The 56,474-nt window shown below is 37.0% G+C and carries 56 protein-coding genes, 2 tRNA genes and 3 riboswitches; of the genes, 46 read left to right on the top strand and 12 right to left on the bottom strand.

Annotation, left to right across the window (positions count from 1 at the left end; all coding sequences use genetic code 11):
• From H9655_RS20505 to H9655_RS20485, 5 genes are all read left to right on the top strand, one after another.
• Window positions 1-75, top strand: a tRNA-Asn gene (locus tag H9655_RS20505).
• A 16-nt stretch (window positions 76-91) separates the two neighbouring features.
• Window positions 92-165, top strand: a tRNA-Arg gene (locus H9655_RS20500).
• Between the two features lie 303 nt (window positions 166-468).
• Entirely contained in the window at window positions 469-1,227 is a 759-nt protein-coding gene (locus tag H9655_RS20495; RefSeq protein ID WP_191817090.1) for a FixH family protein, read from the top strand.
• A gap of 190 nt (window positions 1,228-1,417) precedes the next feature.
• Window positions 1,418-2,182: a DUF4931 domain-containing protein gene (locus H9655_RS20490; RefSeq protein WP_191817089.1), complete on the top strand. Its 765-nt coding sequence runs from the start codon at window positions 1,418-1,420 to the stop codon at window positions 2,180-2,182.
• A gap of 131 nt (window positions 2,183-2,313) precedes the next feature.
• Complete coding sequence (locus tag H9655_RS20485; RefSeq protein ID WP_191817088.1) at window positions 2,314-3,486, top strand: FtsW/RodA/SpoVE family cell cycle protein; 1,173 nt, start codon at window positions 2,314-2,316, stop codon at window positions 3,484-3,486.
• A 39-nt stretch (window positions 3,487-3,525) separates the two neighbouring features.
• Here the strand turns inward: H9655_RS20485 and H9655_RS20480 are convergent, their stop codons facing one another.
• Genes H9655_RS20480 through H9655_RS20470 form a run of 3 tightly spaced genes read right to left on the bottom strand, consistent with a single transcriptional unit; the run spans window position 3,526 to window position 7,189 of the window.
• Window positions 3,526-4,596: a Ger(x)C family spore germination protein gene (locus H9655_RS20480; protein ID WP_191817087.1), complete on the bottom strand. Its 1,071-nt coding sequence runs from the start codon at window positions 4,594-4,596 to the stop codon at window positions 3,526-3,528.
• Entirely contained in the window at window positions 4,593-5,681 is a 1,089-nt protein-coding gene (locus tag H9655_RS20475; protein ID WP_191817086.1) for a GerAB/ArcD/ProY family transporter, read from the bottom strand. Before H9655_RS20475 ends, H9655_RS20480 begins: the two co-directional genes overlap by 4 nt.
• Window positions 5,682-5,707: 26 nt before the next feature.
• Window positions 5,708-7,189 carry a spore germination protein gene (locus H9655_RS20470; RefSeq protein WP_191817085.1) on the bottom strand — a complete coding sequence of 494 codons (1,482 nt, stop codon included), beginning with the start codon at window positions 7,187-7,189 and terminating at the stop codon, window positions 5,708-5,710.
• 84 nt (window positions 7,190-7,273) lie between these two features.
• Between H9655_RS20470 and H9655_RS20465 the strand changes: the two genes are divergently transcribed.
• Window positions 7,274-7,552, top strand: coding sequence for a DUF2573 family protein (locus H9655_RS20465; RefSeq protein WP_404826123.1), 279 nt, complete (start codon window positions 7,274-7,276; stop codon window positions 7,550-7,552).
• A gap of 71 nt (window positions 7,553-7,623) precedes the next feature.
• On the opposite strand, the gene H9655_RS20460 is transcribed toward H9655_RS20465, so the two are convergent.
• Together H9655_RS20460 and H9655_RS20455 are read right to left on the bottom strand one after the other, a co-directional pair.
• Window positions 7,624-7,965, bottom strand: a complete 342-nt coding sequence (locus H9655_RS20460) for a spore coat protein (protein WP_191817083.1) — start codon at window positions 7,963-7,965, stop codon at window positions 7,624-7,626.
• A 12-nt stretch (window positions 7,966-7,977) separates the two neighbouring features.
• On the bottom strand, window positions 7,978-8,244 hold the full coding sequence (locus H9655_RS20455) for a hypothetical protein (RefSeq protein ID WP_191817082.1): 267 nt from the start codon (window positions 8,242-8,244) through the stop codon (window positions 7,978-7,980).
• Window positions 8,245-8,464: 220 nt separating this feature from the next.
• Here H9655_RS20455 and H9655_RS20450 point away from each other — a divergent pair, with 220 nt between their 5' ends.
• From H9655_RS20450 to H9655_RS20360, 19 genes are all read left to right on the top strand, one after another.
• Window positions 8,465-10,849: a 3-hydroxyacyl-CoA dehydrogenase/enoyl-CoA hydratase family protein gene (locus tag H9655_RS20450; protein ID WP_191817081.1), complete on the top strand. Its 2,385-nt coding sequence runs from the start codon at window positions 8,465-8,467 to the stop codon at window positions 10,847-10,849.
• A 57-nt stretch (window positions 10,850-10,906) separates the two neighbouring features.
• Complete coding sequence (locus tag H9655_RS20445) at window positions 10,907-12,082, top strand: acetyl-CoA C-acetyltransferase (RefSeq protein WP_191817080.1); 1,176 nt, start codon at window positions 10,907-10,909, stop codon at window positions 12,080-12,082.
• 216 nt (window positions 12,083-12,298) lie between these two features.
• A complete protein-coding gene (locus H9655_RS20440; RefSeq protein ID WP_191817079.1) occupies window positions 12,299-14,083 on the top strand; it encodes an acyl-CoA dehydrogenase family protein in 1,785 nt (594 codons plus the stop codon).
• 219 nt (window positions 14,084-14,302) lie between these two features.
• Window positions 14,303-14,659 (top strand): arsenate reductase family protein, encoded by a 357-nt coding sequence (locus H9655_RS20435; RefSeq protein WP_191817078.1) that lies wholly within the window; start codon window positions 14,303-14,305, stop codon window positions 14,657-14,659.
• Between the two features lie 86 nt (window positions 14,660-14,745).
• Window positions 14,746-15,129, top strand: a complete 384-nt coding sequence (gcvH, locus tag H9655_RS20430) for a glycine cleavage system protein GcvH (protein ID WP_095371986.1) — start codon at window positions 14,746-14,748, stop codon at window positions 15,127-15,129.
• Between the two features lie 142 nt (window positions 15,130-15,271).
• Window positions 15,272-15,634 (top strand): toprim domain-containing protein, encoded by a 363-nt coding sequence (locus H9655_RS20425; RefSeq protein WP_191817093.1) that lies wholly within the window; start codon window positions 15,272-15,274, stop codon window positions 15,632-15,634.
• Between the two features lie 4 nt (window positions 15,635-15,638).
• The gene (locus H9655_RS20420) at window positions 15,639-15,962 is read left to right on the top strand and encodes a thioredoxin family protein (RefSeq protein WP_191817077.1); all 324 of its coding nucleotides are present in this window, start codon (window positions 15,639-15,641) and stop codon (window positions 15,960-15,962) included.
• Between the two features lie 261 nt (window positions 15,963-16,223).
• The gene (locus tag H9655_RS20415) at window positions 16,224-16,559 is read left to right on the top strand and encodes a hypothetical protein (RefSeq protein ID WP_191817076.1); all 336 of its coding nucleotides are present in this window, start codon (window positions 16,224-16,226) and stop codon (window positions 16,557-16,559) included.
• 93 nt (window positions 16,560-16,652) lie between these two features.
• Window positions 16,653-16,758, top strand: a riboswitch (SAM riboswitch).
• A 79-nt stretch (window positions 16,759-16,837) separates the two neighbouring features.
• A complete protein-coding gene (locus H9655_RS20410) occupies window positions 16,838-18,154 on the top strand; it encodes an O-acetylhomoserine aminocarboxypropyltransferase/cysteine synthase family protein (protein ID WP_191817075.1) in 1,317 nt (438 codons plus the stop codon).
• Between the two features lie 86 nt (window positions 18,155-18,240).
• A riboswitch (SAM riboswitch) is annotated at window positions 18,241-18,345 on the top strand.
• Window positions 18,346-18,454: 109 nt separating this feature from the next.
• A complete protein-coding gene (locus H9655_RS20405; RefSeq protein WP_191817074.1) occupies window positions 18,455-19,480 on the top strand; it encodes a methionine ABC transporter ATP-binding protein in 1,026 nt (341 codons plus the stop codon).
• Window positions 19,473-20,141 carry a methionine ABC transporter permease gene (locus H9655_RS20400; RefSeq protein WP_191817073.1) on the top strand — a complete coding sequence of 223 codons (669 nt, stop codon included), beginning with the start codon at window positions 19,473-19,475 and terminating at the stop codon, window positions 20,139-20,141. The genes H9655_RS20405 and H9655_RS20400 overlap by 8 nt, the downstream gene beginning before the upstream one ends.
• Window positions 20,142-20,153: 12 nt before the next feature.
• On the top strand, window positions 20,154-20,987 hold the full coding sequence (locus H9655_RS20395; RefSeq protein WP_191817072.1) for a MetQ/NlpA family ABC transporter substrate-binding protein: 834 nt from the start codon (window positions 20,154-20,156) through the stop codon (window positions 20,985-20,987).
• Between the two features lie 734 nt (window positions 20,988-21,721).
• Window positions 21,722-21,874, top strand: coding sequence for a hypothetical protein (locus H9655_RS20390; RefSeq protein ID WP_191817071.1), 153 nt, complete (start codon window positions 21,722-21,724; stop codon window positions 21,872-21,874).
• A 426-nt stretch (window positions 21,875-22,300) separates the two neighbouring features.
• Window positions 22,301-23,083, top strand: a complete 783-nt coding sequence (gene sufC, locus H9655_RS20385; protein ID WP_095371994.1) for a Fe-S cluster assembly ATPase SufC — start codon at window positions 22,301-22,303, stop codon at window positions 23,081-23,083.
• Window positions 23,084-23,100: 17 nt separating this feature from the next.
• Complete coding sequence (gene sufD / locus H9655_RS20380; protein WP_191817070.1) at window positions 23,101-24,411, top strand: Fe-S cluster assembly protein SufD; 1,311 nt, start codon at window positions 23,101-23,103, stop codon at window positions 24,409-24,411.
• Window positions 24,411-25,640, top strand: coding sequence for a cysteine desulfurase (locus H9655_RS20375; protein ID WP_191817069.1), 1,230 nt, complete (start codon window positions 24,411-24,413; stop codon window positions 25,638-25,640). The genes sufD and H9655_RS20375 overlap by 1 nt, the downstream gene beginning before the upstream one ends.
• Window positions 25,630-26,073: a Fe-S cluster assembly sulfur transfer protein SufU gene (gene sufU / locus H9655_RS20370; protein ID WP_191817068.1), complete on the top strand. Its 444-nt coding sequence runs from the start codon at window positions 25,630-25,632 to the stop codon at window positions 26,071-26,073. Before H9655_RS20375 ends, sufU begins: the two co-directional genes overlap by 11 nt.
• A gap of 67 nt (window positions 26,074-26,140) precedes the next feature.
• The gene (sufB, locus tag H9655_RS20365; RefSeq protein WP_095371998.1) at window positions 26,141-27,538 is read left to right on the top strand and encodes a Fe-S cluster assembly protein SufB; all 1,398 of its coding nucleotides are present in this window, start codon (window positions 26,141-26,143) and stop codon (window positions 27,536-27,538) included.
• A 525-nt stretch (window positions 27,539-28,063) separates the two neighbouring features.
• Window positions 28,064-29,134 carry an N-acetylmuramoyl-L-alanine amidase gene (locus H9655_RS20360; protein ID WP_191817067.1) on the top strand — a complete coding sequence of 357 codons (1,071 nt, stop codon included), beginning with the start codon at window positions 28,064-28,066 and terminating at the stop codon, window positions 29,132-29,134.
• Between the two features lie 80 nt (window positions 29,135-29,214).
• Here the strand turns inward: H9655_RS20360 and H9655_RS20355 are convergent, their stop codons facing one another.
• Window positions 29,215-29,751, bottom strand: a complete 537-nt coding sequence (locus H9655_RS20355; RefSeq protein WP_191817066.1) for a TetR/AcrR family transcriptional regulator — start codon at window positions 29,749-29,751, stop codon at window positions 29,215-29,217.
• 117 nt (window positions 29,752-29,868) lie between these two features.
• On the opposite strand from H9655_RS20355, the gene H9655_RS20350 reads away from it, so the two are divergent.
• Window positions 29,869-30,666, top strand: coding sequence for an SDR family oxidoreductase (locus H9655_RS20350; protein WP_191817065.1), 798 nt, complete (start codon window positions 29,869-29,871; stop codon window positions 30,664-30,666).
• Between the two features lie 48 nt (window positions 30,667-30,714).
• On the opposite strand, the gene H9655_RS20345 is transcribed toward H9655_RS20350, so the two are convergent.
• The gene (locus H9655_RS20345; protein ID WP_191817064.1) at window positions 30,715-32,037 is read right to left on the bottom strand and encodes a lysine N(6)-hydroxylase/L-ornithine N(5)-oxygenase family protein; all 1,323 of its coding nucleotides are present in this window, start codon (window positions 32,035-32,037) and stop codon (window positions 30,715-30,717) included.
• A 141-nt stretch (window positions 32,038-32,178) separates the two neighbouring features.
• Here H9655_RS20345 and H9655_RS20340 point away from each other — a divergent pair, with 141 nt between their 5' ends.
• The 11 genes from H9655_RS20340 to H9655_RS20290 all read left to right on the top strand — a co-directional run bounded on the left by H9655_RS20340 (window position 32,179) and on the right by H9655_RS20290 (window position 44,257).
• On the top strand, window positions 32,179-32,325 hold the full coding sequence (locus H9655_RS20340; protein WP_191817063.1) for a lmo0937 family membrane protein: 147 nt from the start codon (window positions 32,179-32,181) through the stop codon (window positions 32,323-32,325).
• Between the two features lie 315 nt (window positions 32,326-32,640).
• Window positions 32,641-33,609, top strand: a complete 969-nt coding sequence (locus tag H9655_RS20335; protein ID WP_191817062.1) for an ABC transporter substrate-binding protein — start codon at window positions 32,641-32,643, stop codon at window positions 33,607-33,609.
• 4 nt (window positions 33,610-33,613) lie between these two features.
• Window positions 33,614-35,599 (top strand): iron ABC transporter permease, encoded by a 1,986-nt coding sequence (locus tag H9655_RS20330; protein ID WP_191817061.1) that lies wholly within the window; start codon window positions 33,614-33,616, stop codon window positions 35,597-35,599.
• A gap of 144 nt (window positions 35,600-35,743) precedes the next feature.
• Window positions 35,744-36,589, top strand: a complete 846-nt coding sequence (locus H9655_RS20325; RefSeq protein WP_191817060.1) for a DUF72 domain-containing protein — start codon at window positions 35,744-35,746, stop codon at window positions 36,587-36,589.
• A gap of 61 nt (window positions 36,590-36,650) precedes the next feature.
• Entirely contained in the window at window positions 36,651-36,953 is a 303-nt protein-coding gene (locus H9655_RS20320) for a YunC family protein (RefSeq protein WP_191817059.1), read from the top strand.
• 119 nt (window positions 36,954-37,072) lie between these two features.
• Window positions 37,073-37,257, top strand: a riboswitch (Lysine riboswitch).
• A gap of 172 nt (window positions 37,258-37,429) precedes the next feature.
• The gene (locus H9655_RS20315; RefSeq protein ID WP_191817058.1) at window positions 37,430-39,001 is read left to right on the top strand and encodes a Na+/H+ antiporter NhaC family protein; all 1,572 of its coding nucleotides are present in this window, start codon (window positions 37,430-37,432) and stop codon (window positions 38,999-39,001) included.
• Window positions 39,002-39,476: 475 nt separating this feature from the next.
• Window positions 39,477-40,664, top strand: a complete 1,188-nt coding sequence (locus H9655_RS20310; RefSeq protein ID WP_191817057.1) for an ABC transporter substrate-binding protein — start codon at window positions 39,477-39,479, stop codon at window positions 40,662-40,664.
• Window positions 40,665-40,951: 287 nt separating this feature from the next.
• Window positions 40,952-41,827: a branched-chain amino acid ABC transporter permease gene (locus tag H9655_RS20305; protein ID WP_191817056.1), complete on the top strand. Its 876-nt coding sequence runs from the start codon at window positions 40,952-40,954 to the stop codon at window positions 41,825-41,827.
• A 4-nt stretch (window positions 41,828-41,831) separates the two neighbouring features.
• On the top strand, window positions 41,832-42,773 hold the full coding sequence (locus H9655_RS20300; RefSeq protein ID WP_191817055.1) for a branched-chain amino acid ABC transporter permease: 942 nt from the start codon (window positions 41,832-41,834) through the stop codon (window positions 42,771-42,773).
• A 1-nt stretch (window position 42,774) separates the two neighbouring features.
• A complete protein-coding gene (locus H9655_RS20295; RefSeq protein WP_191817054.1) occupies window positions 42,775-43,560 on the top strand; it encodes an ABC transporter ATP-binding protein in 786 nt (261 codons plus the stop codon).
• On the top strand, window positions 43,553-44,257 hold the full coding sequence (locus H9655_RS20290; protein ID WP_191817053.1) for an ABC transporter ATP-binding protein: 705 nt from the start codon (window positions 43,553-43,555) through the stop codon (window positions 44,255-44,257). Before H9655_RS20295 ends, H9655_RS20290 begins: the two co-directional genes overlap by 8 nt.
• A 115-nt stretch (window positions 44,258-44,372) precedes the next feature.
• Here H9655_RS20290 and H9655_RS20285 read toward each other — a convergent pair whose 3' ends face one another.
• Complete coding sequence (locus tag H9655_RS20285) at window positions 44,373-45,323, bottom strand: M23 family metallopeptidase (RefSeq protein WP_318245526.1); 951 nt, start codon at window positions 45,321-45,323, stop codon at window positions 44,373-44,375.
• 233 nt (window positions 45,324-45,556) lie between these two features.
• On the opposite strand from H9655_RS20285, the gene lipA reads away from it, so the two are divergent.
• Window positions 45,557-46,477 (top strand): lipoyl synthase, encoded by a 921-nt coding sequence (gene lipA / locus H9655_RS20280; protein WP_191817052.1) that lies wholly within the window; start codon window positions 45,557-45,559, stop codon window positions 46,475-46,477.
• 56 nt (window positions 46,478-46,533) lie between these two features.
• On the opposite strand, the gene H9655_RS20275 is transcribed toward lipA, so the two are convergent.
• The gene (locus tag H9655_RS20275; protein WP_191817051.1) at window positions 46,534-47,118 is read right to left on the bottom strand and encodes a YhcN/YlaJ family sporulation lipoprotein; all 585 of its coding nucleotides are present in this window, start codon (window positions 47,116-47,118) and stop codon (window positions 46,534-46,536) included.
• A gap of 160 nt (window positions 47,119-47,278) precedes the next feature.
• Here H9655_RS20275 and H9655_RS20270 point away from each other — a divergent pair, with 160 nt between their 5' ends.
• Window positions 47,279-47,554: a YutD family protein gene (locus H9655_RS20270; protein ID WP_191817050.1), complete on the top strand. Its 276-nt coding sequence runs from the start codon at window positions 47,279-47,281 to the stop codon at window positions 47,552-47,554.
• A gap of 42 nt (window positions 47,555-47,596) precedes the next feature.
• On the opposite strand, the gene H9655_RS20265 is transcribed toward H9655_RS20270, so the two are convergent.
• Window positions 47,597-47,854, bottom strand: coding sequence for a hypothetical protein (locus H9655_RS20265; protein WP_191817049.1), 258 nt, complete (start codon window positions 47,852-47,854; stop codon window positions 47,597-47,599).
• Between the two features lie 91 nt (window positions 47,855-47,945).
• Window positions 47,946-48,212, bottom strand: coding sequence for a DUF3055 domain-containing protein (locus tag H9655_RS20260; protein ID WP_191817048.1), 267 nt, complete (start codon window positions 48,210-48,212; stop codon window positions 47,946-47,948).
• A gap of 160 nt (window positions 48,213-48,372) precedes the next feature.
• On the opposite strand from H9655_RS20260, the gene H9655_RS20255 reads away from it, so the two are divergent.
• On the top strand, window positions 48,373-48,810 hold the full coding sequence (locus H9655_RS20255) for a DUF86 domain-containing protein (protein WP_191817091.1): 438 nt from the start codon (window positions 48,373-48,375) through the stop codon (window positions 48,808-48,810).
• 12 nt (window positions 48,811-48,822) lie between these two features.
• Window positions 48,823-49,590 carry a TIGR01457 family HAD-type hydrolase gene (locus H9655_RS20250; RefSeq protein ID WP_191817047.1) on the top strand — a complete coding sequence of 256 codons (768 nt, stop codon included), beginning with the start codon at window positions 48,823-48,825 and terminating at the stop codon, window positions 49,588-49,590.
• Between the two features lie 141 nt (window positions 49,591-49,731).
• On the opposite strand, the gene H9655_RS20245 is transcribed toward H9655_RS20250, so the two are convergent.
• The gene (locus H9655_RS20245) at window positions 49,732-50,232 is read right to left on the bottom strand and encodes a phosphatidylglycerophosphatase A family protein (RefSeq protein WP_095373610.1); all 501 of its coding nucleotides are present in this window, start codon (window positions 50,230-50,232) and stop codon (window positions 49,732-49,734) included.
• A gap of 186 nt (window positions 50,233-50,418) precedes the next feature.
• Between H9655_RS20245 and yutH the strand changes: the two genes are divergently transcribed.
• The 5 genes from yutH (at window position 50,419) to thrB (ending at window position 56,346) form a co-directional block, all read left to right on the top strand.
• Window positions 50,419-51,438, top strand: a complete 1,020-nt coding sequence (gene yutH, locus H9655_RS20240; RefSeq protein ID WP_191817046.1) for a spore coat putative kinase YutH — start codon at window positions 50,419-50,421, stop codon at window positions 51,436-51,438.
• Between the two features lie 243 nt (window positions 51,439-51,681).
• A complete protein-coding gene (locus tag H9655_RS20235) occupies window positions 51,682-52,644 on the top strand; it encodes a 2-hydroxyacid dehydrogenase (RefSeq protein ID WP_191817045.1) in 963 nt (320 codons plus the stop codon).
• A 413-nt stretch (window positions 52,645-53,057) separates the two neighbouring features.
• Complete coding sequence (locus H9655_RS20230) at window positions 53,058-54,356, top strand: homoserine dehydrogenase (RefSeq protein ID WP_191817044.1); 1,299 nt, start codon at window positions 53,058-53,060, stop codon at window positions 54,354-54,356.
• The gene (gene thrC, locus H9655_RS20225; RefSeq protein WP_191817043.1) at window positions 54,353-55,417 is read left to right on the top strand and encodes a threonine synthase; all 1,065 of its coding nucleotides are present in this window, start codon (window positions 54,353-54,355) and stop codon (window positions 55,415-55,417) included. Before H9655_RS20230 ends, thrC begins: the two co-directional genes overlap by 4 nt.
• Complete coding sequence (thrB, locus tag H9655_RS20220) at window positions 55,414-56,346, top strand: homoserine kinase (protein ID WP_191817042.1); 933 nt, start codon at window positions 55,414-55,416, stop codon at window positions 56,344-56,346. Before thrC ends, thrB begins: the two co-directional genes overlap by 4 nt.
• Window positions 56,347-56,474 lie beyond the last annotated feature (128 nt).

Here is a 56,474-nt window from a genome sequence, read left to right as displayed (position 1 = left end):
TCCGCAGTAGCTCAGTGGTAGAGCATTCGGCTGTTAACCGAACGGTCGTAGGTTCGAATCCTACCTGCGGAGCCATACATATTTTTAGTTTGCGCCTTTAGCTCAGCTGGATAGAGCAACAGCCTTCTAAGCTGTGGGTCAGAGGTTCGAATCCTCTAAGGCGCGTCAAAGCTCATAAATCTTTTATAAGATTTATGAGCTTTTTTTGTATGATTAAGTTTTAAAACCAGCTTCTAGCATCTAGTTAAAGCTATATTGAATAGTCCATAAAAAAAGCTTCCATAAATGGAAGCTAAAAAGGGGGATTTACACTTGTAATAAAAGTTTCTCCAAATGAATCTTTTCTTATACCTATTATTTCTTCACTTTACTTATTTTTATTATTAACAAATTATTTCACTTTTCTAACACATATTATTAGTAAAATAAAATAAGAAGGATTAGAAGTTTAAGAAAGAGGGGCTTTTTATGAAGAAGTGGATATCAACAATGTTTTCTGTAATCATGATTACTTTTCTAGCTGCTTGTGGAAGTGCGGGGAATGATGCAGATTCTAGTGGTAGCGAAGGATCAGTTCCTGCTGCAATCGATGCCAGTATCTCAATACCAAGTCAGATTACAAGGAACGAAGAAGTGCGTTTGGAAGTGAGCGTTACTCAGGGAGACGAGTCTGTGGAAGATGCAGATGAAGTGAAATTTGAAGTGTGGGAAGATGGGAAAAAGGATAATAGTGAATTAATAGAAGCTGATCACGAGAATGATGGAAAGTATGTGGCATCTTATACATTTGAAAAAGATGCTATCTATCATATTCAGTCACATGTCACAGCAAGAAGTATGCACACGATGCCTAAGGTTAAAGTGGCGGTAGGTAGTGCTATAATAGATAACGAAGAAGAAAATCAAGGCCACAGCGCACATGAGCATGATGGAAATGTAGCGATACATATAAGTCCTACTGCTGATATTAAGACGAATGAGGAAACGCCATTTGATATTCATATAACTAAAGAAGAACATGGACTTGAAGAGGCAAATGTGAGGTTAGAAATCGTTCAAACAATTGATGAACATCAGGTGGCTTGGGTAGATGCAGCAGAGCAAACTAGTGGGATGTATACAGCAACCTATGCATTTACTGATAATGGAACATACAAGATTGTCGTTCATGTTGAAAACGATGAAGGTTTACATGAACATAGTGAGTTTGAGGTCATAGTAAATTAACGGTAAAAGAAAGATATTTGCATATGCAGATATCTTTTTTAGCTTATTTAATAGGTAGTTTTCTTGTTAAGCAAGTGAAGTTGCCTTTAATATTGATGAATTTTATACTAATCATAATCAAACTTTCACACTATAAAGAAGAAGCCCTTTATAATAGAAGTAAGTAATTGAAATCAGGAGAGAATAGCTAATGACAAATACTCATTTATTTTTTAATACAAGCATTGGTAAACAGAAACCTAATAGTATAAGGAATAAAGAACAAGTGTGTCCATTCTGTCAGAGAGAGCAATTGACGAATATTATTGCGGAGGAAGGTCCAATCATTTGGTTGGAGAATAAATATCCCGTTTTAGAAAATGCTCATCAAACGGTCTTAATCGAGACAGATAAGTGTAACTCGGAACTTTCACAATATGATGACAAGCATTTAGTCAGCTTGATTACATTTGGTTTAGACAAATGGTTAAGTATGGAGAAAAGTGATAAATATAAATCTGTGATTTTTTTCAAGAATCATGGACCTCATTCAGGTGGAAGCATTGCTCATCCTCATATGCAAATTGTTGGCTTATATGATATTGTGTATCAACATAAAGTTCAGGTTGACGATTTTGTAGGAGAATTAATTGATCAACATGGTGATACTGAATTTTCTCTATCGAATAAACCACGTATTGGCTTTTATGAATTTAATGTTAAATTAGGTGAGAAAAGGGATATAGCAGCGTTTGCTAAATATATTCAAATGGCAACGAAATATATTCTGAGAGATTTTCCATTTACATGTAACAGTTATAATCTATTTTTTTACCATTTTGAGAATGAGATATATGCAAAGATTGTCCCTCGATACGTAACAAGTCCGCTTTTTATCGGATTTTTCTTGCCGCAAGTACCTAATAATATTATGTGGATGGTAAAAGATATTCAAAGTAAATATGTACAATTATAGGTGAATGATTACTCTGTTACAAAAAAGAAATATACGTAGCAGTTGTGATTTTTATCTAAAAAAAATATAATGAAGTATTGTACACAGATTATTTTTAATGAAGAGCCTTTGTTTCATAAGGAGATTGATTAATGACTTCTAAACGAACGACAACATCGAGAATTGATTATACTTTAGTTCTTATTTTATTTTTATTGTTTTTAGTTAGCTGTATTTCCATATATAGTGCACAAACAACTGAACAATACGGTGAAAATTTTTTACTTAAGCAAATTGTATGGTATGTAGTGGGTATAGGGATTATACTAGCGGTCATAACATTAGATGCTGAGCAATTAAAGAAAATCTCTTGGTATGCTTACGGTTTTGGACTATTGCTACTTGGATTTCTTGTTGTCGCACCTGAGAGTATTGCTCCGGTAATTAATGGCGCTAAATCATGGATACGACTGCCTGGTCTTGGGCAAATACAGCCAGCTGAGTTAGTTAAGGTTTTTCTTATACTCGCTCTAGCCAGGGTCATCGATGATCATCATCAAAAGACACAATTAAAAACAGTAAAAACAGATTTTTTCCTATTATTTAAAATGCTAGTTGTTACGGGATTCCCTTTATTACTCATCATGCAACAACCGGATTTAGGCACTTCCTTAGTAATTTTAGCCATAATGCTCGGAATGGTTTTCATTTCAGGTATTACATGGAAAATACTCGCACCTATTGTAAGTGTAGGTGTTACGCTAGTTGTTTCTATTTTTTATTTTGTATTGTGGCACCCAGAGTTGTTGGAAAAATATTTGGGCGTGAAGGAATACCAATTAGGGCGAATTTATTCTTGGATCGATCCTTATAATTATCAAAGTTCTACAGGATTTCAATTAACGCGTTCCTTACTTGCAATTGGTTCTGGAGAGACAACAGGAAAGGGATATGGCACAAGAGAAGTTTACTTACCAGAGAGTCACACTGATTTTATCTTTAGTATTATAGGAGAAGAGTTCGGTTTTGTTGGGGCAAGTGTGGTAGTGAGTTTATTTTTCTTATTAATTTATCATTTGACTAAAGTAGGCATTAGTACGAGAACGCCATTCTATACCTATGTTTGTGTAGGGGTAATTAGTTTAATTACCTTTCATGTCTTTCAAAATATCGGAATGACAATTGGTGTTTTACCGATTACTGGGATTCCACTACCATTCATAAGTTATGGAGGAAGCTCGCTCATGGGCAATATGCTGGCCATGGGGCTGATTTTTTCAATTGGTTTTCATAGTAAACGATACATGTTTTCCAGATCATCGTAAGAAAAAACCCGAGAATCTTTATTCTCGGGTTAATGCTATTTAGATAGATGTACCAATATCCAATATAACTACCTTCGTATCAACTTTAATGTTTAAGTCGGGATATCCCTTTTTCCATTCTTCATAATCAAAATTCCTGATTTTTGTGCTATATTCCTTCCCTATTCCGATTGGATCGACATTATCTTCTTGAAAAGACTGAATAAGCGCTGTACATTCATTTTTTATTTTCTTATCGATAAATTTCGTTATTTCTTTTATTTTATCATCATTCAAATTATTTCCGGAATATTCCTTTATATTCCCTTGGACTTTGATTTTAATGGTGATGTTTGTTGGATTATTGGTGTCTAATTTATATTTATGACTGGAATGTATACTTTTAATAGCTAATTTTTCACCATCCGGCAAGTCGATAGCGAAATCGCCTTTACTATAACGGTCAACTAGTAATTTAAAATAAAATAATTTATCACTTGGAAGAATTTTATATGAAGCATGATCTTTAAATAAAGATATCCCGTCTAGTTCAATTTCCTGCTCATTTATTTTTTTGATGTGTGGTAAAAAAACATCCTTCCCTTCTTGATAAAAATCTCTCATAAATAAGGTTAAGTTCGTTTTAGGTAAATCACCATATTCAATATTATGATCAATTAAGTCTGATATAAAGGTTCCATTCCCTTGGGGGCCGTATTCTCCTTTTAATATTTCTTCTGTACTACTATCTGTGGTTGCGAAGTAGATTCGTTTTCCAATGGATGCATCTCGCTGATAAGCATCTACATAAGGAGTTAATCCACGTTCGGCAATGGCAATATTATATAAAGTAAGCCTTAAACCTCCGACCACAATAGGCGAGGGTGATTGCCGGTTTGCTTTATACAATGTCTCTCTCCTGAGGTCGCCGCTTGTTGTGACAGTTTTGTTCTCTACACTCATTTCTTTATTAAATATTTGCATAAGAAAAGTTGTCTTTAACAAATGCTCATCACTCGTATCAGGATCAAAGCCAGTTGCGACCGCAATATTAAGTTCATCTATAATCCTTTTTTCTACACACCCAGATAGTATGAACAGGCAGCAAATGATACAAATCCATTTTCTCATGTTTTCACCTTCTTTATAATGAGGGATAAACAGTACAATAAGGGAATATAAACGAATACAAAAGCAACAGTCATCTGTTCAACAATGTTATTAAAACTTTCAATGTCTACGCCTTTCTCAAAAAGAGTAACAATAATAACAGCGATGGTTGAAATCAGTATGGCACCTTTTCTTTGCTTTAGTTTAGTGGCTCTTTTTAGTAACCTAGAAGCGACCCAAAGAGAGAGACATATATTCGGTAATAATATCAAACACCAATTGGCGACCCCAATATACTCGAAGCGTTCAACAAATGGAAATTGCACCATTTGCCACATAGAAAGTGTAGCCCAAATTGTATTTTCTAATTGCTTTTTTGAGAAATAGGAAAAAGCAATAATCGCTAATACCGTATAAAAAATTGTTGTGGTGGCGACTCCGATATGTGCCCATTTTTTCGACTTCTCTGGTTTGTTAATAAATGGATAGATGAATAAAATAGCTTCAAATCCAACAGAAGTGAGGGACATATGATAGGAAGCTTGTAGTAACTCAGTAATATTATGTTCCCAAATCGGTAATAAGTGGGTGAAGTCGGCGTACTTTAGAGTAAAGGTGAATGTAAATATTAAATAGACTGGTAATATAGTTCCAAAAAAACAAATACCCACAACTGTCCTAAGACCACCGTATACAATATATATGGATAAAAGTAAGAAAAACAATGAAAAGACAAAATTATTTATATCTGGAAACATCCATATTTGAATAACTTCAATAAAATTCAATATAAAGGATAGAAGATAAATGATATAAAATAAAATAAAGGCGAAGCTTACCACCTTACTAATGAATCGGCCAAAAAGAAACTCATGAACGGTAATAATATCTCCATTAACCATTTCACATAATTTGTACATCATCCATAATACAAGATGAATATAACTACCAAGAATGAGAATGGAAATCCATGCATCATGTCCAGCATAGTCGGCAATAATTCTTTGGTATCCTAGAACGCCAATGCCAATTTGCATAGAGATAATCACATAAAAAACGAGATAGGGAGATATTTTTAAGTTATTGGGAATCGTTTGGCTTTGCATATTAATCACCTCTACTAAGGCTGGGATTATTCATCAATGTCTTTTGGGGTTTCTGCTTTCTTCTTATTAAATCGTTTTGGTTTTTGCGTTCTTAAGACTTGTGGACGCTTGGACATTTTTTGTAATGGTGTGCGAATAAGTGTATCTTTCATATCAGCTAATCTAAGTGGATATATCGGCGCCAAAAAAGGTCTTCCTAGTGAAGTCAGACGTAATAAGTGGGCAATGAGAATACAGAAACAAAAAACGATCCCTAACACACCCCAAAATTGTGCAAAAAGAAGAAAGGGAAAGCGTAGAACCCTGATTGTATTACCCATTTTATAAACAGGTGTTGTAAAGGAGCCTAATGCGCCTAATGCAACAAAGATTAATAGTACGTTACTCGTAAGACCGGCTTCAACAGATGCTGTACCAATAACAATACCGCCTACGATACCAATTGTTTGCCCGACTTTTGTAGGGAGGCGTGCTCCGGCTTCGCGCAATAATTCAATAGTTAGCTCAAGAAATAATGCTTCGAGAATGGGTGGGAGCGGAATGGTTCTTCTTGAAGTGACCAATATCCCTAATAAGTCTGGCGGAATGAGCTCATATTGATAAGTCATAGCTGCAACGTAAACCGGTGTAACCAGAACTGAAAAGACAACAGCAAAAAATCGCACTAAACGAAAAAATGTAGCGACAATCCAATTGAGAAAATAATCTTCGAAAGCGCTAAAAAATTCAATTAACGTTGTGGGCGCTATTAACACATGTGGTGATCCATCCACAATGATGGCGATTTTTCCTTCAGCAAGAATAGCTGCTACACGATCGGGTCTCTCGGTGTCAAGCAATTGTGGAAATAGTGAATTGGAATTATCACTTAATAATTCAACAATATTAGAACTATCGGAAATCGTGTCTATCTCAATATTTCGTATACGTTGTTTCACAGTATCGACATTGTCTTTATTCGTAATTCCTTCTATATGTAAGACAGCTACTTTTGTTTTCGAAAGTTTTCCAACAGTATACTCTTGCGAAATTAATTCTTTAATAGGTAATCTTTTTCTAATCAAGTTTAAATTTTGACCGATAGCCTCAACAAACGCTTCCTTCGGTCCGATTACAGAAAACTCAATTTCAGGTTGACTGAGAGAACGGACAATTTCTTTTTGAGCGGCAATAAACCCAAAACGATTTTTATCAGAATCTAGTGTGACAAGTACATATCCATTCAATAGCTTTTGTTCTATATCCTTTGGGTTTTTTAAAATATGAATGTCTGCTATGGGAACAATTTTGTGCAAATCATCCAGTGATTCAAATTTTTTGGTTAAAAGCGCCGGTAAAGCACTTTCCTGGATAATTTGTTCATCTACTAAAGTCGCATAAAAATGAAAACCAAATCGTTCATTCGTTTTTTCATTAAAATAATAGGTAGATTGAAAATCAGTTGACTGCTTTAATAAAGATTTCCAACCATCATCTTTGATTTTTTTAAACTTATCCCATATGCTCAAAGGTATCACCGTCAATCAGAAGTATTAAATGCATCTACTGAATATTGTTACCAAATTTGTTGTCATTATGAATGAGGATTAAAAATGGTAAAGGAGAGATATAAGTTGGCTTACGATATGGAGCAAAAGATAGAGGCACTAGTAGAAAAATATACGGAATTGTTAGTAGGAGAAAGTGATGAAACATTGCAAAGAGAAGTAAAATCATGGATAATTTACTCATTTATCGCTAAACAGATGCCACCTTTAGTGAAGCATTGGAATCAATTGTACCCTGATGGGAAGCAAGAAATGATGGAAATGATTAAAAAGATAAAAGAATTAAATGAAAAACAGCGGCTTCAACAAAAAACTGATGAATAAATAGAGATAACAAGAACAGATGATGATTGCTTGTCAACATCTGTTCTTGTTTTATCACTTCTTTATCCTAACTATTGAATGTTACCGTTTGTTCCATAGGGAAATTGTGTAGAGTATCCCTGGAATTGTTGGTAAGATTGTTGCAGACTTTGTTGATCTGCTGCATCAAGACTGTACCAACCTCTTTCAAACATAAGGTTATATAGATGACGTTGTTCATTCTTCGTTTCAGTAAATATACGCATAAAATCTCCATACAGCGTTTGATTACTAGCTTCATTTAAATAAATGCTATAAGAATCACTCATGTACTTTTCCATTGCTAGTAGGTCGTTTGTAAAATCACGATCATTCATTTGAGATGTTTTAGCTATTTGTTTTTCAGGATTTTGTACTTTTTTTGAATTAGTCATTGAGTCTCCTCCTTATTGCATATTATTAAACGGTTGTGTCGTATTAAGATGTTTCAAAACTTGCTCATAATGACGTTGATGCATTTGTCCACATTGTTCGAAAGCAGTTTTTAAAGCAGGATCTTGACAATGTTCGGCGTAAAAATGAGCTTTTTTCATCGCTAATAAATTCCAAGAAAGCATATCATTAAAGTAAAGTGCATCTTTTGTCGAAACCATAACTGGGGGTTGTTGCATAATTCCTTGTTGATTCGAAAAGTTTGTATTTTGTTGTTGCATCCCAATACCTCCATTTTGATGATTCTCTTCAAAAATAGTTTGTCAATTGCTGAAAAATTTATGCAGAAAGAAAAAAGAGAAAAAGAAATGAAAATCTGTAAGGAAAATGATTGATTAAATTTTGCAAATATTTTATTATTATAAGTATCAAAGGAATTTCCAAAATTTTTTACAGAAAAAATGAATGAGCATTCATTCAAAATCGAAGGAGGAAGAACAGTTGACCAAACAGATTAGAAAGGCTGCTGTTTTAGGCTCAGGTGTTATGGGTTCTGGAATAGCCGCACATTTAGCGAATATTGGTATACCAACACTTTTATTAGATATTGTTCCTCGCGAATTAAGTAAAGAAGAAGTAGTAAAGGGGATCACCCTTAAGGATAAAAAGTTCAAAAATAAAATTGCTGAAAGTGGTAAGCAAAAACTATTAAAGCAAAAACCTGCACCGTTAACAGCAAAGAAAAATATCCATCTTATTGAGGCGGGTAACTTCGAGGATGATATGGAGCGCTTGAAAGAAGTTGATTGGATCATTGAGGTTGTTGTAGAAAATCTCAGCGTGAAAAAAGATGTATTTGCCCAAGTTGACAAATATCGTCGCCCTGGGACAATTGTCAGTTCTAATACATCTGGTATTTCTATCGAAGCAATGGCTGAAGGACGTTCAGAAGACTTTAAAAAGCATTTCCTAGGCACTCATTTCTTCAATCCGCCGCGTTATTTAAAACTATTGGAAGTCATCCCAACTAAGGAAACATCGCCTGAAGTCCTTTCCTTTATGCAAACTTTTGGTGAGGATGTTTTAGGAAAAGGTGTGGTTATAGCAAAGGATACGCCGAACTTTATTGCCAATAGAATCGGCACATACGGTCTCCTTGTAACCGTACAAGAAATGTTAAAGGGCGGGTTTACTGTTGGGGAAGTTGATTCAATTACGGGACCACTCATTGGTAGACCGAAAAGTGCGACTTTCCGTACACTAGACGTTGTCGGTTTAGATACGTTTGCCCATGTTGCGAAAAATGTCTATGACCAAGTAGATGGCGAAGAAAAACAAGTATTCGATGTACCAGATTTTATGAATAAGATGTTAGACAAAGGCTGGTTAGGCAGTAAGACAGGCCAAGGATTTTTCTTAAAACAAGGGAAAGAAATTTTAGAATTAAATCCTAATACATTGGAATACGGTCCTCGTAAAAAGTTGAAAACGGCAGCGGTAGAAATAGCTAAACAACAAAAAGGGACAGCAAACAAAATGAAAGCGCTTGTATACGCAGATGACCCTGCTGGAGAATTATTGTGGAAGGTGTTATCACCAACATTAATTTATTCTGCCCAACTCCTAGGGGAAATTGCCGATGATATTCAATCCATTGATGATGCAATGAAATGGGGTTTTGGTTGGAATATGGGCCCATTTGAAACATGGGATGCCATTGGCTTGGAACAGTCAGTAAACAAAATGAAAGCGGAAGGGATAGACATTCCACACTGGGTCGAAAAAATGATCGCTGATGGACATACACAGTTTTATAAGGAAGAGAACGCGACAACTTTTGTGTATGAGAATGGAGAGTATCAGCCGATTAAATTGAACCCAAAAGTAATAAACTTAAAGCAATTAAAAGAAAAGCAAGGTGTCATTAAGAAAAATACTGGAGCAAGCTTAATCGATTTAGGCGATGGCGTCGCTATCTTAGAATTTCATTCAAAGAGTAATGCGATTGGTTTAGACATTATTCAAATGATAAATTTTGCTATTGATGAGGTAGAGAAAAATTATAAAGGTCTTGTTATCTCCAATCAAGGGAAGAACTTCTGTGTCGGTGCCAATATCGGAATGATGTTAATGGAAGCTCAAGATGATAATTACTTCGAATTAGATATGGTCATTAAGCATTTCCAAAACGCAATGACGAAAATCAAGTATAGTGCAAAACCAGTCGTCGTGGCACCATTCGGTATGACACTTGGTGGGGGTGCGGAAGTAGCTTTAAGTGCGGCGCATATTCAAGCATCTAGTGAAACTTACATGGGCTTGGTGGAAGCAGGAGTTGGCTTAATTCCTGGCGGTGCAGGTAACAAGTCACTATATTTGAAGCATTTAGCAAGCATGCCTAAAGGAGTTCAGTTTGATCTACAAAGCGTAGCAAATAAAGTCTTTGAAACAATTGCGATGGCAAAGGTATCTTCTTCAGGAGAAGAGGCTAGAGAAAATAATTTCTTGAATGCTTCGGATGCAATTAGTGTGAATGGAGATCATCTCATTTATGATGCCAAACAAGCAGTATTAGCATTGGCAGCTGCAGGCTACGTTCCACCAGCAAAAGCGAAATTCCCAGTTGTAGGTGAAACAGGGTATGCTGCATTACTTTTAGGTGCTAATTCTATGCATTTATCTGGTTATATTTCTGAACATGATTTAAAAATTGCCAAAGCACTGGCGTATGTAATTGCTGGCGGTAAGGTGCCTTTTGGTACAGAAGTGGATGAACAATATATGTTAGACCTTGAAAGAGAAGCATTTCTAAAACTTATTGCAGAGCCAAAATCTCAACAACGGATGCAACATATGCTCTTAAAGGGTAAACCACTCCGTAACTAAACATAGATTGCTAGAAAGAATAAGAGATACAAAGAGTAGAAGGAGAGGGAAAAAGCAATGAAAGAAGCGGTTATTGTTGCAGGTGCTAGAACACCTGTCGGTAAAGCAAAAAAAGGCTCACTTGCCACTGTTCGCCCGGATGACTTAGGTGCACTTGTTGTAAAAGAAACATTGAAACGAGCTGGAAATTATGAAGGCAATATTGATGATTTAATTATCGGATGTGCCATGCCAGAAGCAGAGCAAGGTTTGAATATGGCTAGAAATATTGGTGCATTAGCTGGGCTTCCAGACTCGGTACCAGCAATCACCGTCAATCGCTATTGCTCATCAGGGTTGCAGTCTATCGCGTATGGCGCGGAAAAAATCATGCTTGGTCACGCTGATACAGTGATTGCCGGTGGAGCAGAATCAATGAGTCTTGTACCAATGATGGGTCATGTTGTCCGTCCTAATTTAACTTTAGCCGAGACAGCTCCTGAATATTATATGAGTATGGGGCATACAGCTGAGCAAGTTGCTGGAAAATACGGCATTTCAAGAGAAGAGCAAGATGCCTTCGCTGTTCGTAGTCATCAAAAAGCAGCGAAAGCAATAAGTGAAGGTAAATTTGCTGATGAGATTACTCCGGTTGATGTAACACTCCGTCAAATTGCAGCGGATAATAAAGTGAAAGAACGCTCCTTTCAGTTTTCACAAGATGAGGGTGTACGGAGCGATTCAACAGTTGCCACTTTAGGGAAACTGAGACCAGCATTTAATGTGAAAGGCTCAGTTACAGCGGGAAATTCATCACAAACAAGTGATGGTGCAGCAGCTGTAATGATTATGGACAGAGAGAAAGCAGATGCCCAAGGACTGCAGTCCTTAGTGAAGTTCCGTTCCTTTGCTGTCGGTGGCGTACCGCCAGAGATTATGGGGATTGGACCGATTGTAGCGATTCCAAAAGCTTTAAAACTAGCTGGGTTAGAACTATCAGATGTCGGATTATTCGAACTAAATGAAGCCTTTGCTTCTCAATCCATTCAAGTAATTAGAGAGTTAGGGTTGGATGAAGAGAAAGTGAATGTTAACGGAGGAGCTATCGCTTTAGGACATCCACTTGGGTGTACAGGTGCTAAGCTAACACTATCATTAATTCATGAAATGAAGCGTAGAAACGAGCAATTTGGTGTGGTAACGATGTGCATTGGTGGCGGAATGGGTGCCGCAGGTGTGTTTGAACTTCTTTAAAAACACTATGTTCGTAACGATTGAACTTTTGACTACTTTTTAAAACTAATCGTGTGATAGAGCGGAAGACACTTGACTCCTACAGGAAATAGATCAAAGAAGTTTTGAGTCAGCCTGCAGAAAACGAGTGTCTAAGGAGCAATGAAGCGAAATAGAAATTTGTAAATAACAAAGTTAACGAAACTGCAAAAAGAATGAAGATGGAGGATGAAGAACATGTCAAAACAAACTGAAAAATTTATTAAAGGTGGAAGCTTTTTAATTGAAGATATTTCTTATGAAAATATGTACACACCAGAGGATTTTAGCGAAGAGCAAATCATGATTGCGAAAACGACAGAAGATTATGTGACAAACGAAGTGGTACCACAAGTGGATTATTTAGAACAACATGAATTCGATCGCTCTGTAAAACTATTGAAAAAAGCTGGTGACTTAGGCTTACTTGGTACAGATGTGCCAGAAGAATACGGTGGACTTGGCTTAGATAAGGTAAGTTCAGCCCTTATCGCTGAAAAAATGTCACGTGTTGGTGGTTTCTCTATCTCACACGGTGCCCATGTGGGTATTGGTTCTCTTCCAATTGTATTGTTTGGAAATGAAGAGCAAAAGCAAAAATACTTACCTGTGCTGGCGACAGGTGAAAAATTAGCTGCCTATGCACTAACAGAACCAAGTTCAGGATCTGATGCATTAGGAGCAAAAACAACCGCTAAATTAAACGCAGAAGGCACACATTATGTATTAAATGGGGAAAAACAATGGATTACGAATGCTGGGTTTGCCGATGTGTTCGTTGTTTATGCCAAAATAAACGGTGACCAATTCACAGCATTTATTGTTGAGAGAGAATATCCGGGCGTATCAACAGGTGCTGAAGAAAAGAAAATGGGTATTAAGAGCTCGTCGACAAGAACACTTATTTTAGAAGATGCACAAGTACCAGTTGAAAATGTATTAGGTGAAATTGGCCGTGGTCATGTCATTGCCTTTAACATTTTAAATATTGGTCGTTACAAACTTGGTGTAGGTGCAGTAGGGGGTTCTAAGCATGCCTTTAAATTAGGGGTCACTTATGCTAACCAACGTCAACAATTCAGTACGCCTATTTCTGCCTTTAATTTAACGAAGGAAAAATTCGGAACAATGGCAAGTAAAATTTATGCAGCTGAAAGCTCTGTCTACCGTACAGTGGGTCTATTTGATGACAGAATGAGTCAACTGAGTGATGAAGAAGTCAAAGACGGTAAAGAAGTAGCGAAGTCTATAGCTGAATATGCAATAGAATGCTCACTAAATAAGTTCTTCTCTACAGAAGTTCTAGATTATGTAGTGGATGAGGCGGTTCAATTACATGGTGGTTATGGCTTTATGGCAGAATACGAAGTGGAAAGAGCTTACCGTGATTCTAGAATCAACCGGATCTTTGAAGGAACAAACGAAATCAACCGTCTTTTAGTACCAGGAACGTATGTTAGAAAAGCAATGAAAGGTGAACTGCCTTTATTCGAAAAAGCAATGGCACTTCAAGAGGAATTGATGATGATGATGCCAGAAGAGCCGGGGACTGAAGCATTAGAGCAAGAAAAATATCTTGTAAAGAATGCTAAGAAAATCGCATTACTTGCAGCAGGTTTAGGTGCACAAAAATACGGAAAAGCCTTGGATAAAGAGCAAGAAGTTCTTGTAAACATTGCTGATCTTGTTTCTTACGCCTATTCTATGGAATCTACGGTTCTACGTACGGAAAAAGCCATTGTAAAAGACGGATTAGAAAAAGCTGAGCAAAAGTTATTGTACACACAAATTTTCTGTCAGGAAGCATTTAATCAAATTGAGCTAATTGCGAAAGAAACTTTAGTAGGTGTGGAAGAAGGAGATACATTACGTATGATGCTTTCAGCGCTTAAGAAGTTTACGAGACATACCCCAACAAATGTAATTGCGAAAAAACGTCAAGTGGCTGAGAAAATTATTGAAGCTGAAAGGTTCGTAGTATAATATTTCACTGGAATGAGATGAAGGATAGTAACCCTATTTACTTCAACTATTTGCGAAGTTATAACTTGAGGCTCAAGAACGAATTTGAGCCTCTTTGTTTTGTTTTTAATATGATAATAATTACAATTCATCGTTATGAAAATAAAAAGAAATATGTTATGCTAATGAAACGATAGTATTCATGAATAGAGGTATGATAAAATAGGTGGTGAAAAAAACATGGCACTTACTTTCTATTGGTATCCTAAATGTGGTACTTGCCGAAAAGCGAAAAAATGGCTAGATGAACATGAAATAGCCTATGAAGCGATACATATAGTGGAAAATCCTCCATCCCGCAAGGAAATAGAAGATTTATACAAAAAGAGCGGGTTAGAACTGAAAAAGTTTTTCAATACGAGCGGTCAAAAGTATCGTGAGTTAGGATTAAAAGACCGAGTGAAAACTGCCTCAGAGTCTGAACTGTTGGATTTATTAGCATCTGATGGGATGTTAATTAAACGCCCATTAACAACAAACGGAACGAAAGTCACAGTTGGATTTAAAGAGCCGGAGTTTGAACAAAATTGGCTGTAAATGGTGGATGAGCTTTATACGTTTTAAACGATCGTTTATACGGTCATTAAAATAAACAATTTCCTAAATTAATGGAGGTATGAAACATGAGCACACCTAAAGAGTTACGTTATTCAGAAGAACACGAGTGGGTAAAAACAGAAGGAGATAAAGTTCGTATTGGTATTACATACTTTGCTCAATCAGAACTTGGAGATATCGTATTTGTTGAGCTTCCAGAAGTAGGAGATGAAGTAACTGCTGATGAACCATTTGGTAGCGTAGAATCTGTTAAAACAGTTTCTGAGTTATATGCACCAATTAGTGGTAAAATCGTTGAGATTAACGAAGAACTTAGCGATAGTCCAGAATTTGTGAATGAATCTCCTTACGAGAAAGCATGGATGATTGTTGTTGAGCCATCCGATGCAAGTGAAATTGACAAGCTCATGACAGCTGAACAATATGAAGAAATGACAAAAGAAGATTAATTGCCGTTAAAATAGAGGAGGTCAAATCATTACATGGTTTGACCTTTTTCTAAATTTTTATATAAACATGATGAGTGCTGAAAAGTGTTCAAATGTAAGAATGCATTATATTATAAAATATATAAACGATATATATTAGGTGATGAGCATGCATGTAGAATCTGGCAACAAAGTGATTATTGTTGAAGGTAAATCTGACAAACGTAAAGTGAAAGGGATCATCAGAGAACCTGTAGAGATCTTATGTACAAATGGGACGATTGGCACATCGAAGTTGGATGAATTAATTGATTACTTAATAGGTAAGGAAGTCTATATATTAGTCGATGCTGACGCATCAGGAGAAAAACTCCGTAAACAATTTAAGAGAGAGTTACCAGAGGCAGAGCATATCTATATTGATAAAATGTATCGTGAAGTCGAGGCGGCACCCGCACATCATTTAGCGACAGTCTTAATAAGTGCAAATATAGATATATATACCGAGTATTTAGATAAAGGATGATAACATGATTGAATGGTCAAACAATGACTTAAATGATTTGATCGCACAGGAGCAATCTGGCTTATTTTATTTATTTACTCCTATGTGTGGGACATGTCAAGTTGCTGGGAAAATGTTGACAATTACTGAGCAAATGTTGAAGAACCTTCCCATAGGTAAAGCCGACTTGAATTTTTTGCCACAAGTAGCAGAAAAATATGAAATTGAAAGTGTACCATGTTTACTTGTGTTTAAAAAAGGAGAGTTAGTTGATAAGCTATATGCTTTCCATTCCGTACCTTATTTACTTGAGCAAATTCAATCATATGAATTACAGTCTCAATTTTAAAACCACTTATTGTTCAGGAATAAGTGGTTTTTTTATGCTTTAAAGTTGGGGGATTTTACGTGAAGTCTACCTTGCTCATTTTAGACAGAGAAGCCATTGGCAATATCTCTTTTCTGTCGATAGGTCTAGCTTTTGACATATTTCTCGGGAAATAGGTGTGAAGGTTGTTGGAAATGAAATGTTCTGTCAGTTAAAGTCGACAGTTAGGAGAAGGAATTCATTTTTTGGAACAGAATAATAGAATGTAAGACGTGGCAGGAGGTGGTTTCAATAGAGGAACTCATTTACCATTTCAATCAATCCTTAAGAGTAAACGATCATATTTTAACGATGTTAAAGGAACCTATAAGAATTCGAGTAGAATTAGAACAAAACCTATTGTATTTTACATTAGACCGGAAAAAGCTGTTAATTAAACATACTCGGCCATTGAAAAGTTATCATATCCACATTCAAACTACTGCTAATCATTTTTATCCATTGCTTCAAGGACGTACGAGTCTAAAGAAGAAAGTGGATGAAAAGCATATCATTCTTAAATCTACTTTTAGACAATTATTGAAATTAGATGCGATTTTCTTATTAAATCAGCAATAATCATAAATATATCTATCAAATGTCCTAAAAAAAAGATTGACTTCCCAAAAAAAGGTTGTTATTCTATCCTTAGAATAATTAGAAAATTAAATATTCTTATCGAGAGTGGTGGAGGGACTGGCCCTATGAAACCCGGCAACCGGTTGTTTAATACACGGTGCTAATTCCAGCAGAGCATAAAAGCTCTGGTAGATAAGAAGAGATGATAACCCCTCTTCTTTGTGAAGAGGGGTTTTGGTCGTCTTTTCTTTCCAATTAAAAAAGAGGAGAGATGTAAAATGGCAGAAAAAGAAAAGCAATTGCGATTTGAAACAATTGGTGTGCATGGTGGGCTAAAACCTGATCCAGTAACAGGGGCAAGAGCGGTGCCAATCTATCAAAATAATGCTTATCAATTCGAAAATACAGAGCATGCACAAGACTTATTTGGCCTAAAAGAAACAGGATATATTTATTCTCGTATTCATAACCCAACGGTTACTGTGTTTGAAGAAAGAGTAGCATTGTTGGAAGGGGGAACAGGTGCATTAGCATTAGCAAGTGGTCAAGCAGCCATTTACTTAGCTCTTCTTAATATTGTTCAAGCGGGCGATGAAATTGTAGCTGCCTCTAATTTATATGGAGGTACATATAATTTATTTACAGTCACTTTACCAAAGTTCGGCATCTATGTCAGGCTTATAGATATTAATAATGAAGAGGAACTACGAGCAGCAATCAATGAAAAGACACGAGCTGTATTTGCTGAAACCATTGGTAATCCGAGTTTACAAGTACTAGATATTGAAGCTGTTGCAAATATCGCCCATGAAAATGGTGTACCGTTAGTGGTTGATAACACATTTGCAACTCCTTATCTGTGTCGACCAATTGAGCATGGCGCAGACATTGTTGTTCATTCTGCAACGAAATGGTTACTTGGGAATGGGACGACAATGGGAGGAGTCATTGTTGACGGTGGTAAATTTGATTGGAATTCAGAGAAGTATCCAGGATTAAGTCAGCCAGATTCGAGTTATAATGATTTAGTATATAGTGAGGCACTTGGTCCTGTCGCGTATATTACAAAAGCGAGAGTGCAACTTCTAAGAGATTTAGGACCAGCCTTAAGTGCCCAAAGTGCTTTTCAATTCACTTTAGGTTTAGAAACGTTAACCGTTCGAATGAAAGAACATATTGCGAATACGAAGAAAATTGTGCAATATTTAAATAATCACCCTGCTGTTAATTGGGTACTTTATCCGGGCGATGAAAACCATCCTAATAAAGAATTAGCAGATAAATATTTAGCTAAAGGGGCAGGGGCAGTTGTCGTTTTTGGCATATCGGGTGGCCGAGAAGCAGGTGCTAAGGTTATTAATTCGGTTGAGCTCTTCGCGCATGTAGCGAATGTAGGTGATGCAAAAAGTCTTATTATACATCCAGCGAGCACAACACATCAACAACTTAATCAAGAGGGGTTAAAACAAGCTGGTGTACCTGAAGACTTAATTCGATTATCAATTGGAATTGAGAACGTAGAAGATTTAATCGATGATCTTGAATCTGCTATTGAAGCGGCAACGGGTATTGCTTCATTAAATATAAGGGCCTAACATCTATTATTTCACATTTGACATCTTCTTCAATGACATGATACTATTACACAGGTACACAAAAAATTCAATATATTCATAGATTGCTCTTATTTAGAGAGGTGGAGGGAAGTGCCCTTTGAAGCCCGGCAACCGTCATTTAATTGAAATGGTGCCAATTCACTCAAAGCTGTAGCTTTGAAAGATGAGAGAAAGGAATTTTCATAACAAGCCTTTCTGCTCACAAGCAGAAAGGCTTTTTTTAAAACTATGGATAGGCTATCAATGTGTTTGTTTTCTGGATTGAAGAGGTGAAGAAAGATGATTTCAATTAAAGATGTAAAAAAGATTTTCTCAACGAAAAATGGGAAAGTAAATGCAGTAGACAATGTTAACCTCGAAATTAACGAGGGTGAAATATTCGGTGTAATCGGATACAGTGGTGCCGGTAAAAGTACATTGATCCGTATGTTAAATGGTCTTGAAATCCCGACTGAAGGCGTTGTATCTGTAGCAGGGAATGAAGTTTCTCGCATAAAAGGTGCTAGCTTAAGAAAGGCTAGACAAGAAATCAGCATGATTTTTCAACATTTTAATTTATTGTGGTCACGAACAGTAAGAGAAAACATTGCGTTTCCATTAGAAATTGCTGGTGTACCTAAGAAAGAGCGACTAGAGAGAGTGAATGAGCTAATTAAATTGGTCGGTCTAGATGGTCGAGAGGATGCCTATCCTTCACAATTAAGTGGTGGACAAAAACAGCGAGTAGGCATTGCTAGAGCACTTGCCAATAATCCTAAAGTACTGTTATGTGATGAGGCGACAAGTGCTCTAGATCCGCAAACAACTGATAGTATTCTCGACTTACTTGTTGATATTAATGAACGTTTAGGGTTAACTATTGTGTTAATTACGCATGAAATGCATGTCATTCGCAAGATTTGCCACCGTGTGGCTGTCATGGAAGGTGGAAGAATTGTTGAAATTGGCGAAGTGCTAGATGTGTTCCAAAAGCCAAAAGAACCTATTACGAAGCGATTTGTTCAACAAGTGACCGAACCGGAAGAAACGAAGGAAACGATTACACATTTACTAAATGCTTATCCAAATGGTCAAATTGTTCAACTTGGTTTTGTAGGTGGATCAGCGGAACAACCGTTAATCACAAACTTAATTCGCCACTACAATGTAACAGTGAATGTATTACAAGGAAAGATATCCCAAACACAAAGTGGCTCTTACGGTACCTTATTTATTCATATAGATGGAGAGTCGGATGAGGTTACCCGCGCGATTGAATATATTCATTCGCAGAAGGTTGGCGTGGAGGTGATTTCCCATGCTTAATGAATGGCTACCAAATGTGGATTGGGAAAGAATGTGGGAAGCAACAAAAGAAACTTTATATATGACAAGTATTTCTGTTGTAGCCACATTTATTTTAGGAATTATTCTTGGACTACTCTTGTTCTTAACTTCTAAAGGTAATATATGGCAAAATCAGTTTGTTAATAAGATCATTGCGGCATTCGTCAATGTCTTTCGATCCATTCCGTTCTTAATCTTAATTGTGTTACTCATCCCTTTCACAAAAATGATATTAGGAACAATGATTGGAGAAAATGCAGCCTTGCCAGCACTCATAATTGGTGCAGCACCTTTCTATGCAAGAATGGTCGAAATTGGCTTACGTGAGATTGATAAAGGAGTCATTGAAGCCTCTAAATCGATGGGTGCCAAAACAAGTACGATTATATGGAAAGTACTCATTCCTGAATCTATGCCAGCGCTTGTTTCGGGGATTACTGTTACAGCGATTGCGCTAGTCGGATATACGGCGATGGCAGGTGTCATAGGTGCAGGTGGATTAGGGAACCTTGCCTACTTAGAAGGTTTCCAAAGAAGTAGATATGACGTTGTATGGATTGCAACGATTATCATTTTAATTATCGTGTTTATCATCCAAATGATTGGTGATTTGATTACTTCCAAACTAGACAAACGATAGGAGAGCTAAAAAATGAAAAAATGGTTATCTGTTTTAATGATTGCGGCTGTTACTTTATTTATTGCTGCTTGTGGTTCTTCAGATGAAGGTAACGAAGGATCTGATGAAGGAACAAAAACATTAAAAATTGGGGCATCTAATGTACCGCATGCTGAAATCCTAAATGAAGCAAAACCATTATTAGAAGAAAAAGGAATTGAGTTGGATATCACAACGTTCCAAGATTATATTGTACCGAACCAAGCGTTAGAGGGTGGCGATATTGATGCGAACTACTTCCAACACATCCCTTATTTAGAATCGCAAATGGCAGAAAACGGTTATGATTTTGTGAATGCTGGTGGCGTTCATATTGAACCAATTGGTGTTTATTCACAAGAATATGATAGCTTAGATGATCTTCCAGAAGGAGCAACCATTATTATGAGCAGCTCTGTTCCTGACCATGGTCGTATTTTGACTATGTTAGAAAAGGAAGGTTTGATTACACTAAAAGCTGATGTCGATAAAACGACAGCGACAATTGATGATATTGAGGAAAATACGAAAAATATAAAGTTTGATACGGAGTATGAAGCAGCACTTCTTCCACAAATATATAATAATGGTGAAGGTGACGCCGTTCTTATTAACTCTAACTATGCGATTGATGCTGGCTTAAATCCAGTAGAAGATGCAATTGCACTTGAAGAAAGTGATTCTCCATATGTGAATGTTATCGCAGTTAAAGCTGGGGATGAAGACAAAGAAGAAATAAAAGCATTACTAGAAGTATTACACTCTGAAGAAATCCAAAGTTTCATTGAAGAACAATATGAAGGTGCAGTTGTACCTGTAACTGAATAATCGATATTTATCGAAGAAGTCTACATAGTTGTAGGCTTCTTTTTTTTAGTAAGGTAATGGAAAAAATACATTGCACTGAGTCAATTGATTCAAATAAAGGTTAATGGCTATTGGAGAAACAAGTAGTGTGGATAATTTGTATTAAGACAAATAATCAAGTTTACAAGCTTTTCCCCCATGATCGGGTTTGCGCGAACATCAAGGTTTACGAAAAATAGCTAAATAAATAGGGTTTGTTCGTACATCGAGAGTGAAAATGCCAAAGATAGCGGAACAAAAGTGATTTGCTCGTACATCAAGAGTGAAAAACCTAAAGATAGCGGACAAAATGGATTTGCACGTGCATCAAGAGTAAAAAAACCAGAGATACCAGAACAAAGTCTATTAGCTCGTATAAGAAGATAATAATTCTCTGTATATTGCTTAATCTCACAAAGGTGGCCTGAACTGTTGATTAGAGGTATTTTGCACAGACAAAATAGTCATTTCTAACTTGTGTATGAGTAAAGGTGAATATTTGTAAGGAATGACCCATTAATTTATGAATAAAAGAGGTGGATAAAACGAATCACGGTAAATTCAGAAAAAAAGCGTATTTTCATGTTTTATCGTGTTTGAGTGGGGTACGTTTATAGTGTAGTATTTTTATTGTAATCATTATAACGCTTTAAACGGCGAAAATTTGAAAGGATTGATTCATTATTAGTCAGCTACAGCTGAATTACACGAGCGAAATGGAAAAAGCCATGCACGGAGCATACGGAGTAGGATATGAAACGTATTGCCAAAGTCAGGATGTAAGGATGCGCGTAGAAAAACAGCGTGAAAGAGATTACTTAAAAAGTCAAAGAATTGTTGCCGATATCGAACGTAAAGCACATGCTTAAATAAAGAGAGGAGCTGTCAGATAGACGGCTCTTTTTGTATATAATAAAGTGACATGAGGTTTAATTTCGTCAATGATTAGGAAGCGTGAAACCTTATATATATATCGGGAATCTGACTTCTCTTTTGCTTGTAAACAAGATGATTATGATGATTTTAATTTGGACATAAATGCAAGTAGAGAAGAATATACCAACAAGTGATATATAAATAGAAGAAAAATGAGTTTTTTTCACTAAATTTAGTGTAGAATAATGTAGGGTGATAGGTTTACAACATATACATAGTGGAAATATCGTCTAATATGTGCAAAGAGTTGATATCACATTTAATTTGTTATAAGATTGTAATGAGAATAAAGTGAGAATTAAACTAGAAATGAGATTTGACTTAACAGGGCAAATCTTTTTTATTACGGAGGTATAAACATGGCATCTACATTAACAATTAAAGACCTTCATGTTGAAATTGAAGGAAAAGAGATTTTAAAAGGTGTTAACCTTGAGATAAAGGGTGGAGAAATCCACGCAATTATGGGTCCTAACGGAACAGGTAAATCAACATTATCTTCCGCAATTATGGGACATCCGAAATATGAAGTAACAAAAGGAAGTATTATTTTAGACGGTGAAGATGTACTTGAAATGGAAGTAGATGAACGCGCGCGTGCAGGTCTATTCCTTGCAATGCAGTACCCAAGTGAAATCAGTGGCGTAACAAATGCCGATTTTCTACGTTCAGCAATTAATAGCCGTCGCGAAGAAGGCGAAGAGATTTCTCTAATGAAATTCATTCGTAAAATGGATAAAAACATGGAGTATCTTGAAATGGATACAGATATGGCCCAACGTTACTTAAACGAAGGCTTCTCTGGTGGGGAGAAAAAGCGTAATGAAATCCTACAAATGATGATGATTGAGCCTAAGATTGCGATCCTTGATGAAATTGATTCTGGATTAGATATCGATGCATTGAAAGTCGTTTCTAAAGGGATTAACGAAATGCGCGGTGAGGAATTTGGTTGCTTAATTATTACTCACTACCAACGTCTATTAAACTACATCACACCTGATCACGTGCATGTAATGATGCAAGGTCGTGTTGTTAAGTCTGGTGGACCAGAATTAGCACAAAGACTAGAAGCTGAAGGTTATGACTGGATTAAAAAAGAATTAGGTATCGAAGACGAATCAGTTGAGCAAGAAGCGTAAGAGTTAGGAGGATCACTATGTCAACAGAAATAAAGTTACCATTTGATAAAGAATACGTACATTCTTTTTCAAAAGATATGGGCGAGCCTGCATGGATGACAGAACTCCGTGTAAACGCACTGGAGAAAGCTGAAGATCTTCCAATGCCTAAGCCTGATAAAACAAATATTTCAAAATGGAATTTCACTCAATTTGATAAGCATATCGTGGGGAGTGAAGATTACTCTTCATTAACAGACTTGCCAGAAGAAGTAAGAAGCTTAATCAATTTAGAATCAGCTGACCAAAATTTATATATACAGCGTAATAACCGTCCGGCATATATCTCTTTATCAAAGACAGTTCTTGATCAAGGTGTTATTTTCACTGACATCTTTACTGCTGCTAGAGAGCACGGAGATCTATTACAAAAATATTATATGACAGATGGGGTAAAGGTTGACGAACATAAGTTAACAGCTTTACATGCTGCATTGATGAATGGTGGCGCATTTGTCTATATTCCTAAAAATGTTGAAATCACAGAGCCATTACACTCTGTATTTATTCATGACGATCAAGAGGCAAACCTATTCAATCATGTATTATTGGTTGCTGAAGATAATAGTTCTGTAACTTATGTAGAAAACTACATTTCAACAATGGAAGAAAGCAAAGGCATCTTTAACATCATTTCAGAAGTTGTTGCTAATACAAATGCGAAAGTAACTTATGGAGCGGTAGACACTTTATCTGCTGGAACTACTGTTTATGTGAATCGTCGTGGAGTTGCTGGCCGAGATGCACGTATTGAATGGGCATTGGGCTTAATGAATGATGGCGATACAGTATCTGATAATAAAACGAATTTAATCGGTGATGGTTCATACGGAGATATGAAAACAGTCGTTGTAGGTCGCGGGAAACAAACGCAAAACTTTACAACAAACATCGTACACTTTGGTAAAGCATCTGAAGGTTACATCTTAAAACATGGTGTAATGAAGGATGCAGCTACTTCCATCTTTAATGGAATCGGTAAAATTGAGCACGGTGCGACAAAGGCGAATGCAGAACAAGAATCTCGTGTATTAATGCTAAGTGAAAAAGCACGTGGAGATGCCAACCCAATTCTATTGATTGATGAAGATGATGTAACAGCCGGTCACGCAGCTTCTGTTGGTCGTGTCGATCCGTTACAATTATATTATTTGATGAGTCGTGGTATTTCACAAAAAGAAGCAGAACGCCTTGTTATTCATGGCTTCCTTGCGCCAGTAGTTAATGCGCTTCCTATCGAAGGGGTTAAAAAGCAATTAACAGCTGTGATTGAAGGGAAAGTTCAATAATGAATGCAAAAGAGATTCGCGAGCTATTTCCTATACTAAATCAAGAAGTCAATGGCCATCCATTAGTGTATTTAGATAGCGGTGCTACATCACAAAAACCAATTCAAGTGATTGAGGCGGTACAAAAATATTATCATTACGATAATTCAAATGTTCATAGAGGTGTACACACTTTAGGTACAAGGGCTACTGACGGCTATGAAGGCGCCAGAGAAAAAGTCCGCAAGTTTATTCAAGCAAAATCCACTGAAGAAATCATCTTTACTAGAGGGACAACGACTAGTATAAACACAGTGGCTGCAAGCTATGCGAAAGCGAATCTGTCAGAAGGAGATGAAATTGTGATCTCCTATATGGAGCACCATAGTAATATTATTCCTTGGCAACAAGTGGCTAAGGAAACTGGTGCAACATTAAAATATTTACCATTACAAGAAGATGGAACAATTGCTTTGAGTGATGTTTCCGCTACAATTACAGACCAAACGAAAATTGTTTCTGTTACACTTGTATCTAATGTATTGGGTGTAATCAATCCTATTAAAGATATTGCCAAGATTGCTCATCAGCATGGAGCTATAATGGTTGTTGATGCTGCACAAGGGGCACCTCATTTAAAAATTGATGTGCAAGATCTAGATTGTGATTTTCTTGCTTTCTCAGGACATAAAATGTGTGGACCTACTGGTATTGGTGTTCTATATGGAAAGAAACAACTTTTAGAAAACATGGAGCCAGTTGAATTTGGTGGCGAAATGATTGATTTTGTTGGCTTATATGAATCTACATGGAAAGAACTTCCGTGGAAGTTTGAAGGTGGCACTCCAATCATTGCTGGAGCGATTGGACTAGGTGCAGCGATTGATTTCTTAGAAGAAATCGGTCTAGACCAAATTGAAGCTCATGAACACAAGCTTGCTGCTTATGCTTTAGAGAGACTTTCTGAAGTTGAAGGCATGAAAATTTTCGGCCCAAAAACAGCAGCAAATCGTGCAGGGATTGTTACATTTAATTTAGATGATGTTCACCCGCATGATGTGGCAACGGTATTAGATGCTGAAGGAATCGCTATTAGAGCGGGGCATCATTGTGCACAACCGTTAATGAAATGGTTGAAGCAATCAGCAACAGCTAGAGCAAGCTTCTATTTATATAACACAGAAGAAGATATTGATAAGCTTACAGCAGGGCTTATTAAAACGAAGGAGTATTTCAGCGATGTCTTTTAATAACTTAGATACCCTCTATCGCCAAGTGATTATGGATCATTACAAGAACCCTCGAAACAAAGGCGTACTTGAAGATGATAGCTTAACAGTTAATATGAATAATCCGACTTGTGGAGATAGAATTCAGTTAACATTAAAGCTCGAAGATGGGAAAGTCGCTGATGCCAAATTTGAAGGTGAAGGCTGTTCTATCTCAATGTCATCGGCATCTATGATGACACAGGCAATTAAGGGAAAAACAAAGGAAGAAGCAGTAAAGCTATCTCATATTTTTTCTGAAATGATGCTTGGGAAAGATTATGACGATGATATCGATTTGGGTGATATTGAAGCACTTCAAGGTGTTTCCCAATTTCCGGCCCGTATTAAGTGTGCGACACTAGCGTGGAAGGCAATGGAAAAGGGAATGAACGAGGAAGATACAGCTAAGTAGTCATAATTAACGTTAAAATAAATCATGGTGAAGGTTTTTTCTAACCATAAGAATGGAGGAAGACGAAATGGCAAAAAAAGCACCTGAAATCGGCGATTACAAGTATGGATTTGCCGATAAGGACATTTCCATTTTCCGGTCAAAACGCGGTTTAACAAAAGAAATCGTGCAAGAGATTTCTAAAATGAAGGAAGAGCCTCAATGGATGCTTGACTTCCGATTGAAATCTTTAGAGCACTTCTACAATATGCCAATGCCTCAATGGGGTGGCGATCTATCAGCACTTAACTTTGATGAGATTACGTATTATGTAAAACCATCTGAGAAAACAGAGCGTTCTTGGGATGAGGTTCCTGAAGAAATCAAACAAACTTTTGATAAGTTAGGTATTCCAGAAGCGGAGCAAAAATATCTTGCAGGGGTTTCTGCTCAATACGAATCTGAGGTAGTTTACCATAATATGCAAGAGGATCTTGAGTCAAAAGGGATCGTCTTTAAAGATACAGATTCTGCACTACGTGAAAACGAAGATATTTTCCGTGAGCACTGGGCAAAAGTAATCCCACCAACAGATAATAAATTCGCTGCATTAAACTCAGCAGTTTGGTCTGGTGGTTCATTCATCTACGTTCCTAAAGGAATTAAAGTAGATACACCATTACAAGCTTACTTCCGTATTAACTCTGAGAATATGGGTCAGTTTGAGCGTACGTTAATCATTGTAGATGAAGGCGCACATGTACATTATGTTGAAGGTTGTACTGCACCTGTTTATACAACCAATTCACTGCATAGTGCCGTAGTTGAAATTATCATCAAAAAAGGCGCATATTGCCGTTATACAACGATTCAAAACTGGGCAAATAACGTGTTTAACCTCGTTACAAAACGCGCAGTTTGTGAAGAAAATGCAACAATGGAATGGATTGATGGTAACATCGGATCTAAACTAACAATGAAATATCCAGCCGTTATCCTTAAAGGTGAAGGCGCACGTGGTATGACATTGTCCATCGCATTAGCAGGTAAAGGACAACACCAAGATGCAGGTGCGAAAATGCTACACTTAGCACCGAATACATCTTCAACAATTGTTTCTAAATCAATTGCTAAACAAGGTGGTAAAGTAACTTACCGCGGAATTGTTCAATTTGGACGTAAAGCAACTGGTGCACGTTCAAATATTGAATGTGATACTTTAATTATGGATAATCAATCAACTTCTGATACGATCCCTTACAATGAAATCATGAATGACAATATTTCATTAGAGCACGAAGCGAAGGTATCTAAAGTATCTGAAGAACAATTATTTTATCTAATGAGCAGAGGTATTTCTGAAGAAGAGGCAACAGAAATGATTGTCATGGGCTTCATCGAACCATTTACAAAAGAACTTCCAATGGAATATGCTGTTGAAATGAACCGTTTGATCAAGTTCGAGATGGAAGGTTCAATTGGATAAATGCTTAAAACCCTTATTATATAAGGGTTTTTTGTTTGGAGTGAAAATTATTCGTGCCGATTTCGGGCAGATACAGTTTTTTTCTCGTTTATTTTAGTGTATGAGGCGAACTTTTTTAGTTCGTCTTCTTCTTTTTTTGAGTTAAGTCAGAGGTCAGAGGTTATATATGGTTTGATCAGTCATGCTACTTCTTCATATTTGTCTACAGAGAGAGAGGCATGCAAGGAATTTCCCACCCAAAAACCTTAGCAAGTCGTTCGTTATTGTCATAATTTTGAATGTCATATCATGTCTTAGGTTGCTACGCTATATTTTGGGGAGCAAAATGCATTTGTACTAACAACAAGGTTGAAACAATAGAGTAGCAAATGCATCTATTATACTCAGATCAGTAAATTGATCATTATATCTTTTCACTCTTCCATTCTATAGAAAAAATAGGCTTTCTATATGTATTTTTTATGAAGGGCTGTCCACACGGGCAGTCCTTTTTACTTATATATTATAGAAAGGAGAGGGTTATGTATGGTTAATGTGATAAAGCAACTTGTATCTCAGGAAGTAGTTAATCAACGCTCTTATGGTAAAGGTAATAAAATTCAATATATTACACCACATCAAACAGGTAATATGGGAATCGGAGCAAATGCGCAGATGCATGCTAATTTACAGTCGAACTTAAATTCAAGACAAGCTAGTTGGCATTACCAAGTCGATGACCGGATAGCGATCCAATCATTTGAAGATGATGTGATGTGCTGGGCAGCAGGAGATGGGCGAGGGCCTGGGAATACGGCGTCGATTCATATTGAGATGTGCATCAATGCCGATGGTGACTATGAACAGACAATCAATAATGGCGCAGCATTAGTTAAAATGTTAATGGACAAGTATGGGTTGGATCGGAGTCGAATTAAACAGCATCATGATTGGTCAGGAAAAAATTGTCCCGCACAATTGCGCGCGGGTTATAAGGGCATTACATGGGAGGATTTTTTGAATAAAGTAGATGGAGTGCAGGTAGAGGAAAATTTTGGGTCCCCTCAGCCTAGTCCTACTCAACCGAAACCGGTTCAGAGTGGAAATAGTATTGTCGACTATCTAAACGCACAAGGAATAGACTCATCTTTCAAGAACCGAGCAAAATTAGCAAAGCAATATGGTATGAATAATTATCAAGGTACAGCGGTGCAAAACATTGCTTTATTAGAAAAAATCAAAAAAGGAGTCTCGAAGAAACCATCAACAAAAGCAAATCTGAACGTAGACGGAAAATGGGGGAAATCAACAACGAGAGCACTACAAAAAGCATTGGGTACTCCTGTTGATGGTATCATCAGTAATCAGCCGAAAAATAGTGTAACGAATGCCTTCTATGATGGAACGATTCACTTTGCTATTGGAAAACAAGGAAGTAATGTGATAATAGCATTGCAACGACTGATTGGTGCAAATCCTGATGGTTTAATGGGTCCTCATACAATACGAGCGTTACAAATATATTTGGGGACGGTTGTCGATGGTGTATTAAGTCGTCCATCTCTCGTCGTAAAAGAAATGCAACGCCGACTAAATGCAGGAACCTTTGTTAAATAAATGAACATAAAAAAGCAAGGGTACTGTAAAGATGAAATATACACCTTGCTTTTTTTTATTATTGCTTTCTATAAAGTTAGTCATTTATTCATTTCTGTATGTGAAGCCGACCAATCTGTAGTCCCTATTTTTCTTAATTCTATAGCAGCTTCCTCAGGGCTCATTTGAAAAGAGTCATATACCCATTCAGCCAGAAAGCCCACTGTGCCATAGCTAGAAAAGGAGGCGTAACTTTTATGGTTATAGACATGCATTAATGTTGCAGATAGTTCTCGTGATAATTGGTGAATGAATTGTGGGTTTTTTAACTGTTCTTTATAGAAAGATTGATAAGAAAAGACATGATTACATATATCCTTGGTTGTTTGTTCTACCTGTAAATGGGGATTGTGCTTTTTTTTAGCTTGTTGATAAAATGCTATGAATTCGATGATGATGTCCTTTGAGAGTTGCTCAAGTAAATCAAATTTATCATAATAATAGACATAGAAGGTAGAGCGACTAATGCCTGCTCTTTTTACTATCTCTTTTACTGTAATAGAAGAGAATGTCCTTTGCTGTAAAAGTTCAAGTAGTGCTGTGATGATATACGTTTTCGCAGATGGATTTTGTAGCATTGTTTCCTCAACTCCTTAAATTGGACATTTAGAGTGAAAATGTCGTTTGTTTGTATTGGCTTTCTTTTTTACAATTATAGTGAGTCGTAATTTGAAGTATAACGGAGGGGAACTTAAGTGACAAATGTTCATGTAATAACTGGTGGTACAGGTGGTATGGGAAAAGCGATTGCAGAAGCGCTAAACAAGGAAGATATCTTTTTGCTAGCTGATGTGAATGAAGAGAGATTACAACAGACCCAACTAGAGTTAAATGACAAAGGAATGGCTCATGTACATTATCAAACAGTAGATATAACAGATCAAGAAAATGTCCAAGCATTGGTGCAGAAAGCTGATTCATTAGGTGAATTAAAATCGATCATTAATACAGCGGGATTATCACCGACAATGGCTGATGCGGAAAGAATTCTTGATGTTAATTTAAAAGGAACGGGTATCATTTTAGATGCTTTCTATGAGATCGCACAAAGAGGGACAGTTGCCGTCTGTATTTCCTCAATGAGTGGACATATGGTGCCAAAAGAAGGCCCATATACAGAGATACTTAAGACGCCGTTGGCTAAAGATCTGCACGAGAAGATGGAGCCTTTCAATCAAGCAAATGCTGGTACTGCCTATAGCCTTTCGAAATTAGGGGTTTTATTAATTGTAGAAGACCAAGCATGGAAGTGGGGACAGAAAGGAGCGCGCATTGTTTCTGTTTCTCCTGGTACGATTAATACACCAATGGGTAGACAGGAAGCTAGTCAATCTGAGCAAATGAAGGTGTTACTAGAAAAGACACCATTGCAACGTGAAGGTGAACCTACGGAAATTGCTTCAGCTGTGGCGTTTTTAGTAAGTGATGCTGCAAGCTATATTACTGGAACAGATTTAAGAGTCGATGGAGGCACTGTCGCTAATCTCAAATAAAGAAGAAACCCTGCTGATTGGATTCTCATCAAGCAGGGTCTTTATTGTCTAGTGTTTCGGTGAAAATTGTTGAAAAACCGTTTTTGTTGGTTCTGGATAGATTTCTTTTCCAGCAATTGAATTGATGATTTTTTGATTTCTGAAAACAGATAGTCCTAGATTTGTTGCGCTAGCCCCATGTGAATGTTCAATATTAGTTAAGGTATAGATTTGATTTGTTTTCTTTTTCTTAAAGTCAATTTGATAATTTTCCGTTACTTTAAATCGTTTATTGTCTTCCCAAATGATTTCATTGGCAAATTGCGATAACCAATTCGGTAGGGCAGGTTTATAACCAGTTGCTAAGACAACCTTTTCCGTTTGGTGAATGAATTTTTTCTTCTGCTGCCATTGTTGACAATGTAGATGGTACGTATTCTCTATTTTCTCTATTTTATTCGCTTCTGTTAAGGGTTGAATGGTTACATTGAGCTTTTCCCCACTGATAGAGCGATGGTAAAGCAGATTATAAATTTTCTTTAAAGTTTCGGGGTCGATTCCATTTCGCAGTTGATTTAAAGAATCCAATGCTTCTAGACGATTGTCAAAATCAAGTTGATGGAAATAATGAATATATTCAGGTGAGAAAAATTCTTTCCCTAATTTGGCATCTTCTTTTTGGAAAATGCCTGATGATCTTGTAAACCAGGTTAGTTCATAATCATGGTATTTCTGATCCATCAATAAGTCGTAAAAAATCTCAGATGCACTTTGACCAGAACCGATCACAGTGACAGAGTGACCACTTTTCAATTGCTCCTCATGAAACAAATACTCACTTGAGTGACTAATATCATTGTTTATCCAATCTCCATCTAATCCCTTTGGAACCATTGGTATACTGCCAGTTCCGATAATGAGATTTTTTGTTAAATAGTTGGCTACTTCTTTTTTTAGTAGATTCTCTACGGTTACTTGATAAAGATGATCCTCTGTTTCTGTCACATTTGTTACGCGGTGATTGAAATAACAATGTGATAATTGATGGGCTACCCAATTACAATAGTCACTATATTCTTTGCGCGGTATGGTGAATTGGTTGAGAAAGTAGAACGCATATAAGCGCTCATTACTATGTAGATAATTGATAAATGTATATGGACTGGTTGGATCGGCAAATGTTACCAAATCAGCTAAAAAGGGTGTCTGTAAATCAGTGCCTTCTATAAGCATACCCGGGTGCCAAACAAACGCCTCTTCTTGTTCAAAAAATAATCCATCTATCTCTTTGACTCGATCAGTTAAAGCTGCAAGACTTAAATTGAAAGGCCCTAAGCCAATGCCAATAAAATCATAAACGACAGGTGTAACCAATAGTATCCCTTCTTCCATTAATAGGTGAAATAACTATTCTATATTTTCCTTTCTCTCTAACATTCTAAACAGAGAGGGAATGGATGAGAGGTTTAAGTGTTTTTTTTCTGGGGTATTTAAAAGTATCGAACAAATAAACAACAGAAAGGACAATGTAAAATGCTCTGGACGATTATCGGTATTTTAATTATTTTATGGATTTTGGGATTTAGCTTTGATGTCGCAGGAGGACTTGTCCACCTATTATTAGTCATCGCACTTGTCGTTTTATTATTCCAATTATTCACTGGAAGACGTAGACCTTAAATGGACATCTGAGGGTAAATAAATATAAAAAGGAACGCCCACCACAATGAAGGTGGGTGTTTTCATTGTGTTTGTTTATGAATGTTCACCCAGGACATAATCGAGATTTTATATGATTTAATTAAAAAAACGTTTGCAATGAATAGTGTATTGCCAAACTTCATTTTTTACATTAAAATGAGAATGATTATCATTGTTAAAAGAGGAAAAACAAATTAAGTTCCAATATGATTAGTTGCTAATATTTCGGAATCTTCTTTATTTTAAATGCAATAACTGTGATAATTAAATTTTTTGGAAATGGAGCTTTGATTAATGAAGAAATTATATTTTATTATGCTTTTATTTGTTCTTGTTTTAACTGGTTGTATGCAAAAGGAAGAAGTGAGTAATAGTGGAGAAGAGAATAATAATGATCAAACCATTGTTATTGAAGATGCGTCAGGTGAACGCAGCTTTGAGGGAGTTCAGGAAAAAGTAGTTGCTCTTGAATGGAGCGTTGCTGAAGAGTTATTAGCTGTTGGTGTACAACCAGCTGCAGTAGCGGATGTAGAGGGGTTTAATAAGTGGGTAACAATTGATGCTAAATTAGATGATAGTGTTGTGGATATTGGTTTAAGGACAGAACCAAATATTGAGGAAATAGCAAAGTTAGAGCCTGATGTGATTATTGGTATGGAATATCAAGAGCAGTTTAAAACGGACCTTGAAAAAATAGCTCCTGTCGTGATTTTTGATAGTTCGACAGATGAAGCTCAAAAAGACTTATATGCTTACATGTTACATACATTAAAACAGACAGGTAAGCTAGTAGGTAAAGAGCAAGAGGCTGATGAGGCAGTTGCTCATTTAGAGGGAAAAATGGCAGAAGCGAAAGAGAATATTTCTGCAGCTCAATTAAAGACAAATGAATTTGTTTTTACACAAGCTTATTCTGCGAATCAAGCACCGACCTTTCGATTATTTACAGAAAACTCAACGGTGAGCCATACACTTGAAGGTATAGGATTGACGAATAAAATCCAGGACCAAGATCCACAGCCGAGTGGTTTTATTACAACAAATGTAGAGGGTGTATCTAAGTACGAAGAAGCTTTATTTCTTCATACTGTACAAAAAGATGATCCGTTATTTAGTAATTTAGAAGGAAACAAAGCTTGGAATTCTTTATACTTTGTAGAAAAAGACTTGATGTATGATGTAGGAGCAGGTGTCTGGACGTTTGGTAGTGTTCTTTCAATGGAAACTTTAGTTGCTCATGTTGAAGAGACATTAGTGAAGTAATGTTATGAGAGCTAAACCCTTTTTATTATTTGCGACATGTGTGTTCTTGTTTATTATTCTTGGCCTCATCCACTTAAGTCAAGGACAAGCTTCAACAGGTTTACTCAGCTTTTGGATGGAAGTATGGGATAATGAACAGGAACTGAATTTTCTCCTTTATAGTAGAATGCCGAGGTTTTTAATTGGTTGTTTAGTTGGAGCTGCACTTGCCGTAGCAGGGATGTTATTACAAACAATGACAAGAAATCCGCTCGCAAGTGCAAGTACATTAGGCATTCATGCAGGAGCATTTTTCTTTGTTGTTCTTTTTTCTATTTTCTTTCCTTCTATAAAGGGTGCCTTTCCATTTTTCGTGACGATGCTTGGGGGGATCATAGCAGCTTTAATTGTTAGTTTTCTAGTAGGTAGAGCATTGGATCCTATTAGAATCGCATTAACTGGATTGATAGTAACCATGTTGTTTTCTTCATTTACTAGTGCCCTGCAGCTGATATATGAAAATGAAGTGTCCGGGTTGTTTTTATGGGGAGCGGGAACATTGTTACAGCTTGATTGGAGTGGTGTTCAATTCGCTTTGCCATGGATTCTTTTTACTCTTCTTTTTGCCTTTATAATAGGTCATCGTTTTGACGCCTTACTGTTGGGGGAAGATGTAGCTGTAGGCTTAGGACAAAATGTGATGATTAGTAAATTAATAGGTTGGGGCATTGCAATTATATTAGCTGCTGTCTCTGTTACAGTAGTAGGCCCAATTGGCTTTGTTGGTATTATGGCTCCACATATTGTGCGTCTAATGGGATTTAGAAAGCATCGATCCATGCTAATAGGAAATATAGTGGTTGGTGCAGGCTTACTCATATGTGCTGACATCTTTGTTCGTATGATATCGAGTATGTCCGAGTTACCTGTAGGAGCAATGACGGCCATTATAGGAGCACCTTGGTTAGTATATTTAGCCTTAAAGGTAAGTAGGAAAACTAGAACGGCTGGAGGAGCATTAGAGGGGAAAGTGCGTATTAAGCATGTAAAAAGATTTTATTTCCTCATATTTCTCGCCGTCCTTGGATTAGTAGGGCTTAGCCTTTCGTTTGGGGGAACAAGTTTCACTAGTCTTTTAGAATTGCCAAGAGAATTGATGTATAATACCTTCGTTTGGGATTTTCGCTTGCCTCGAGTGATCGTCAGCTTCGGAATTGGCATGATGATGGCGGCTAGCGGTTTAATGATGCAGACTGTTTTACGTAACCCACTTGCTGATGCTTCTGTTTTAGGTGTAACTTCAGGTGCTAGTGTAGTGGCGATGTTGGTTCTCATTGTTTTTCCACAAGCCCCCTTTGTCCTTATTCCATTTGGTGCATTAATTGGTGCACTTGTCACAATGGGCATTGTATTGTTTATTAGTGCGCGGAGCGGTTATCAACCGATGATTCTATTATTAATGGGTGTCGCTATCTCTGCGGTAGGTTCTGCTATTATACAGATTTTATTAGTGCGTGCTAATCTTCATGCATCACAAGCTTTGACATGGCTTGCTGGTAGCACCTATGGTACGAGCTGGAGTGATATAGTAATAGTGATGATAACATCGTTGCTACTATTTCCGGTTATTCTCTATATGGCCAATACATTCGAAATCTTATCATTGAGTGATGAACTATCCATCGGTCTAGGTGTGAAAACAAGTAAAATGCGTATGTTTATGATTATATTAGCTGTTATGTTGTCAAGCATAAGTGTATCGGTGGTTGGAGCTATTGGATTTATCGGTTTACTGGCTCCTCATATTGCTAGGCAACTGGTAGGTCCGAAGCTACTACAGTTACTGCCATTAACCTTAGTAATTGGCGGAATTTTACTTATTTCAGCTGATTTTCTTGGAAGGGTAGTATTAGCACCAAAAGAAATACCAGCAGGAGTAATTGTTTCTTTAATCGGTGCACCTTACTTACTTTATTTATTGAAAAAAACAAACAAAATCAAATCGAGTTAATCTGTTTAATAAAAAATAATCTGAACAATAGTTCGGGTTATTTTTTATTTCTTTTTCACTTATTTTTGCGCGTTTTCTTGTTTATGGTTGTATCCTTTAGGTAAAATAATCTGTATGAAGATGATTGGTAGATGAGGTGATGGAATGATTAGGATTGGTCTTACTGGATGGGGAGATCATGATAGCCTATATACGGAGCGTGTATCTAACCGTGATAAACTATTAGAATATGGCGCTCATTTTCCAACAGTTGAGGTTGATGCTTCCTTTTATGCCGTACAGCCGGAAAGGAACGGGGAAAAGTGGGTAAGAGAAACCCCTGCTTCATTTAAATTTGTTGTGAAAGCTTATCAAGGGATGACGGGGCATCAAAGAGGTGAGATTCCATTTGAGTCAAAGGAAGAAATGTTTGCTGCTTTTAAAGCTTCGCTAGCCCCTTATATAAGAGAAAATAAATTAGCGATGGTCCTATTTCAATTTCCACCTTGGTTTAATTGTAAAAAGGAAAATGTCCAATATTTACGTTGGTGTAAACAGCAAATGGGAGAAATACCATGTGCAGTTGAATTTCGACATCAGTCTTGGTATCAAGAAACGTTTATAGAAGGTACTCTAAATTTTATCAAAGAAGAGAAATGGATACATACTGTTTGTGATGAACCACAAGCAGGGGAGGGGTCTGTTCCAATTGCGTTGCATACTTGCGGTCACCCAATTGTGCTTGTCAGGTTTCATGGTCGAAATGTTCATGGGTGGCAAAATAAAAAACAACCAAATTGGCGTGAAGTTCGATATCTATACCGTTATAATAACCAGGAATTATTGGAATGGGCAGACCGATTAAAGCAATTACAACAAGAGGCGAAGGAGGTCTATGTGCTTTTTAATAATAATTCTGGTGGTGACGCAGCGGATAATGCAAAGGAAATGCTTCACATATTGGGCATTGAATATGATGGATTAGCTCCAAAACAACTCGGTTTATTTTAATGAAAGAGTACACCGAATCTCTACCTATAACATAAATTGTTAAAGGGAAGGGGGGACGGTCATGGTTGAATTAAAGCCTGTTATTTTGGATGGTCATACGTTTATGACTGTATCCGTTGAGCTGCCAAAGACTAATTTGTTAGTCGTATCAAATGATAAAGGATATATCATGTGTGGTGCATTAGACGTTGCGTTATTAAATGAGAAATTAAAAGATCGCAAGGTAATTGCTGGAAGAGCAGTTGGGGTGAAAACGATTCAGCAGCTAATCGATGCACCACTTGAATCAGTCACTTTTGCTGCGGAGGATTTAGGAATAAAAAAAGGGATGAGCGGAAGAGAAGCGTTATTAAGAATGGTATAGTTTATCCTACTATATCTTCAAAACAATAAATTTAAGAATATTTAAGGTTTTGATAGAGTTTTGCATAAATATTTATATTTTGATATAATGTATAGCAATTGAATAATGCCTTATCAATCCGATGGGGTAGAGGCGCAAATCATCATTAGTAATCAATGTGAGGATGACAACAGTGAACATTGATAAAAGGGAGATTTGCCGAAGCAAATAGGTACGTCAATATTTATTTGTTGGGGTTGCTCTAAATAAGAGTAACACTGTCATTATGGAGGTATATTAACCATAATGGGGAGCTACAGTCGTGATGGAGAATAACGTTACTTCTAGAAGAGTAATGATAGAATCTCTATCGTTACTCTTTTTTATTATCAATTAAGGATCAAAGAAAAGTGGGGACACCTTTCTCTGATCGTTAATTGATATGAGACGCATTCGTTCATGTCTATAGCTCCTATACTAATAGGAGGTCTTTTTTTATGACAGGTACATTTATTTCTGTGCTGCCACCTTTGGTAGCTATGCTTTTGGTTATTCTAACAAAAAGAGTAATTCTCTCCCTTGGTTTAGGGGCGTTAACAGCAGCTATCTTAATTGCAGGATATCAACCGCTAGATACGTTGCAAATATTTTTCTCGTCGTTCATAGAACTTTTTATAACGGATGAAGGGTTAAATACTTGGAATGTTTATATTCTATTATTCTTACTTATTCTTGGTAGCATTACTGCCTTTATTTCAATATCTGGTGGTAGTCGTGCTTTTGGTGAATGGGCAATGAAGCGTGTAAAAACAAGAGTGGGTGCACAGTTATTAACCGTAGTTTTAGGTATGATTTTGTTTATAGATGATTATTTTAATGCGTTAACAGTCGGACAAGTATCTCGCCCTGTTACAGATCGACAAAAGGTTTCACGTGTAAAGCTTGCCTATTTGATTGATTCTACATCCGCACCCTTATGTGTGATTTCGCCCATCTCGAGTTGGGGAGCATCAATTATTGCCTTAATTGGCTCGATTTTAGTGGCTCATGAAATAACGGATTATAGTGCATTCTCTGCCTTCATGCAAATCATTCCGTTAAATTTTTATGTATGGGCTGCAATTATAATGGTATTTATCATCGTTGTTGGGCAAATTGATTTTGGTCCAATGAAGAAACATGAGAACCAAGCTATTCAACAAGGAATTCTATTTGATAAGAAGAAACAGTTGAAAGACGAGGTTCAAGAGGAACTACCTACTAGTACGAAAGGGACTGTAGGTCATCTTATTTGGCCAATCATTGTTTTATTTATAGGGACAGTGAGTATGATGGCATGGACAGGCATTAGTGGTGCAGAGGGGAATTTGTCAATCGTATCCTTATTAGAAAACACAGATGTGGCCTTGTCACTCATTGTCGGAGGATTATTGAGTTTAGTTGTTGCTTACGTACAATTTGCTCAAGTAATAAAAAAAGACGATAAACTAACGAATAAGTTTTATTTGAAAGCAACATGGGTTGGGATGAAATCTATGTTTGGTTCAGTATTAATCTTAATCTTTGCCTGGTTACTCGGAGATTTAATTAGTCAAATAGGTACAGGGGAATATTTGGCTAGCGTAATTAATCAATCGAATCTTAGTCATGACTTTATCCCTGTTATCCTATTTATTATTGCGGCACTTATGGCCTTTAGTACAGGTACATCTTGGGGATCATTTGGCATTCTGCTTCCGATAGCTGGTGATATTGCAGTAGCAACGGATATATCCCTGTTGATTCCTGCAATGGCAGCTGTACTTGGAGGAGCAGTATTCGGAGATCACGCTTCACCGATTTCTGATACATCTATTTTATCCGCCACAGGTGCAGGTAGTAATTTGATTGATCATGTCATTACGCAGTTTCCTTATGCCTTTACAGCAGCTGTTGTTGCAGCGATCTCTTATATCATTTTGGGTGTAAGTGGAAGTGTACTTATTTCATTAGCTGCTTTGATTGTGATGATGGTTGGGATTTTAATCGTTGTTAAAATGTTCGGTACAAAAACCGAAAAGATGATATGATCGCTTTTTTAAAAATAAAGGAAGGAGGAATGAACTCATCGGTTTATTCCTCTTTTTCTATTCTACAAGTCTAAAATCACTACATAAGCAAAATTATTTTACCTCCAATGAAAAATGCCTATCTTTTAGAATTCCTAATTATTAACAATTATAAAAACTACATTATATCTATCTACTTTTAACTATTTTTTGAATATAATGATAGAGTTTTATAAACAAAACATAAGAGAGAAAAAACCTTTAACGCTCTAAATGGTTGATAGATTTCTAAATATTAATACTATTCGTAAAGATTGTTTTGACAGATGAATAAAATGATACTATACTATTTTTAGATTTATAGCAATTATCAGAAAAATATTTTATTTTGGTTATTTTAGTCTATTTCTTGTATGGTATCTTTTCTTGTGGGGGTTATATGGGGGATTTGAACCATGACCTTAGTTGTTGGAATAATCAAAAAAGGGGGATCTTTATGTTTTTTAAAAAGAGAATGACCGCTGTTCTTCTAGCTTCTACTATAGGAGCTGCAGGTTTCCTTGCTGGCTGTGGTAGTGATAGTGCAGGTGGTGGTGAGTCTGGCGATACTGTCAAAATAGGTGCCAACCTAGAACTCTCTGGTGCTGTTGCCTCATATGGTGAAGGAATTGCCGAAGGAATTGAATTGGCTGTGGATGAAATTAATAAAGATGGTGGGATTGACGGTAAAGAAATAGAAATCGTAAAAGTCGATAATAAATCGGATGCAGCAGAAGCAACAAATGCAGCAATTAAATTAACGGAAAATGATGATGTCGTAGCTATTATTGGGTCTGCTACAAGTGGTAACACAGTTGCTCAAGCACAAGTGGCTAATAATTCCGAGACGGTATTGCTTTCTCCATCAGGTACGAGTCCCAATGTCACAGTGAATGAAGATGGAAGCTTAAATGATTTTGTCTTCCGTACATCGTTTATTGATCCTTTCCAAGGAACGGTCGCAGCGAATTTTGCTGCAAATGAATTAGGAGTTAAAAATGTAGCTATCTATGCTGATAATGCAAGTGATTATGCAAAAGGTTTAGCAGCTTCCTTTAAAGAAACTTTCGAAGCAGCAGGTGGGAAAATAGTTGCCGAAGAATCGTATGTGGCAAAGGATACTGATTTCAGGTCCACACTTACAAGAATTAAATCAGCTAATCCAGAATTTATTTTTATCCCCGGTTATTATGAAGAAGTAGGACTTATTGTCAAACAAGGACGTGAGATGGGTATTGACGTACCGCTAATGGGGGCTGACGGTTGGGATTCACCAAAGCTAGTTGAATTAGCCGGAGGGGATTCCTTAAATAATACATTTATTACAAACCATTATTCTTCTGGTGATCCAGATGAGACGATCCAATCCTTTGTAACAAAGTTCGGGGAAAAATATAATGGCTCATCACCAGACGCTTTTAATGCATTAGGTTATGACTCTGTATATATGTTGAAAGATGCCATGGAGCGTGCCGAAAGTACAAGTGATGCAAAGAAAATTAAAGATGCTTTAGCTGAGACGAAAGATTTAACTCTTGTAACGGGTATCATTTCAGTCGATGAAGATCATAACCCAATTAAATCAGCTACTGTATTGGAATATAAGGATGGGGAACAAGTCTTCAAAACGAAAGTAGATCCTTAAATTAAGGCTGTATTGAAATGGGAGGAGCGAAAGGGGCCTTCCATTTTTTTACAGATAAGGGCAAATTTTAGATGCCATTGCCAATACCTATAGTCCAAGGTTACTTGGGACAAAGAAAAGAGTGAATGATCTTTGTCCGGTCGGTGTTTGTGGATTATCAAAGATCATCAGCTTTTTTAGAATAAGCGTGTCAATTACCTTAAAAGGAGATATTCAGCATAGCGTTTTCGCTAGCTGTCACTCTCTATCTGAAGCTATTCGGGTTATTTGAAGAGGAGTGGGGATTCATGGATTGGATTCAACAGTTAGTAAATGGGATATCGTTAGGAAGTATTTATGCACTGATTGCTTTAGGTTATACAATGGTTTATGGAATTATCAAATTGATCAACTTTGCCCACGGTGAAGTATTTATGATTGGGGCTTTTGTCGGTTTTTATGCTATTGCTGGATGGGGATTAGGGTTCTTCCCTGCTTTAATTATTGCAATGGCTGTCTGTGCAGGAATGGGTATGTTAATTGAGCGTGTAGCATATCGAAGGTTGAGAGGTTCTACTCGAATTGCTGCTCTCATAACAGCGATAGGAATTTCTTTATTTATACAGTACTTATTTATTTACTTTAGAGGGGCACAACCAGAGGCTTATCCTGAAGTCATTAGCAATCAAACATTTAACATTTTTGGTGCACAAATAAGTAGTCAATCACTCATGATTTTAGGCACTTCTATTGTACTAATGATCGTTTTACAATTTATTGTTCATAAAACAAAAATCGGTAAAGCGATGCGCGCTGTGTCACATGATATGGATGCGGCAAGGTTGATGGGGATTAATGTAAACACAACCATTTCAGCTACTTTTGCTATTGGCTCTTCGTTGGCTGGGGCAGCAGGCGTTTTCTTTGGCGTGTATTATACAAAAATAGAACCGTTAATGGGTGTGATTCCAGGAGTAAAGGCCTTTGTTGCAGCTGTACTAGGTGGCATCGGAATAATTCCTGGAGCGATGGTTGGAGGTCTTGTGCTAGGAGTAGTTGAAACGGTTGTTAGTGGCCTTGGTTACTCTTTATGGAGAGACGCGGCAGCATTTGTCATTCTGATTTTAATCCTTTTATTTAAGCCATCAGGTATCTTTGGCAAAAATGCAAGAGAGAAGGTGTAAAAGGATGAATACGAAGAAGATTAAAGGTTTCTGGTTGTTTGTTATTCTCTCTATTATTGTATACTTTGCAGTTCAGATGGCTGCAAATATCGGGATGGTTAATAATTATCATGTAAATACACTTGTTTATATATGTATTAATATTATTCTGGCTGTAAGTTTACATTTAGTTATCGGAATTACTGGACAATTTTCAATCGGACATGCTGGTTTTTTAGCTGTTGGGGCTTATATTTCAGCAATTGTGACGATGAAACTTTCACTTCCATTTCCTATTGCCCTTATTATTGGTGGGATTGTTGCCGCTTTAACTGGATTAATTGTTGGCATTCCGTCTTTAAGATTACGGGGTGATTATTTAGCGATTGCAACTTTAGGATTTGCAGAGATTATCCGCATCATTTTCTTAAATATTGATGCAGTAGGTGGAGCAGCAGGTATGCAGGTCACAAAGATGACAACTTGGACTTCTGCTTTCATTTGCCTATTTATCACCGTATTAGTGATTGTAAACTTTACAAATTCAAGGCATGGGCGGGCGTGTATTTCGATTAGAGAAAATGAAATTGCTGCAGATGCGATGGGCATTAATACGACCTATTATAAAGTAGCGGCATTTGCTATTGGGTCCTTTTTTGCAGGAATCGCAGGGGGATTATACGCCCATAACTTTTATATTATTCAACCCGTTCAATTTGGGTTTTTGAAGTCATTTGATATCCTCATTTTTGTCGTATTAGGGGGATTAGGCAGTCTCTCTGGGGCGGTTATCTCGGCTATCTTGTTAACAATTGTCTCCACATTTTTACAAAGTTATCCTGAAACACGAATGATTATCTATAGTGCCGTGCTCATTATAGTTATGCTTTACCGTCCGCAAGGTTTATTGGGGACAAAGGAAATTACGGACCTCTTTAAACGTAAAAGCGTGAAAGGAGGAAGTTAAAATGGAGAAGCGTCCATTATTAAAAGTCAATCAAGCAGGTATTTCTTTTGGCGGTTTAAAGGCTGTTTCAGGATTCGATTTGGAAATTCACCAAGGGGAACTGGTCGGTTTGATTGGCCCGAACGGAGCAGGGAAAACGACCAGCTTCAACCTATTAACCGGTGTCTATGTGCCAACTGAAGGAGATATTTTCTTAGAAGGGGTACGTTTAAATGGGCTCCCTCCCTATCAAGTGACAAGGAAAGGAATCAGTAGGACATTTCAAAACATTCGTTTATTCAATGATCTTTCTGTGTTAGATAATGTAAAGGTAGCCAATCATTCGCGTGCGAAACATTCGATGTTAAGCTCGATTCTGCGGTTGCCTTCTCATTTTAATGGGGAAAAAGAAATGGAAGACAAATCAATAGAACTATTACGTATTTTTCAGCTTGAACATGTAAAGGATGAATTGGCTAAAAACTTGCCATATGGGCAACAAAGGCGATTAGAAATCGCAAGGGCATTAGCGGCTGGACCAAAACTTTTGCTATTAGATGAGCCGGCTGCCGGTATGAATCCACAAGAAACACATGACCTTATGGAGCTCATTCGCTTTATTAGAGAAAAGTTTGATCTAACGATACTCTTAATCGAACACGATATGAATTTAGTTATGGGGATATGTGAAAGAATATATGTACTTGACCATGGGCAATTAATTGCCGAAGGATTGCCAGAAGAAATTAGAAGCAACCCAAAAGTGATCGAGGCTTATCTCGGAGAGGAGGTTTCTTCGGATGCTTAAGGTTGATGGAATCGATGTTTACTATGGAAATATTCATGCATTAAAGGGCGTCTCATTAGAGGTATTAGAAGGAGAGATTGTCACTTTAATTGGTGCAAACGGAGCAGGGAAAAGTACGCTATTAAAAACGTTATCAGGATTATTAAAGCCGAAGCAAGGCGTGATTCAATATGAGAATCAATCGATTGTTGGTAAACAAGCACAAACGATTGTAAAGGCTGGGATATCCCATGTACCAGAGGGAAGACGAGTGTTCTCAAATATGACTGTAGAAGAAAATTTAGAACTAGGCGCTTTTGTGAGAAAAGATAAAGAAGTACAAAAAGATATCCAAAAAGTATATGAACTTTTCCCGCGATTATTCGAAAGAAAAGGACAGCTTTCCGGAACTTTATCAGGCGGAGAACAACAAATGTTAGCGATGGGCAGAGCCATTATGGCTAGACCTAGGTTGCTATTGTTAGATGAACCATCCATGGGCCTGGCCCCAATTATGGTTAAGACCATCTTCAGTATTATAGAAGAAATTAATGAAACAAACGGAACAACGATTTTGCTTGTTGAACAAAATGCGCATATGGCCCTTTCTATTGCGAAAAGAGGCTATGTCCTTGAAACTGGAAAAGTGGTACTTACCGGATCAGCAAAAGATTTACGTGAAAGTGATGAAATCCGTACGGCTTATTTGGGCGGATAAAAAAGAACCAGTGGAAGCCCGGATATCAAAAAAGAGAAGATGAATCAAGAGATGGAACATTTAAAAGCGAGGAATAGATGCCGCTTCTAACGAGAAGGCGCCATCTATTCCTCGTTTATTTTGCTTTTTCTTGTCTTTCCCATAGTTTCAAATGAGGATACGGATCGTATGACCATTCAGTATAGCCATTATCCTTATACATCCCATAATGGAGGTGTGGAGGGAATTTTCCCGAAGTACCTTTTGGGCCATAGCCAGAACTTCCGACACCACCAATGACTTTACCAGGTTCAACAACTTGCCCCACTTTTAATTCATCAGAAAATCCACTTAGGTGAGCGTAATAGTGATAGTTATTGTTGATATCGCGAATACCGACTCGCCAACCACCATATTTATTCCAGCCTTTCATTTCGACAATACCATAACTGGTGGCTCTAACGGGTAGGCCGTAATCAGCAAAAATATCCGTTCCTTCATGAATTCTTCTACCACCCCAACCTCTCGCGCTGCCCCATGTACTACGATAGCTATAATGAGTACCAATTGGGACAGGAAAAACATGTTCGTCTAAATCAAGTCTCCCATAGTTTTGATAAAGCTTTGCTTTTCCCATAATTATTCTGACTGATTTATCACGCTTATAATAGTTCCAAATACCAATTTTAATGTTCTCATAGTCCGTTCCATAACGAAGTAGAAAGTTGGCAAATGCGTACAATACATCGTCATCACTATGCAAACTTGCTTTTCCGTCACCATCACCATCAAAGCCAATACCGTTAAAAAACTTAATCGTCTTTGGGTCTTCATCATTTATATTTGGGTTTGTGAATCCAACCCATTCCTCCGGTTTAAAGTAAATGCCAGTAATCCCTTCAGCTTTAGGTAAGTCTCTCCTAGATTGTCTTACATTTCTTTCATATTGATCAATGGCAGCAAGATAATACCAAGGAATGGTTGTAACTGCTTCAATTCTTTCATAAAGTGCCATTCTTTTTGTGTAAACATCATCTACTTCGGAGGCTGCTGTCGTATCTGGTTGGATAAAAGATAAGACCGTTATTAAGGTGAAAAGTAATGTGAAAAATCGCACCAATAAACCTCCCTTCTCTTCTAATTACTGTTATAGTTTGTGATAAAATAAAAAAACGATAAATATAAAATATTGGAAGGTTTTGATGAACGAGGTTGTTCTATCTACTTCCATGTGTTAAAGTTGCTTCTGTAAGAACCTCTAGATAATAATGATGATAAAAAAAAGCGTCTTTTTGAAATTCTGGGATGGAGTGAAGAAGAATGACGACTATGAAAAATGATCATTTACGTAAGCCGGATTGGTTGAAAATAAAGTTAAACACAAATAAAAACTACACCGGATTAAAGAAAATGATGCGAGAAAAGAATCTTCATACTGTATGCGAAGAGGCAAAATGCCCTAATATTCATGAATGTTGGGCGGTAAGAAGAACAGCAACATTTATGATTTTAGGTTCCGTTTGTACAAGAGCCTGTCGTTTTTGTGCGGTCAAAACGGGACTTCCAACTGAGCTTGATTGGGAAGAACCAGAACGCGTAGCTGATTCAGTTGCTTTAATGAATTTAAAACATGCAGTTATTACAGTGGTTGCACGAGATGATTTAAAAGATGGTGGTTCAGCTATTTTAGCGGAAACGATTCGTGCAATTAGAAGAAAAAGTCCATTTACAACTGTAGAGGTTTTGCCTTCTGATATGGGCGGGGTATATGATAATCTTAAAACAGTCATGGATGCGAAACCAGATATCTTAAACCATAATATTGAAACAGTAGAAAGACTGACGCCAAGAGTAAGAGCGCGTGCTACATATAAACGATCACTTGAATTTTTACAACGTTCTAAAGAGATGCAACCAGATATTCCGACCAAATCGAGTTTAATGGTAGGGTTAGGGGAAACAAAAGAAGAAATCATTCAAACGATGGATGATTTGCGCGCACATGATGTAGATATTATGACGATTGGTCAATATCTACAACCATCGAAAAAACATATAAAAGTTGTGAAATATTATCACCCAGATGAGTTTAATGAATTAAAGGAGATTGCAATGTCCAAAGGATTTAGTCATTGTGAAGCAGGTCCAATGGTTCGTTCTTCCTATCATGCAGATGAACAAGTCAATGCTGCAGCTAAGCAAAGGCAACAAATGGGTGATATAGACGCGAAAGAAGCATAAACGTAAGAAAGAGGATTAGCTTATAGGAGCTAATCCTCTTTTGATATTTAACAGCGTTACTTATTTGACATCTTTTCAGAATGGTTAATATCGGCCTTTTTCATTTGGCTCGTTAATTGTTCAATCCCATAATGGGTATGCTCACTATCAGCATCCATTGTAGAATAACTTTCTATTTCTTTACGTAGATGGGTATTGTCAGTCGTATAAATATCAAACCACCCTGGAACAACTGATTCAGCCATTTTTTGTACTTGTGTAGCAGTTGATTCACGATTTTCTGAATCCGTATTGTAAACAATTAACACTTCATTGTCTGTCACTAATGTCGATACATCATCCACATTTGGCAGTTCAGTGCAATATTTTCCGATAATATCTGCCACCTTTTCACGATTGATGGCAGCATAATGTTCATTGGATACCTTTTCTCCATAAATTGGACTTTTTTGATGGCGAACGTATCCAAAATCTTCACTACTTTGCTGACTTGTATTGTAAATATCTGTTCGCTGATCATTCACATTAACTGTATTGCCACTTTCGGGATAAATATCGCCTTTAGCGGAGTGATCAGCTGCTTGACATCCAGTGAGTGCAATCATACTGGATATCCCGATGAACATGATCATTTTTTTCATCAGAAACACCCCCTTAACAATATCTTTTCCGATTCTTTCGTTTTTTTCCTTAGTAATTGATGGTGAATCAGTTATAATTTAAAATAGGACGATTGTACATAGACGTTAACTTTCTTTATAATTTAAATATAGTGAGCCAATGAAAAAGAGGTGAGATCAATTGGTTTGTATACAAAACGCTTGTTATGAAGTAATTGAAGATATGAGAGACGGATTTAATGAAGAAGCTTTTCGTGGCCGATATAGTGAAATATTAAATCGTTATGATTATATTGTAGGTGACTGGGGTTACGGCCAACTCAGACTAAGAGGATTTTTTGATGATCAGAATCAAAAAGCGACGTATGATACGAAAATAAGTACTTTGACAGAGTATTTATACGAATACTGTAATTTTGGTTGTCCTTATTTCGTTGTAAAAAGGGTGAAGCAATAGAAAAAGCTGAACGGAAATCGTCCAGCTTTTTTCTGCTATAAGCTACTCATTTTCAGCTTCTGAATGAGGATCGTGTGCTCCAGGCATTTCTCTAGGAATATCAGCATGAAGTTCCCTGTTTTCATAAACAAATGCACTAGATTGGTGTTGACCTTCTTCCCACTCTGAACTCTTGTTCTCAACAGGTGTATGCTTCCCTCTTGGTGAACCATATGGGCCCTCAGGTAGATCTTCCACTGCGAGGTTTTCCTTTTGTGATTCAACATTGTCAAAATCCGAGTATTTCTTGTTTTGATCCATTGGTATCACTCCTAATCATATGAGAAAAATGAAAGCCTAACTACGCTCTCATTTGATATTATTTGCAGGAGCAATCAATTTATCCAATCAGTTAAATAACCTCATATAAAAAGGCTCTTAACTCTTCTGCATCTTCGTACTCTAGTTGAAAAGCATGTTCTAAATAACCCTCTTCTTCAAGGTCATCGGTACCAATAATTGCAAAGCGGCTTCCTTGAATATCAAGAACGAGTTGTTTTCCATAATACCGATCTGAACGTACAAGCGCTAAATCAAAGCGTTGATTTTCACCCATAAAACTAACAAAGCGTGTTTTTGTATCTTCTAAGTCATCATATAAAAAGAATCTCTCGGTCATTTAACGTATAGACCCCTTTCTAACTATCCATGCTACATTTATCATAACAAAATCTCATCGGACAGGAAATTGATTTTATACTCATATAAGGGAGAACTTTCTTCATTGTGATGAATGAGATACAATAGATAGGAAGTATGGGATGAGAAAGGTGAGGGACATGTATTTTGTTGATCGAGAAAAGATTGAAGAAATCCTTGTTTATTTGGAAAAACAACTATCACTATTAGGGAAACATACAGCACTTCATTCGGATATAGAAAAACTGGCGCTTGAAAGATTGAGCCATATGATCATTGAAGCGATCTTAGATGTAGGAAATGCAATGATTGATGGCTTTATTATGAGGGACCCAGGTAGTTATGAGGATATTATTGATATTCTGGAAGATGAAAAAGTCATTGACCATGAAATGGCTATCAGCTATAAAAAGATTATTGCATACCGAAAGCCTTTAGTGCAAAGCTATACAGGCATTCAACATGATGAATTAAGCAAGAGCTTCCAATTAGAATTAGCTCAATTAGAAAAATTCCCTTCAGTTGTTAGAGACTATTTAATAAAGGAACTTGGTCCTGTATCAGCTTTTAGAAATTAAGGGGGAACCTAAATGACTAAATATAAAGGTTATTTAATTGATTTAGATGGGACGATGTACAAAGGAAAACAGTTAATTCATGAAGCCGTTTCCTTTATACAAGGGTTAAAAGAAAGAGACATTCCCTATCTTTTTGTCACAAATAATTCATCTAGAACGCCGAAACAAGTTGCTGATAAATTACAGAATTTTGGCATTGAGGCGACAGAAGATAAAGTATTTACAACGAGTATGGCAACGGCGAATTATATTTATCAAAGAAGTCCGGAAGCTTCTATATTTGTGATCGGAGAAGAAGGGATTCGCCAGGCATTAGAAGAAAAGGGATTTCAATTTGCAGGTGAGCACGCCGATTATGTTGTTTCAGGGATTGATCGTGATATCAATTACGAGAAACTTGCAACGGCTTGTTTGGCTGTACGAAATGGAGCTACCTTTATCTCTACAAACGGAGATATTGCCATCCCAACTGAAAGAGGACTTTTACCTGGCAATGGCTCATTAACCTCAGTCATTAGTGTATCGACGCAAACTATCCCAACATTTATTGGCAAGCCAGAAGCGATCATTATGGAGCAAGCGTTAAAAGTTTTAGGCACAGATAAAGCTCATACATTGATGGTTGGAGATAACTATGATACAGATATCAAGGCAGGAATGAATGCTGGTATAGACACATTATTGGTTCATACAGGCGTAACAACAAAAGAACTACTAAAAGGCTATGAGCAGCAACCAACCTTTGTTGTGGATACACTAAATCAGTGGGAATACTTATAAGAATGAAGAGCAGCAGTACGAAAAATGTACTTGCTGTTTTTTTATATTGTTGGTAAAGCTTAAAATGGTATCGGTAATAAAAAGGAGAGCAAATTAAAATAGCAGGCTCACTATAAAGTGACGTCCCATTATTTTTTCTAGCTATTCTACATGATGCGCACGGTGGGCAAGGCGGCTTGAGGCTGCTGCAGCAATGGCGCCAACAATATCGTCTAGAAAAGTATGGCATCTTTCAGAGTTTTTATCATTTAATGGCCCTAAAATACCGGGTTTTAATTTATCTACATAACCAAAATTCGTCATGCCGATAGAACCATACACATTTACAATTGATAACGCTAATACTTCGTCAACCCCATATAATCCTTCGTCTGTTTCAATAATTGATTGCAGTGGCTCCATTAATTTCTTTTCTTCTGCAAGCATATCTAATTGAATACCGGTGAGAATGGCATTTTGTACTTCACGTTTGGATAATACTCTTTCTACATTGTCGATACACGTTTCTATTTTCAAGTTTTGATGATATTTCTCTTGAAGAAAATACACTAACTCAGCAATATCAACAATCTCTACTCCTCTTTCTTTGAGCCATTTCCTTGCTGTTTTCTCTGTTAAAGTAATTGCTTTTTCTTCACTCATGAGTTCACCTTTTTCTATAATTTTATTCGCTTTATGCTGCTCTTTACTACTATATGATAGTAATGATAGCTTGCGAACTTTCAAACCATCATATCCCCTAAAAATAAATCAACAAGTTTTAGCTATTTTTTCATATATTTGAATAAAATGCATCTATTTAGCTTGATTAAAAGGGGGTTATGACGAATGTTAAGACGTTTACTCAAGGAAAAATATAATATTCAGGCAGAAGAAGAGTTTCGGTTTGATCATTATAATGCTTGTAAATCACAAAATGAAGTGTATATATTAGTCCCTGCTAATCATTTAAAAGAAGAGGCGCTAACTGAACTGGATCAAATTGCAGAGCATTTAAGAATGAGTGGGGATAAGAATATTGCTGGATTTAAAAAAACAACAGAAGGAAAGCCTTATACTGAGTGGGAGGAAGCGAGATATGCAGTTTTAAGTAATCAACGTTTACAGCCAAGAAAAGAAGGGCATTTCGGCAGGAAGTTGGCAAAATTCCACTTTCGTGGGAGAACGGTTAATTTTGCAGTGGAACAAACAAGTCGAATCGGTCAATGGAAAACACTGTGGGAAACAAGACTCGATCAAATGGAAAAGGTATGGAATGATATGGTATTTCAATTTGATGGAGAAAGTGAATTTGACCGCCTATTTTTAGAATCATTTCCTTATTACATGGGAATGGCTGAAAATGCGATTCAATATATTGTGGATACGGAATTTGATGATGAACCGATGATGACTGATACTGGCACTGTCTGCCATGAAAGATTTTCTAATCGTACATGGGGAGAACAATATTATGTGAAAAACCCTTTTGATTGGGTATTTGACCATGCCACAAGAGATTTAGCCGAATGGACGAGAGAGAAGTACTTCAAGAATATAAAAACCTATCAACCAGACGTAAGAAAGTTTGTTGAAGAATATGAATCGATCAGTCCGTTATCAAGTTTTTCATGGCGGTTATATTATGCGAGAATGATGTTCCCGCTTCATTACTTTGAATGCATTGAAAGCTATTATGGTGCACAAACAGAACAAGAACGGAATATTTTGAAGGAAAAATTAGAAAAGTATTTACATCAATCGCCAGAATACGAACAATTCATCTCGCGGTTTTTTGAAATCGTCAACCATCAGGAAGTAGCTAAACAATGGTATATTCCAATGCCTGAATGGCTGGAATCGAAATAAATAAATTTTATATTTGTACACTTCATCAGTCAAAAAGTTTGGAAAGGGTGGGGAAATCTGAAATCAGCACACCTTCATTCCAATAATGTAGCAATTAAGATGAGTTTTCACCTAAAGCTAAAGATCAACCATTTATAAGCACGAGCCAAGTTCAAGCTGGATCGTGCTTTCTTACCAAGAAAATCACTTCCACCAAATGAAAAAATTGCCTATAATGAAAAGAAAATGGGAAGTGGTGAGAGAATGGGTAAGAAATTGTTTATTACAAGGAAACTTCCAAATGAGATCATTGAGCCATTACAAGCGAAATACGATGTTGAGATGTGGGACAAGGAGGATGTAGTGATTCCTCGTCATGTTTTACTCGATAAGGTGAAAGATGCAGAAGGCTTAATGACAATGTTATCAGAAAAAGTCGATGAGGAATTATTTCAATATGCCCCCGAGTTAAAGATTGTCGCCAATATGGCAGTTGGTTATGACAATATCGATATTCACGCGGCAGAGCGTGCGAATGTCACAATCACCAATACACCTGATGTCCTAACAGAATCAACAGCAGATCTGACTTTTTCACTATTATTAGCAACGGCTAGAAGAATGATTGAGGCAGCAGAATATGTGAAAAATAGTCAGTGGAAAAGCTGGAGCCCTCTGCTATTAGCTGGACATGACGTCCATAGGAAAACCATTGGAATTGTTGGAATGGGGAGTATTGGTGAAGTGGTTGCTAAACGGGCAAAAGGATTTGATATGCATATCCTATATTATAATCGTTCTAGGAAAAAGAGAGTGGAAGAAGAACTTCATGCTCAGTATGTTTCATTTGAAGAACTTGTCAGTCAATCTGACTTTATCGTCTGCTTAACGCCTTTAACAAATGAAACAAGAAATCTTTTCACAAAAGAAGTCTTTCAGCAAATGAAATCTTCAGCTATTTTTGTTAATGCCTCACGTGGACCAGTAGTCAATGAAGATGATCTCTACATAGCCTTAGTAGAGGGTGAAATTGCGGGAGCTGGATTAGATGTGTTCGCAGAAGAACCAATCTCAGGAGATCATCCTCTATTACAATTAAAACAAGTAGTCGCATTGCCTCATATTGGAAGTGCAACAACTGAAACAAGATATAAAATGATGGAATTATGCGTACAGAACATTGACCGAGTATTTTCAGGTGAGGCCCCACTTACACCAGTAAAATAATCAACCATATTGGATGAATCGAGAAAAGTTAAAGAGGTTGGGACATAAGTATTCTAGTTTATGTTTTATCCGAATGATTTCCTTAATAAATATCCAAGCACATTTCTTTTCATCATTATTTTAAAAAAAATGAGAAAAAAACGATACATTATGAAGAGCAAACCTTATTTGGTATATCACTTATTATCATGACACTTGTTGAGTGTATAGTTATTTTTGTGAAAAAAATAAAGAATAAGCAGGGTGAAGACATTTTCAGATTTTATGGAAATGTCTTTTTTGTCTTCAAGCGTTCATAGAAAAATAGATAAAAACTACTTTCTCCTATTGTCAAAGACAAGAAACAGGTCTATAATGTCTACTATACAAATACAAATGTACTTTCTATAAGAACAATCTGAGGGGGAACGGAAATGGAAGCAATCTCGATCGGTTTATTAGGTTTGGGCACAGTAGGTTCAGGTGTGGTAAAAATCATTGAAAGAAACCAGGATAAGCTTATGCATCAAATTGGATGCCCGGTAAAGGTGAGTAAAATTCTGGTGAGAGAGTTAGATAAACAGCGAGAGGTAGAAATAAACCCAGATTTACTTACAGCGAACCCTGATGATATCTTAAAGAACGATAATATAGATGTAGTCATCGAAGTGATGGGCGGACTAGAGAAAACGAAGGAATATCTCCAAGAAGCAATCAATCATCATAAGCATATTGTGACAGCTAATAAGGATTTAATGGCGGTTTATGGGCCGGAATTATTACAATCCGCTTCGGAGAATCAATGTGACTTATTTTATGAAGCAAGTGTAGCTGGTGGTATTCCTATTTTAAGAGGGCTAGTAGATGGTTTAGCATCAGACCGTATTACGAAAATGATGGGCATTGTTAACGGCACGACAAACTTTATTTTGACAAAAATGAGTAAAGAGGGCAGTGCTTACGAAGAGGTTCTAAAAGAAGCACAAGCACTTGGTTATGCAGAAAGTGATCCTACTGCTGATGTAGAAGGATTGGATGCAGCTAGAAAGATGGCCATCTTATCGACATTAGGCTTTTCTATGAATATTGATTTAGATGATGTGAAAGTTAACGGGATTACAGAAATAACAGAAGAAGATTTACAATATGCGAAACAACTCGGCTATTCAATGAAATTAATTGGAATCGCTCACCGAGAAGGCGAAAAAGTGGAAGTGAGTGTACAACCGACGATGTTGGCAGAAACCCATCCACTTGCGGGTGTACAAGATGAATATAACGCCGTATATGTGTATGGTGAGGCAGTTGGTGAAACAATGTTTTATGGACCTGGTGCGGGGAGCTTACCTACAGCAACAGCTGTTGTTTCAGACTTAGTTGCGGTTATGAAGAATATGCGATTAGGAGTCAATGGAAGAAGTGCGGCAGTTCCACAGTTTGAGAAGAAATTAAAAGACGATAACGAAATTTTTGCGAAATACTTCCTGCGTTTACATGTAAGTGATGAAGTCGGTGTTTTCGCTAATATCACAAATGTTTTCTCGCAAAGAGGTGTGAGTTTCGAGAAGATTCTTCAAGTACCGGTTAAAGAGAAAGAGCTAGCAGAAATTGTTGTTGTTACACACCAAGCATCGTTAGAAGACTATGAAAATATTATGCATCATTTAAGAGACTTAGAGGCAGTAAAAGAAATTAAAAGTTCGTATCGTGTAGAAGGAGGAGCCAAACGATGAGATGGGAAGGCTTATTACAATCATATAAAGAATTTTTACCAATAACTGAAAATACTCCGATGCTCACATTAAATGAAGGCAACACGCCTTTAATTCGGTTAGATAACCTTTCAAGAGAATGGGGAATTGATTTATATGTGAAAACAGAAGGAGCGAACCCAACAGGCTCATTTAAAGACCGCGGTATGGTGATGGCAGTAGCTAAAGCGAAAGAAGCTGGAAGCGAAGCGATTATTTGTGCATCGACAGGTAATACTTCTGCAGCAGCAGCAGCGTATGCAGCGAGATCTGGTTTAAGATGTATTGTCGTGATTCCTGAAGGTAAAATCGCTATGGGTAAATTAGCACAGGCAGTCATGTACGGGGCAGAAGTGGTTTCGATTGAAGGGAATTTTGATCAAGCATTGTCAATGGTTAGAAGAATTAGTGAAACAGAAGCTATTACATTGGTAAACTCTGTAAACCCTTATCGTCTTGAGGGGCAAAAAACAGCTGCATTTGAAATTTGTGATCAGCTAGGTGGAATGGCGCCAGATATTCTCGCTTTACCAGTTGGAAACGCGGGCAATATTAGCGCTTACTGGAAAGGGTTTAAAGAATATCATCAAGCAAAACAAACAGGCCTACCAAAAATGCATGGATTTGAAGCAGAAGGAGCAGCAGCCATTGTTCATAATCGGGTTTTTGAAAACCCTGAAACAGTTGCTACCGCTATCCGCATCGGTAATCCAGCAAGCTGGGATTTAGCGGTGAATGCAGCGAAAGAATCGCAAGGTAAAATTGATGAAGTCAGTGACGAAGAAATTCTTTGTATGTATAGAAAATTAGCTTCATCAGAGGGGATTTTTGCTGAACCGGCATCATGTGCCTCTCTAGCAGGTGTATATAAGCAATTACGTAATGGAGAAATTAAGCATCAAACAAAAGTAGTAGCAGTTTTAACTGGAAATGGATTGAAAGATCCGAATACGGCGATTGATGCGAGTCCTATTCAACCTGTGAAATTGCCAAATGATGAGCAAGCTGTGGCAGCGCATATTAAGGGAGTTGTCCACGTATGATGGCAGGTGAAATGCTCGTCATTGAAGTACCTGCTAGTACAGCAAATTTAGGGCCAGGCTTTGATTCCATTGGTTTGGCTCTCAATTTGTATTTGCGACTCGAGGTAACAACCCATGATCAATGGGAAGTCATTCCTCTTTCAGAAGGATTGATGACTTTTCCAACAGATGAGCGGAATTATATTATTCAAGTGGCTATGCAAACAGCAAAGAAATACAATCAGGAATGCCCGCCGTGTCGGTTAACGGTGAGCAGTGATATCCCCATTGCTAGAGGGTTAGGTTCAAGTGCGGCAGCGATTGTGGCGGGAATCGAACTTGCTGATACATTATGTGATTTACAATTAACAAAACAACAAAAACTCGAATGGGCAACCGAAATAGAAGGACACCCTGATAATGTTGGTGCTTCCCTACTTGGAGGATTGCTCATCGGTAGTCAAACAGATGATGGTGTAGATGCTTTATCACTATATCACCTTCAAGTTGATTTTGTCGCTTGTATCCCAACATCTGAATTATTAACGAAGAAATCGCGCCAAGTATTGCCAACGGAACTTTCTTATAAGCAGGCTGTGCATGCAGGGGCAGTTGGCAATGTGTTTATTGCTTCACTTATTAGTGGGAATTATGAACAAGCAGGCCAAATGATGATGAAAGATCTTTATCATCAACCTTATCGTAAGGAAATTGTACCGGAGCTTGAAGGAGTAGAAAAAGTTGCGATGGCGAATGGAGCACTTGGTGTTGCCCTAAGTGGCGCAGGACCGACTGTATTTTGTTTAGCTCGTGATGGGGAAGGACAAAAACTAGCAACGCATTTGAGTGCAGGTTTACATGGAATGCAAGTAGTTCCATTGCAAATGGATCTAATCGGTAGTCGCGTTTATAAAGAAAATGATTCAAAAATAAAAAGCGATGTCATGTGACATCGCTTCAGCTTGTAGACAAAGTCTAAGAATTAGACCACGTCTACAAGTTTTTTTTGTATAATTGAATGGAATCAATTTTATGTGGGGGATATAAAATGTTATCAAAACACGTTGAGGATGGAAGA

Source organism: Cytobacillus stercorigallinarum (assembly GCF_014836495.1).
GTDB lineage: Bacteria > Bacillota > Bacilli > Bacillales > Cytobacillaceae > Cytobacillus > Cytobacillus stercorigallinarum.
This window is presented reverse-complemented; position numbering and strand designations above follow the sequence as displayed.

Excerpts from the sequence above, each read along its gene's own strand:
- H9655_RS20495 (WP_191817090.1), top strand. The coding sequence starts at position 469 with ATGAAGAAGTGGATATCAACAATGTTTTCTGTAATCATGATTACTTTT.
- H9655_RS20490 (WP_191817089.1), top strand. The coding sequence starts at position 1,418 with ATGACAAATACTCATTTATTTTTTAATACAAGCATTGGTAAACAGAAA.
- H9655_RS20485 (WP_191817088.1), top strand. The coding sequence starts at position 2,314 with ATGACTTCTAAACGAACGACAACATCGAGAATTGATTATACTTTAGTT.
- H9655_RS20480 (WP_191817087.1), bottom strand. The coding sequence starts at position 4,596 with ATGAGAAAATGGATTTGTATCATTTGCTGCCTGTTCATACTATCTGGG.
- H9655_RS20475 (WP_191817086.1), bottom strand. The coding sequence starts at position 5,681 with ATGCAAAGCCAAACGATTCCCAATAACTTAAAAATATCTCCCTATCTC.
- H9655_RS20465 (WP_404826123.1), top strand. The coding sequence starts at position 7,274 with ATGGTAAAGGAGAGATATAAGTTGGCTTACGATATGGAGCAAAAGATA.
- H9655_RS20460 (WP_191817083.1), bottom strand. The coding sequence starts at position 7,965 with ATGACTAATTCAAAAAAAGTACAAAATCCTGAAAAACAAATAGCTAAA.
- H9655_RS20455 (WP_191817082.1), bottom strand. The coding sequence starts at position 8,244 with ATGCAACAACAAAATACAAACTTTTCGAATCAACAAGGAATTATGCAA.
- H9655_RS20445 (WP_191817080.1), top strand. The coding sequence starts at position 10,907 with ATGAAAGAAGCGGTTATTGTTGCAGGTGCTAGAACACCTGTCGGTAAA.
- H9655_RS20440 (WP_191817079.1), top strand. The coding sequence starts at position 12,299 with ATGTCAAAACAAACTGAAAAATTTATTAAAGGTGGAAGCTTTTTAATT.
- H9655_RS20435 (WP_191817078.1), top strand. The coding sequence starts at position 14,303 with ATGGCACTTACTTTCTATTGGTATCCTAAATGTGGTACTTGCCGAAAA.
- gcvH (WP_095371986.1), top strand. The coding sequence starts at position 14,746 with ATGAGCACACCTAAAGAGTTACGTTATTCAGAAGAACACGAGTGGGTA.
- H9655_RS20425 (WP_191817093.1), top strand. The coding sequence starts at position 15,272 with ATGAGCATGCATGTAGAATCTGGCAACAAAGTGATTATTGTTGAAGGT.
- H9655_RS20420 (WP_191817077.1), top strand. The coding sequence starts at position 15,639 with ATGATTGAATGGTCAAACAATGACTTAAATGATTTGATCGCACAGGAG.
- H9655_RS20410 (WP_191817075.1), top strand. The coding sequence starts at position 16,838 with ATGGCAGAAAAAGAAAAGCAATTGCGATTTGAAACAATTGGTGTGCAT.
- H9655_RS20405 (WP_191817074.1), top strand. The coding sequence starts at position 18,455 with ATGATTTCAATTAAAGATGTAAAAAAGATTTTCTCAACGAAAAATGGG.
- H9655_RS20400 (WP_191817073.1), top strand. The coding sequence starts at position 19,473 with ATGCTTAATGAATGGCTACCAAATGTGGATTGGGAAAGAATGTGGGAA.
- H9655_RS20395 (WP_191817072.1), top strand. The coding sequence starts at position 20,154 with ATGAAAAAATGGTTATCTGTTTTAATGATTGCGGCTGTTACTTTATTT.
- H9655_RS20390 (WP_191817071.1), top strand. The coding sequence starts at position 21,722 with ATGGAAAAAGCCATGCACGGAGCATACGGAGTAGGATATGAAACGTAT.
- sufC (WP_095371994.1), top strand. The coding sequence starts at position 22,301 with ATGGCATCTACATTAACAATTAAAGACCTTCATGTTGAAATTGAAGGA.
- sufD (WP_191817070.1), top strand. The coding sequence starts at position 23,101 with ATGTCAACAGAAATAAAGTTACCATTTGATAAAGAATACGTACATTCT.
- H9655_RS20375 (WP_191817069.1), top strand. The coding sequence starts at position 24,411 with ATGAATGCAAAAGAGATTCGCGAGCTATTTCCTATACTAAATCAAGAA.
- sufU (WP_191817068.1), top strand. The coding sequence starts at position 25,630 with ATGTCTTTTAATAACTTAGATACCCTCTATCGCCAAGTGATTATGGAT.
- sufB (WP_095371998.1), top strand. The coding sequence starts at position 26,141 with ATGGCAAAAAAAGCACCTGAAATCGGCGATTACAAGTATGGATTTGCC.
- H9655_RS20360 (WP_191817067.1), top strand. The coding sequence starts at position 28,064 with ATGGTTAATGTGATAAAGCAACTTGTATCTCAGGAAGTAGTTAATCAA.
- H9655_RS20355 (WP_191817066.1), bottom strand. The coding sequence starts at position 29,751 with ATGCTACAAAATCCATCTGCGAAAACGTATATCATCACAGCACTACTT.
- H9655_RS20345 (WP_191817064.1), bottom strand. The coding sequence starts at position 32,037 with ATGGAAGAAGGGATACTATTGGTTACACCTGTCGTTTATGATTTTATT.
- H9655_RS20340 (WP_191817063.1), top strand. The coding sequence starts at position 32,179 with ATGCTCTGGACGATTATCGGTATTTTAATTATTTTATGGATTTTGGGA.
- H9655_RS20335 (WP_191817062.1), top strand. The coding sequence starts at position 32,641 with ATGAAGAAATTATATTTTATTATGCTTTTATTTGTTCTTGTTTTAACT.
- H9655_RS20330 (WP_191817061.1), top strand. The coding sequence starts at position 33,614 with ATGAGAGCTAAACCCTTTTTATTATTTGCGACATGTGTGTTCTTGTTT.
- H9655_RS20325 (WP_191817060.1), top strand. The coding sequence starts at position 35,744 with ATGATTAGGATTGGTCTTACTGGATGGGGAGATCATGATAGCCTATAT.
- H9655_RS20320 (WP_191817059.1), top strand. The coding sequence starts at position 36,651 with ATGGTTGAATTAAAGCCTGTTATTTTGGATGGTCATACGTTTATGACT.
- H9655_RS20315 (WP_191817058.1), top strand. The coding sequence starts at position 37,430 with ATGACAGGTACATTTATTTCTGTGCTGCCACCTTTGGTAGCTATGCTT.
- H9655_RS20310 (WP_191817057.1), top strand. The coding sequence starts at position 39,477 with ATGTTTTTTAAAAAGAGAATGACCGCTGTTCTTCTAGCTTCTACTATA.
- H9655_RS20305 (WP_191817056.1), top strand. The coding sequence starts at position 40,952 with ATGGATTGGATTCAACAGTTAGTAAATGGGATATCGTTAGGAAGTATT.
- H9655_RS20300 (WP_191817055.1), top strand. The coding sequence starts at position 41,832 with ATGAATACGAAGAAGATTAAAGGTTTCTGGTTGTTTGTTATTCTCTCT.
- H9655_RS20295 (WP_191817054.1), top strand. The coding sequence starts at position 42,775 with ATGGAGAAGCGTCCATTATTAAAAGTCAATCAAGCAGGTATTTCTTTT.
- H9655_RS20290 (WP_191817053.1), top strand. The coding sequence starts at position 43,553 with ATGCTTAAGGTTGATGGAATCGATGTTTACTATGGAAATATTCATGCA.
- lipA (WP_191817052.1), top strand. The coding sequence starts at position 45,557 with ATGACGACTATGAAAAATGATCATTTACGTAAGCCGGATTGGTTGAAA.
- H9655_RS20275 (WP_191817051.1), bottom strand. The coding sequence starts at position 47,118 with ATGAAAAAAATGATCATGTTCATCGGGATATCCAGTATGATTGCACTC.
- H9655_RS20265 (WP_191817049.1), bottom strand. The coding sequence starts at position 47,854 with ATGGATCAAAACAAGAAATACTCGGATTTTGACAATGTTGAATCACAA.
- H9655_RS20260 (WP_191817048.1), bottom strand. The coding sequence starts at position 48,212 with ATGACCGAGAGATTCTTTTTATATGATGACTTAGAAGATACAAAAACA.
- H9655_RS20255 (WP_191817091.1), top strand. The coding sequence starts at position 48,373 with ATGTATTTTGTTGATCGAGAAAAGATTGAAGAAATCCTTGTTTATTTG.
- H9655_RS20250 (WP_191817047.1), top strand. The coding sequence starts at position 48,823 with ATGACTAAATATAAAGGTTATTTAATTGATTTAGATGGGACGATGTAC.
- H9655_RS20245 (WP_095373610.1), bottom strand. The coding sequence starts at position 50,232 with ATGAGTGAAGAAAAAGCAATTACTTTAACAGAGAAAACAGCAAGGAAA.
- yutH (WP_191817046.1), top strand. The coding sequence starts at position 50,419 with ATGTTAAGACGTTTACTCAAGGAAAAATATAATATTCAGGCAGAAGAA.
- H9655_RS20235 (WP_191817045.1), top strand. The coding sequence starts at position 51,682 with ATGGGTAAGAAATTGTTTATTACAAGGAAACTTCCAAATGAGATCATT.
- H9655_RS20230 (WP_191817044.1), top strand. The coding sequence starts at position 53,058 with ATGGAAGCAATCTCGATCGGTTTATTAGGTTTGGGCACAGTAGGTTCA.
- thrC (WP_191817043.1), top strand. The coding sequence starts at position 54,353 with ATGAGATGGGAAGGCTTATTACAATCATATAAAGAATTTTTACCAATA.
- thrB (WP_191817042.1), top strand. The coding sequence starts at position 55,414 with ATGATGGCAGGTGAAATGCTCGTCATTGAAGTACCTGCTAGTACAGCA.